58 protein-coding genes (1 of these 58 cut by a window edge) are annotated in these 57,247 nt (G+C 53.5%); 21 read left to right on the top strand and 37 right to left on the bottom strand.

Annotation, left to right across the window (positions count from 1 at the left end):
• Positions 1-53 precede the first annotated feature (53 nt).
• A complete protein-coding gene (locus DJ69_RS01355) occupies positions 54-1,574 on the bottom strand; it encodes an ATP-binding protein (RefSeq protein WP_099253955.1) in 1,521 nt (506 codons plus the stop codon).
• Positions 1,575-1,951: 377 nt separating this feature from the next.
• Here DJ69_RS01355 and DJ69_RS01350 point away from each other — a divergent pair, with 377 nt between their 5' ends.
• The gene (locus tag DJ69_RS01350) at positions 1,952-3,787 is read left to right on the top strand and encodes a PAS domain-containing protein (RefSeq protein WP_245851437.1); all 1,836 of its coding nucleotides are present in this window, start codon (positions 1,952-1,954) and stop codon (positions 3,785-3,787) included.
• A 3-nt stretch (positions 3,788-3,790) separates the two neighbouring features.
• Here the strand turns inward: DJ69_RS01350 and DJ69_RS01345 are convergent, their stop codons facing one another.
• The 3 genes from DJ69_RS01345 to DJ69_RS19140 form a co-directional block, all read right to left on the bottom strand.
• The gene (locus tag DJ69_RS01345; protein WP_144050366.1) at positions 3,791-4,561 is read right to left on the bottom strand and encodes a hypothetical protein; all 771 of its coding nucleotides are present in this window, start codon (positions 4,559-4,561) and stop codon (positions 3,791-3,793) included.
• Between the two features lie 18 nt (positions 4,562-4,579).
• Positions 4,580-5,170, bottom strand: coding sequence for an RNA polymerase sigma factor (locus tag DJ69_RS01340; RefSeq protein ID WP_099253952.1), 591 nt, complete (start codon positions 5,168-5,170; stop codon positions 4,580-4,582).
• A 126-nt stretch (positions 5,171-5,296) separates the two neighbouring features.
• Complete coding sequence (locus tag DJ69_RS19140; protein ID WP_092817159.1) at positions 5,297-5,557, bottom strand: DUF7386 family protein; 261 nt, start codon at positions 5,555-5,557, stop codon at positions 5,297-5,299.
• Between the two features lie 899 nt (positions 5,558-6,456).
• Here DJ69_RS19140 and DJ69_RS01330 point away from each other — a divergent pair.
• The gene (locus DJ69_RS01330) at positions 6,457-7,002 is read left to right on the top strand and encodes a hypothetical protein (protein WP_099253951.1); all 546 of its coding nucleotides are present in this window, start codon (positions 6,457-6,459) and stop codon (positions 7,000-7,002) included.
• On the top strand, positions 6,905-7,897 hold the full coding sequence (locus DJ69_RS01325) for a transposase (protein ID WP_099253950.1): 993 nt from the start codon (positions 6,905-6,907) through the stop codon (positions 7,895-7,897). Before DJ69_RS01330 ends, DJ69_RS01325 begins: the two co-directional genes overlap by 98 nt.
• Here DJ69_RS01325 and DJ69_RS18985 read toward each other — a convergent pair.
• Positions 7,892-8,017 (bottom strand): hypothetical protein, encoded by a 126-nt coding sequence (locus DJ69_RS18985; RefSeq protein WP_275539505.1) that lies wholly within the window; start codon positions 8,015-8,017, stop codon positions 7,892-7,894. The genes DJ69_RS01325 and DJ69_RS18985 overlap by 6 nt on opposite strands.
• Before the next feature lie 171 nt (positions 8,018-8,188).
• On the opposite strand from DJ69_RS18985, the gene DJ69_RS17720 reads away from it, so the two are divergent.
• Both DJ69_RS17720 and DJ69_RS01320 read left to right on the top strand, forming a co-directional pair.
• Complete coding sequence (locus DJ69_RS17720) at positions 8,189-8,590, top strand: hypothetical protein (protein WP_144050365.1); 402 nt, start codon at positions 8,189-8,191, stop codon at positions 8,588-8,590.
• Positions 8,587-9,291, top strand: a complete 705-nt coding sequence (locus DJ69_RS01320) for a hypothetical protein (protein WP_099253949.1) — start codon at positions 8,587-8,589, stop codon at positions 9,289-9,291. Before DJ69_RS17720 ends, DJ69_RS01320 begins: the two co-directional genes overlap by 4 nt.
• A 47-nt stretch (positions 9,292-9,338) precedes the next feature.
• On the opposite strand, the gene DJ69_RS01315 is transcribed toward DJ69_RS01320, so the two are convergent.
• Together DJ69_RS01315 and DJ69_RS01310 are read right to left on the bottom strand one after the other, a co-directional pair.
• Positions 9,339-9,866 (bottom strand): Cdc6/Cdc18 family protein, encoded by a 528-nt coding sequence (locus DJ69_RS01315; protein ID WP_394338346.1) that lies wholly within the window; start codon positions 9,864-9,866, stop codon positions 9,339-9,341.
• A 159-nt stretch (positions 9,867-10,025) separates the two neighbouring features.
• Positions 10,026-11,261, bottom strand: a complete 1,236-nt coding sequence (locus DJ69_RS01310) for a Cdc6/Cdc18 family protein (RefSeq protein WP_099253947.1) — start codon at positions 11,259-11,261, stop codon at positions 10,026-10,028.
• Positions 11,262-12,867: 1,606 nt separating this feature from the next.
• Between DJ69_RS01310 and DJ69_RS01295 the strand changes: the two genes are divergently transcribed.
• The 4 genes from DJ69_RS01295 to DJ69_RS01280 all read left to right on the top strand — a co-directional run bounded on the left by DJ69_RS01295 (position 12,868) and on the right by DJ69_RS01280 (position 16,937).
• Positions 12,868-14,280, top strand: coding sequence for a DEAD/DEAH box helicase family protein (locus DJ69_RS01295; protein ID WP_099253944.1), 1,413 nt, complete (start codon positions 12,868-12,870; stop codon positions 14,278-14,280).
• Positions 14,267-15,613 (top strand): DUF790 family protein, encoded by a 1,347-nt coding sequence (locus DJ69_RS01290; RefSeq protein WP_099253943.1) that lies wholly within the window; start codon positions 14,267-14,269, stop codon positions 15,611-15,613. Before DJ69_RS01295 ends, DJ69_RS01290 begins: the two co-directional genes overlap by 14 nt.
• Positions 15,614-15,725: 112 nt before the next feature.
• Positions 15,726-15,875: a DUF7837 family putative zinc-binding protein gene (locus DJ69_RS19270; RefSeq protein ID WP_449404440.1), complete on the top strand. Its 150-nt coding sequence runs from the start codon at positions 15,726-15,728 to the stop codon at positions 15,873-15,875.
• Positions 15,876-15,953: 78 nt separating this feature from the next.
• Positions 15,954-16,937, top strand: a complete 984-nt coding sequence (locus DJ69_RS01280; protein ID WP_099253941.1) for a hypothetical protein — start codon at positions 15,954-15,956, stop codon at positions 16,935-16,937.
• Positions 16,938-17,075: 138 nt separating this feature from the next.
• Here DJ69_RS01280 and DJ69_RS01275 read toward each other — a convergent pair whose 3' ends face one another.
• Positions 17,076-17,387: a hypothetical protein gene (locus DJ69_RS01275; RefSeq protein ID WP_099253940.1), complete on the bottom strand. Its 312-nt coding sequence runs from the start codon at positions 17,385-17,387 to the stop codon at positions 17,076-17,078.
• 487 nt (positions 17,388-17,874) lie between these two features.
• Between DJ69_RS01275 and DJ69_RS01270 the strand changes: the two genes are divergently transcribed.
• Positions 17,875-18,720: a DUF6414 family protein gene (locus tag DJ69_RS01270; RefSeq protein ID WP_099253939.1), complete on the top strand. Its 846-nt coding sequence runs from the start codon at positions 17,875-17,877 to the stop codon at positions 18,718-18,720.
• Between the two features lie 238 nt (positions 18,721-18,958).
• Here the strand turns inward: DJ69_RS01270 and DJ69_RS17715 are convergent, their stop codons facing one another.
• The 3 genes from DJ69_RS17715 to DJ69_RS01260 form a co-directional block, all read right to left on the bottom strand.
• Positions 18,959-19,315: a hypothetical protein gene (locus DJ69_RS17715; protein WP_144050364.1), complete on the bottom strand. Its 357-nt coding sequence runs from the start codon at positions 19,313-19,315 to the stop codon at positions 18,959-18,961.
• A 331-nt stretch (positions 19,316-19,646) separates the two neighbouring features.
• Positions 19,647-20,798, bottom strand: a complete 1,152-nt coding sequence (locus tag DJ69_RS01265) for a FliH/SctL family protein (protein WP_099253938.1) — start codon at positions 20,796-20,798, stop codon at positions 19,647-19,649.
• Positions 20,791-22,545: a DEAD/DEAH box helicase gene (locus tag DJ69_RS01260; protein WP_099253937.1), complete on the bottom strand. Its 1,755-nt coding sequence runs from the start codon at positions 22,543-22,545 to the stop codon at positions 20,791-20,793. Before DJ69_RS01260 ends, DJ69_RS01265 begins: the two co-directional genes overlap by 8 nt.
• A gap of 598 nt (positions 22,546-23,143) precedes the next feature.
• On the opposite strand from DJ69_RS01260, the gene DJ69_RS01250 reads away from it, so the two are divergent.
• The 7 genes from DJ69_RS01250 to DJ69_RS01220 all read left to right on the top strand — a co-directional run bounded on the left by DJ69_RS01250 (position 23,144) and on the right by DJ69_RS01220 (position 33,256).
• Positions 23,144-26,353, top strand: a complete 3,210-nt coding sequence (locus tag DJ69_RS01250) for a DUF499 domain-containing protein (protein WP_099253966.1) — start codon at positions 23,144-23,146, stop codon at positions 26,351-26,353.
• A gap of 110 nt (positions 26,354-26,463) precedes the next feature.
• A complete protein-coding gene (locus DJ69_RS01245; protein WP_099253935.1) occupies positions 26,464-27,390 on the top strand; it encodes a helix-turn-helix domain-containing protein in 927 nt (308 codons plus the stop codon).
• Entirely contained in the window at positions 27,387-28,223 is an 837-nt protein-coding gene (locus DJ69_RS01240) for a DUF6036 family nucleotidyltransferase (protein ID WP_099253934.1), read from the top strand. The genes DJ69_RS01245 and DJ69_RS01240 overlap by 4 nt, the downstream gene beginning before the upstream one ends.
• Before the next feature lie 131 nt (positions 28,224-28,354).
• Entirely contained in the window at positions 28,355-29,071 is a 717-nt protein-coding gene (locus tag DJ69_RS17710; protein WP_144050363.1) for a hypothetical protein, read from the top strand.
• 161 nt (positions 29,072-29,232) lie between these two features.
• Positions 29,233-31,893 carry a DUF1156 domain-containing protein gene (locus tag DJ69_RS01230; protein WP_099253932.1) on the top strand — a complete coding sequence of 887 codons (2,661 nt, stop codon included), beginning with the start codon at positions 29,233-29,235 and terminating at the stop codon, positions 31,891-31,893.
• Between the two features lie 2 nt (positions 31,894-31,895).
• Complete coding sequence (locus tag DJ69_RS01225) at positions 31,896-32,279, top strand: hypothetical protein (protein WP_099253931.1); 384 nt, start codon at positions 31,896-31,898, stop codon at positions 32,277-32,279.
• Between the two features lie 155 nt (positions 32,280-32,434).
• Entirely contained in the window at positions 32,435-33,256 is an 822-nt protein-coding gene (locus DJ69_RS01220; protein WP_099253930.1) for an IS5 family transposase, read from the top strand.
• 379 nt (positions 33,257-33,635) lie between these two features.
• Here DJ69_RS01220 and DJ69_RS17705 read toward each other — a convergent pair whose 3' ends face one another.
• From DJ69_RS17705 to DJ69_RS01205, 5 genes are all read right to left on the bottom strand, one after another.
• Positions 33,636-34,286 carry a hypothetical protein gene (locus tag DJ69_RS17705; RefSeq protein ID WP_144050362.1) on the bottom strand — a complete coding sequence of 217 codons (651 nt, stop codon included), beginning with the start codon at positions 34,284-34,286 and terminating at the stop codon, positions 33,636-33,638.
• Positions 34,287-34,367: 81 nt separating this feature from the next.
• On the bottom strand, positions 34,368-35,234 hold the full coding sequence (locus DJ69_RS17700) for a hypothetical protein (protein ID WP_144050361.1): 867 nt from the start codon (positions 35,232-35,234) through the stop codon (positions 34,368-34,370).
• Positions 35,235-35,329: 95 nt separating this feature from the next.
• A complete protein-coding gene (locus DJ69_RS17695; protein ID WP_144050360.1) occupies positions 35,330-35,551 on the bottom strand; it encodes a hypothetical protein in 222 nt (73 codons plus the stop codon).
• A gap of 150 nt (positions 35,552-35,701) precedes the next feature.
• Positions 35,702-37,468 carry a 5-methylcytosine restriction system specificity protein McrC gene (locus tag DJ69_RS01210; protein WP_099253928.1) on the bottom strand — a complete coding sequence of 589 codons (1,767 nt, stop codon included), beginning with the start codon at positions 37,466-37,468 and terminating at the stop codon, positions 35,702-35,704.
• Positions 37,468-38,697, bottom strand: coding sequence for an AAA family ATPase (locus DJ69_RS01205; protein ID WP_099253927.1), 1,230 nt, complete (start codon positions 38,695-38,697; stop codon positions 37,468-37,470). Before DJ69_RS01205 ends, DJ69_RS01210 begins: the two co-directional genes overlap by 1 nt.
• A gap of 377 nt (positions 38,698-39,074) precedes the next feature.
• Here DJ69_RS01205 and DJ69_RS17690 point away from each other — a divergent pair, with 377 nt between their 5' ends.
• Complete coding sequence (locus DJ69_RS17690) at positions 39,075-39,647, top strand: hypothetical protein (RefSeq protein WP_144050359.1); 573 nt, start codon at positions 39,075-39,077, stop codon at positions 39,645-39,647.
• 141 nt (positions 39,648-39,788) lie between these two features.
• Positions 39,789-41,051, top strand: coding sequence for an AAA family ATPase (locus DJ69_RS01200; protein ID WP_180271688.1), 1,263 nt, complete (start codon positions 39,789-39,791; stop codon positions 41,049-41,051).
• A gap of 117 nt (positions 41,052-41,168) precedes the next feature.
• Here the strand turns inward: DJ69_RS01200 and DJ69_RS17685 are convergent, their stop codons facing one another.
• Complete coding sequence (locus DJ69_RS17685; RefSeq protein ID WP_144050358.1) at positions 41,169-41,942, bottom strand: hypothetical protein; 774 nt, start codon at positions 41,940-41,942, stop codon at positions 41,169-41,171.
• A gap of 362 nt (positions 41,943-42,304) precedes the next feature.
• On the opposite strand from DJ69_RS17685, the gene DJ69_RS01195 reads away from it, so the two are divergent.
• On the top strand, positions 42,305-42,988 hold the full coding sequence (locus DJ69_RS01195) for a hypothetical protein (protein WP_144050357.1): 684 nt from the start codon (positions 42,305-42,307) through the stop codon (positions 42,986-42,988).
• Between the two features lie 1,577 nt (positions 42,989-44,565).
• Complete coding sequence (locus tag DJ69_RS01190; protein WP_144050356.1) at positions 44,566-45,192, top strand: ArsR/SmtB family transcription factor; 627 nt, start codon at positions 44,566-44,568, stop codon at positions 45,190-45,192.
• Between the two features lie 905 nt (positions 45,193-46,097).
• Here the strand turns inward: DJ69_RS01190 and DJ69_RS01180 are convergent.
• The 20 genes in view from DJ69_RS01180 to DJ69_RS01085 are tightly spaced (at most 52 nt apart) and all read right to left on the bottom strand, a layout consistent with a single transcriptional unit that may run on beyond the window.
• Positions 46,098-47,222: a tyrosine-type recombinase/integrase gene (locus tag DJ69_RS01180; protein ID WP_099253923.1), complete on the bottom strand. Its 1,125-nt coding sequence runs from the start codon at positions 47,220-47,222 to the stop codon at positions 46,098-46,100.
• Positions 47,219-47,839, bottom strand: a complete 621-nt coding sequence (locus tag DJ69_RS17680) for a hypothetical protein (RefSeq protein WP_144050355.1) — start codon at positions 47,837-47,839, stop codon at positions 47,219-47,221. The genes DJ69_RS01180 and DJ69_RS17680 overlap by 4 nt, the downstream gene beginning before the upstream one ends.
• Before the next feature lie 52 nt (positions 47,840-47,891).
• Positions 47,892-49,367, bottom strand: a complete 1,476-nt coding sequence (gene secY / locus DJ69_RS01170; protein ID WP_099253922.1) for a preprotein translocase subunit SecY — start codon at positions 49,365-49,367, stop codon at positions 47,892-47,894.
• Between the two features lie 3 nt (positions 49,368-49,370).
• Positions 49,371-49,868 (bottom strand): uL15m family ribosomal protein, encoded by a 498-nt coding sequence (locus DJ69_RS01165; protein ID WP_099253921.1) that lies wholly within the window; start codon positions 49,866-49,868, stop codon positions 49,371-49,373.
• Positions 49,865-50,329, bottom strand: coding sequence for a 50S ribosomal protein L30 (locus tag DJ69_RS01160; RefSeq protein WP_099253920.1), 465 nt, complete (start codon positions 50,327-50,329; stop codon positions 49,865-49,867). Before DJ69_RS01160 ends, DJ69_RS01165 begins: the two co-directional genes overlap by 4 nt.
• Positions 50,329-50,976: a 30S ribosomal protein S5 gene (locus tag DJ69_RS01155; RefSeq protein ID WP_099253919.1), complete on the bottom strand. Its 648-nt coding sequence runs from the start codon at positions 50,974-50,976 to the stop codon at positions 50,329-50,331. Before DJ69_RS01155 ends, DJ69_RS01160 begins: the two co-directional genes overlap by 1 nt.
• The gene (locus tag DJ69_RS01150) at positions 50,969-51,526 is read right to left on the bottom strand and encodes a 50S ribosomal protein L18 (protein ID WP_004047211.1); all 558 of its coding nucleotides are present in this window, start codon (positions 51,524-51,526) and stop codon (positions 50,969-50,971) included. Before DJ69_RS01150 ends, DJ69_RS01155 begins: the two co-directional genes overlap by 8 nt.
• Entirely contained in the window at positions 51,526-51,987 is a 462-nt protein-coding gene (locus DJ69_RS01145; RefSeq protein WP_099253918.1) for a 50S ribosomal protein L19e, read from the bottom strand. The genes DJ69_RS01150 and DJ69_RS01145 overlap by 1 nt, the downstream gene beginning before the upstream one ends.
• On the bottom strand, positions 51,980-52,690 hold the full coding sequence (locus DJ69_RS01140; protein WP_099253917.1) for a 50S ribosomal protein L32e: 711 nt from the start codon (positions 52,688-52,690) through the stop codon (positions 51,980-51,982). The genes DJ69_RS01145 and DJ69_RS01140 overlap by 8 nt, the downstream gene beginning before the upstream one ends.
• Positions 52,691-52,693: 3 nt before the next feature.
• Positions 52,694-53,227 (bottom strand): 50S ribosomal protein L6, encoded by a 534-nt coding sequence (locus DJ69_RS01135; protein WP_099253916.1) that lies wholly within the window; start codon positions 53,225-53,227, stop codon positions 52,694-52,696.
• 2 nt (positions 53,228-53,229) lie between these two features.
• Positions 53,230-53,622: a 30S ribosomal protein S8 gene (locus tag DJ69_RS01130; protein ID WP_004597419.1), complete on the bottom strand. Its 393-nt coding sequence runs from the start codon at positions 53,620-53,622 to the stop codon at positions 53,230-53,232.
• A gap of 2 nt (positions 53,623-53,624) precedes the next feature.
• Positions 53,625-53,798, bottom strand: a complete 174-nt coding sequence (locus DJ69_RS01125) for a 30S ribosomal protein S14 (protein WP_004047216.1) — start codon at positions 53,796-53,798, stop codon at positions 53,625-53,627.
• Positions 53,795-54,319, bottom strand: a complete 525-nt coding sequence (locus DJ69_RS01120) for a 50S ribosomal protein L5 (protein ID WP_099253915.1) — start codon at positions 54,317-54,319, stop codon at positions 53,795-53,797. Before DJ69_RS01120 ends, DJ69_RS01125 begins: the two co-directional genes overlap by 4 nt.
• Positions 54,312-55,037, bottom strand: coding sequence for a 30S ribosomal protein S4e (locus tag DJ69_RS01115; protein WP_099253914.1), 726 nt, complete (start codon positions 55,035-55,037; stop codon positions 54,312-54,314). Before DJ69_RS01115 ends, DJ69_RS01120 begins: the two co-directional genes overlap by 8 nt.
• Positions 55,034-55,390, bottom strand: a complete 357-nt coding sequence (rplX, locus tag DJ69_RS01110; protein WP_099253913.1) for a 50S ribosomal protein L24 — start codon at positions 55,388-55,390, stop codon at positions 55,034-55,036. Before rplX ends, DJ69_RS01115 begins: the two co-directional genes overlap by 4 nt.
• A gap of 2 nt (positions 55,391-55,392) precedes the next feature.
• Complete coding sequence (locus DJ69_RS01105) at positions 55,393-55,791, bottom strand: 50S ribosomal protein L14 (protein WP_004047220.1); 399 nt, start codon at positions 55,789-55,791, stop codon at positions 55,393-55,395.
• Positions 55,791-56,135 (bottom strand): 30S ribosomal protein S17, encoded by a 345-nt coding sequence (locus DJ69_RS01100; RefSeq protein ID WP_099253912.1) that lies wholly within the window; start codon positions 56,133-56,135, stop codon positions 55,791-55,793. Before DJ69_RS01100 ends, DJ69_RS01105 begins: the two co-directional genes overlap by 1 nt.
• On the bottom strand, positions 56,126-56,584 hold the full coding sequence (locus DJ69_RS01095) for a ribonuclease P protein component 1 (protein WP_099253911.1): 459 nt from the start codon (positions 56,582-56,584) through the stop codon (positions 56,126-56,128). The genes DJ69_RS01100 and DJ69_RS01095 overlap by 10 nt, the downstream gene beginning before the upstream one ends.
• A gap of 2 nt (positions 56,585-56,586) precedes the next feature.
• Positions 56,587-56,799, bottom strand: a complete 213-nt coding sequence (rpmC, locus tag DJ69_RS01090; protein WP_008847473.1) for a 50S ribosomal protein L29 — start codon at positions 56,797-56,799, stop codon at positions 56,587-56,589.
• Positions 56,800-57,247, bottom strand: the final stretch of a protein-coding gene (locus DJ69_RS01085) for a 30S ribosomal protein S3 (protein ID WP_099253910.1). The gene runs 497 nt beyond the window's last position; the window shows 448 of its 945 coding nt (coding positions 498-945); its start codon lies off the right edge, out of view; it ends in the stop codon at positions 56,800-56,802.

Below are 57,247 nucleotides of genomic sequence, written 5' to 3'. Positions count from 1 at the left end.
ACGAAGAGCAGTAGTGATTCTCTGCGGTGATTTTGAACCTCTGGCTCACGTACCTACGTTCCTACTTTGATCTCGAATCGCGCCCCACCGTCGTTACTGTCGGTGACAGTCACATTCCAGTTATGCGCGTCGACGATTCGTTGCACTGTGACAAGGCCTAATCCAGATCCGTCCTCGATCGTTGTGTACCCGGAGTCGAACACTCGGTCACGGTCTTCGTCCGGAATCCCGGGTCCATCATCCGCGATGTAAAACCCGTCGCCATTATCTAACACGCCGACGGTTACTTTTACGTCCTCACCTGCGTGCTCGATTGCGTTCCGGAACAGGTTTTCAAACAGCTGCCTGACGCGTGATTCATCACCAACTACCGTAAATTCACCAGTACCTGGTGTCGTAGTGAGCGCTGCAGTACTAGGTGTCTCGACCATACTCCATGCAGCTTCGACGGCGTCTTTGAGCGAGAGGTGCGTTGTGTCGTCGATCGTCTGCCCAGCACGCGCAAGGTGCAGCATATCCGTAATGAGTGTGTTCATACGGGTATGCGCATCTTCAATGTGGTTTAATGAATCCGAGTCACAATCTTCCTTAGCGAGTTCAAGGTAACCTTCCGCAACGCTGAGTGGGTTCCGAAGATCGTGTGAAACGATACTGGCGAATTCTTCAAGTCGATTATTTTGCTGTTCAAGTTCCTGCCGCTGTTCTCGGAGTTTTTCTTCTCGTTCAACCCGGTCGAGAACACTTTCAGTAACAGATGCGAGGACACGAGCGGTAACGACATCAACGGCATCGAACATATCGGGGGTTCTCGAACCGATATTCATCACACCATGCTCTCCGAGCGGGACGATGAGCTCACTACGAATCACAGTGTCAGGGTTGTGCCTATCCGGATGGTTGTGTACGTCATCGTAGACACAGATTTCTCCGTTGGTGTATGCGTTCCATGAAAGATTGTCGTCAGGGGTATACGTCGGTGCAGTCTCGAACGTTTTTTCGCTGTCGTCTGTGGCTGCGACGGGTTCAAGCACATTTCGTGATTCGTTGTAGAGCCAAGCACCAGCCAGCGATGCGTTCAATTCGTTTTTAGCGAACTGCACTACGCGTTCGCACACGGCTTCCTTCTCAGATTCCGTGACGAATTCTGCTGTTGCTGTCTGTAGAGCTTCAAGCCGCCTTGACCGGTGGTGGACTTCCGTGTTGTAGATACCGGCGAGGAAGCCAGCAAGTACACCGCCTGTGACTGCGGTGGCGAGTTGAAACTCGGCGTCGTGCGGTACGTCTCCGGCGAGGTACTGGTGGACGGTGATGGTCCCGACGAGCCCACCGATTGCGAGTCCACCAAGAGCGGTCCATACAAGGAGTCGTTTATTGGTTTGTGCTCGATTGTGTTGCTGTGTGATCCAGTACCCAGCGTAAATGATTATCCAAGAGATGGTGAGCGGGACCCCGGCACCGATCACCATTGCTAACGGTGGCTTGTCGTGCGTGATGATGTGTGTGGCGTGCGTGAGTGTGAGTACGATTCCGGTGGCAGAGATGAGCGTTCCTGTGAGACGGCGTGAAACAGTCATATGAGAGGGAGTGTGGCAGTAATGGTTGTGTGGAGTGTTTGTACGTAGTAGTTCAGATGATTAACAGCTATTGTTATACTTTTGGAAATTAATCTATTGCGATTGTACCAGTAGACCGGTTCTTTGTGGCGATGGTGCCGTTATTTTGTGAAGTACCTCTGGGGCAAGCACCGTAGCTTCACCGGTTCAGTATGTAGAATAAGGCTGTTTGGGAAACTGGGTTTAAATCGGGGTCGAAGGATGGTGGATACGATGAGCGGCCAAATGCGTGCTCGTTGTATGTGAGTTGACGTGACTGCAGTAAATCCGGAAGTCTGATTCGAGATCACCGACGTTGAGAGGTGATCCATCATTGTACACATCATTAATGTACTTAGATGACAAGCGAACAGATTATGGCGGAAACACTCCCCGGTGGGATTGGTGGAGCTATTGACGAGGAAAGTTTGATCGCTGATGTCGGCGAAGGAGTACGAATACTCCACATAGAAGACGACCAGAGCTTTTCTGATCTTGTAGCGACGTTTCTCGAACGCGAACGCGACTACTTTGAAGTGGAAACGGTAAACGATCCACGAGATGGGCTTGAATATATAGAAGAGGCTAACGTGGATTGTGTTGTCAGCGACTACGAGATGCCTCATTTAGACGGGCTGGCCGTACTCGACGAAGTGCGAAATGAATTCCCAGACTTGCCGTTCGTTCTGTTTACTGGAAAGGGAAGTGAGGAGATCGCCAGCGAGGCCATCTCCAAAGGTGTGACGGAATACTTACAAAAAGGTGGCAGTACGGAGCAGTATGAAGTTCTAGCTAACCGAATCGAACAGGCAGTAGCACGTCACCGCGCCGAGCGACAGGTCGCACGGGGATTCCGCGCAATTGAAACAGCACATGATGGAATCAGTCTTCTCGATAACAACGGACGATTCATCTACATCAACGATGCGTACGCCGACATCACTGGGTATGATCGTAAGGAACTGATCGGTGAGCACTGGGAGACTCTGTACCCGGACGACGAGGTAGAACGAGTTCACGAGGAAATGTTACCTGAAGCGCGGGACGACGAATGGACGGGACGTACTGTCTACGTTAGGAAGGACAGTAACTTGGTTACTGTTGATCATCGTCTCTCCTACACAAAAGATGACACCCTAGTCTGTACGATCTCCGATATTTCTGAGGCGAAGCAGGTGCGTGAGGAGCTATCGTTGAAGGAACAGGCGATGGACGCAGCGCCGATTGGCATCACCATTGGGGACACTGACGGGGCAGATAACCCACTTATCTACGCGAATGGCGGATTTGTCGATTTAACTGGCTATCCCCGTGAAGAGATTATCGGGCAGGACTGCCGGTTCTTACAAGGAGAAGAGACGCGAGAGCCACCCGTAGCTGAGATGCGCGAGGCGATCAACAATGCGGAACCGGTCACTATTGAGTTGCGCAACTATCGCAAGGACGGCGAGATGTTCTGGAACCGCGTCAGCATCGCACCGATCTTCGACGAAGACGGCGAACCAGACTATTTCGTTGGCTTCCAGCAGGATGTGACCGAAGAGCGCGAAATACAGGAACGGCATGAAGAGTGGGTCGAAATGATGCAAGGATTCGGACAGTTGCTGTCCCATGACTTGCAGACACCACTCGACGTGATCCAAGGGCGGATTGAGTTAACCCAAGAGACTAGCGAAGTCACTCATCTGGAAGAGGCACAAGAGGCGCTTGACAGAGTAGAGGAATTGATTGAGGACGTGGCGGACGTAATGCAGACTGGAGAGTTAGTGAGTGACGAAGAATACGTTGACGTTGGAAAATTGACGAAGGAAGTGTGGCAGACGCTGGACGTTGGAGACGCGTCGATTAAGATAGCCGACGAAATACCGGACGTGTACGCGGACGAATTAGCATTAAAGAGATTGCTGGAGAACCTGTTAGGGAACTCGCTGGAACACGGCGAAGAGGACATTCTAGTCCGCGTGGGACGACTAGATGACGAGCCAGGATTTTATGTAGAGGATAACGGGCCGGGAATTCCAGAGAACGAGCGGACCGATGTGTTCGTGCCAGGATTTACGACGAAAGAGAGTGGTACTGGTTTCGGGATGGCAAGTGTGGCGCAAATCGTCGCGGCGCACGGATGGCGAATACGAGTACAAGACGGGATCAACGGTGGTGCAAGATTCGAAATTTTCGATATAAAGGGTACGTAGAACCTAAAACAAATTTTTTGACAGGTCTCCAAAGATATTTTCCAACCGTCGGACTGCATCTGGCGCTATCCGTTGGGCGGCCATCGGCTCGATGATTCGAGACGCGAACACGGCAGCAGCAAGTTCCTCGTCACTGCCTTTCCGATAATCAACGAACGGTCCATTCGTTTCAATCATCGGGCCATGGAGTCGCTCCGAAAGTCTCCTAGCCTGTTCTTTTTCATCCGCCGTTCGGAAGAGCCGAGGCTGCTCTTCAATCCCACTATCCGGACTCCACGCATCATAGAATGCGTGACCCACTTCGTGTGCAAGCACAATTCCCGTGCGGAACCCTGGAAAGTCGTCTGAGTCTGTCCCGATCTCGATTAAGTTGACCCCACGCCAGTACTTCCCGCGCACGGTCTCGTCTTCAAATGTAACATCACGGGTGACGCTGTCAACGTAACCTTCCTCGGTAGCCAGCTCGGCAACCCGGTTTGCACGACGACGCTGTTCGTCAATCGGAATCGTATCTACAAACGGGAAATCGAGCTCCATCATATTTTCCCGCCACTCCGACAGGGCTCTAGTGACTGGCTCGTTCGACTCTTCATCTCGTTCCCGTTCCGATTCGTCACGTTCGCTATGGAGCTGGCGAGCTTGCTCTAGCGGTTCGCCACCCTCTCGAAGCGTGAATGGTGTGTCTTCGTCTCCAAGGCGAACAAATCCGTCATCCAGTTCCTGAATCCGATCATCTATTCGATCCGCGAGTGTTGGCGATGGAAAGCGACTCATTCAGCGTCTCCTCGCATCTTATGAGAGGGGCGTAATGTCGCTTGAGGAACTCGCCTCGTCACTAACCCCTGCCTCATCAAAGAAGTCTGGATGAACCTCAGCGAGTTCATCAGCATCGACATGGACGAACTGAACCAAGTTCTCTGCCGCGGTCAGTTTCTCTTTCGCCCGCTGAAGGTGCGTATCGACAGTACTCGGGGAGATGTTGAGGATTGCAGCCGTTTCATCACGGTTGAACTCCGCTTTCTCCCGAAGCGCGTATACATGGGCTTGTTTGTGACTAAGCGGCGTCAGATCGCCAAAGTGCCACGCCTGTAGGAGCGCTTTTCCCACGGTCGAGAGTTCAGTCTCTACGTCGGCAGTACTAAATTCTCGAACACAGGCAGACATCAACCGGCTCTCACACTCAATCGTGTACCCCGGTTTGAATTCCTGGTTTTCATAGTGACCGATCAAGATGCTTCCCTGGCCGTGAATGTAGTATGCAGCTAATCCATCGAACTCACCGTCGCCAGTAACGCGTCCAATAAGGACCGCATTCTGGTCCGGAAGCCGTCGGGGAAGACCCTCGAATTCGGTTTCTTCGGAGACGGTTGGCTGATGGGGCATTGTCTTGCTACATATTTGTAGCAAAAGGTCAAAAAGCTATCGCCGCTGAACTCATCAGCGCTGGAATCGCTTGGACAGGACAGCCAAATCAATCAGAGAACCGGAGCTAGTGAAGTGAACTACTGATTATCGCCATTTCGACTCAATACTGGTCCGATACCGTAGTCCAAGTACGGATGTGTTACAGCAATCCTTGATTTCCTGCGGCGGATACCGGTCACGAACCTTCTGAATATTATCTTCACTCTCGATGAGGTGCGTCAGTGCCGCGTCGATGACATCGCTCATCGGTGGATCATCATCTGGTCCGCCAGCGACAATCTCACTAGCCCGGTCAAGTTTGCGCTTCCGTTCGTCACTTAGTCTGAGTGTAGTTCTGTCAGTCATTTATGTACCGTTGTCCATACGGTGGGGGAGTTGACGTGGTCCTAAGGTGACCGAACGCTGTTTCTTTATAAACGGCTCAACAGTGCTTGGTCGGGTGGCAGGATGATCCCGGTGGACTGCCACTCGATCTATATACGCAATTCCGCTCTCACCGCTGGGAGTGTACATACATCGAGGCAACTGCATACATTCACGTGCGACCCCGTGGGGTCGGCCTCGAAAACCAGGTTCCTGGTACTTGAACAACCATTTGTGACGCATATATACTGATTCTCCTTGATCCCCGTATAAAGTCGGAAAGTCACTCACAGGGTGTACACAGTCACATGACCGCGTATAGGGACACGGTGCTCTCTTACTAAGCGTTGTGACTTCAGTAAGAGTGCTTTCCGTGCTCGGCTCTACCAACAATCTACATCACAAGAGCGTCAAGAGAATTAAACAAAGTACCTACCGAAAAATGGTTCCTCTGTCTCTGACTGACTCCGTTGGCCGTAGAGGTCAGTGTCTAAACGTGCATCCTATACCCCAACTTGGTAGTTTACCTGCGTACAAATTATAATATGATAAATATTTGTAGAATTCGATTGGTAGGGCTCTTACCGAACCCAGAGTAGGCATCTGTATTCCAATAATTCTGGATAGCGCCTCAGAACCCGGAGAATCCCGTCAACGAACAGCTGACAAATTAGACTCACTCAATTTATACTACTGAACCCTATTGTGGTCAGAGGGATGTTTTGGATTACTGTCCAAGTAAGGTTTTAACCGTGCCGCGGTGACTTAACTAAGTACCAGGATCGTGGTCAGGCGATAGAGGTTCCGTCCTAACTTTATGGGATAGATCCCGAGAGCAACACAGAAAACATACATACCGGATACCCAAACTGAAGATAACCATGGCTCCCTCATCACCCCCAGACGATATTTCAACCTCTGATGAGGATGAGCTACGGGAACACGTTTTGGACGGACTTCGCTTGGCTCTGGACGACGAACTCGCAGGCGGAAGCACGGTAAACCGCCGTGATCTTACAAAGACAGAAGAAGAGAAACTACTCTACTTCGCTATCCGTGATCTCAACCTACCGCTCACGTACAGCTGGTACCTCGCGGGGGTGAAGACAGACTCTGATGCGGGAACTTCGGAACAAACATCTTCCCCGCCAACACCAGGTCCGAATCTGTCGATTGCACCCAGCGCTCACAATGAATCAGGGGATCAGCCTGACGTTTCTTCGGACGTTGAACGGTACAGGGAATACTACAGAGACACTGTTTTCTTTGATGACTATACCGAGCGTGTCATAGAAAGCGTCACGTACGAAGCAGCAGGGTGCGAGAAGTGTGTCCAACACCAGCGCAACCCTGCAAGACGTAGCTTCGGCAGACGACTTCTTGAATGCGGCGGCTACCGAGACAGTACCGCTGTTCGAACATCTTGAGTTCGGGTTTTTGCTGGAGTACGACGTGTTCGCCCCCGCTTCGAGGGGGCGAACACGAGTTCATCAGCCTCCAGATCTCTTTCGCGGCTTTCTACACTGCTATTACAAGGACATCTACGGCACACGTCCGGTTGTACGAGAACTCCAGCACGGCCTCGTCTGGTACTACTGTGGACTCGACAAACCGCCATCCAGAGACACCATTGACCGGTTTCTCACCGATCTCGAACACATCATCGACGATGTCTTCGACAGACTCGTCGAGCAGGCCGCCACCCGCGGCCTGCTCGACTCCACCTACTCCATCGATTCGACCCACATCGAAGCGATCCAGTACAACGACGCTGCGTCGTGGAACTACGATCCAACAGCGGAAGAACACTACTACGGCTTCGGCTGTACGATCGTCTCAACCGGTGCAAAGATTCCGATAGCAGCAGAGTTTACATCGGCCAAACAAGCAGACCAAGAGACGGCGATGCGCGTCACCCGTGACGCGCTCGCCGTCGATACACCGATCTGGATGCTTGGAGACAGCGCCTACGACATTCTCGATTGGCACGACCACCTGCTGGACGCAGGGGTCGTGCCAATCGCTCCGTACAACCCGCGAAACACTGACGACCCGAAAGACATCGAGTACAGGGTCGAAGACCGCATTGAGGAACACAGCGAGGACATTCAGCTGAAACGATCCATCTTGGACGAGACGTACAACAACCGGACAGGAGTCGAACGAACCAATGACGCAGTTAAGCACTGCGGCCTCGGGCACGTTCGCGCCCGAGGCCGCGTCCACGCACGAACAGAAGTGTTCCTTGCGCTGTGTCTCCGGCTCGTTGTTGCAATCACCAACTACGAGCGAGGAAACGAACCGGGCTGTGAGAAGCTATGAGATGGATTCTATGACACGCTCTATACCCTCAAGGATGTCGTATACACCGGGAAGACCGAATTCCTCTGCGATTTCTACAGAGCCTGTGCAGACGATAAGTATGAGGATCTGTACGTTCACTCCACCAAACTCCGAGAGAAACTTGAACAGATCGATGAGTTAGTTGAAGGCCCCGATCAAGAGACTACTCTAAGTGACTGGGGGAGCGGTAGTGACGATGGTGTCCTTTCCCGAAATGAAGAGAAAAAGTTCCGACGGTTGGTTTCTGAAATCCAGTTAGACATAGCTCGAATGGATGGTTTTGACGAATGTCGTCTCCCTGTACGGAACGCTACAGATGAAATAGAGATTATCCTGACTAAGCTCACACATCTGTCGTCTCTCACCGATAAACAGAAAGAACTCGTGAATAGTCTTGGAGACTTCTTCTATAAGTTCGTATGGCAGTACCCAGCGTTGAAAATATCAAGTAAAACTGCGACAGGCCCGAACGAGGAAGAATTACGGCAGAAGCACGAGGAGAGGTTCTCACGATTCCATACTACGCTTAGTCGGAGAACGCAGGGACTCCGTGAAGAGCGTGTTAAAGTCGGGTTAAGCCCATCCTCGGAAGAATTCACCGCTAATGAAAATAGTGAGATGATGGTGTCTATCCATGAAATGTCCAGGGATTATCTGAGGGGCAATGAATGACAGAGGCAGTCTCGGTGAATGTTGATAATAATATTCTGGTGAATTATCTGTATTCGACGATTCTCGCTGCTGCAACAGATGGAGATGCTGAATTTGAATATGATAAGGGTTGTCGGGAGTATTTCGAGTTACCAGAGATCTATGTAGTCGCTGGTGGGAAAGCCATCGATGAATTCGAAAACCTCTGTGAACGACGCCGGTTGCTGTACCAAGACATAGAGGATTTTATTTTAGAGACCGACAACGATATTTTTGAATACGAGTTGGGATGGGGTGATAGTCATTCCAATTCTAATGACCAGACGCACCTTCGGAAAGGAGTGAAGATGAATATGCATAAGTATGAGAGTACAGCTGAGCAACTCTCAGTGATTCGCCGGTGCTTCCAGCAAATGGGAGAGTGTAAGCGAGTAGTTTTGGATTCCGAACTGGATGAGGCATTTGATCAGTTCAATGATTCTGAATTAAGTACTGAAATCAATCGGCGGTTAGATATTGACCATGATGCCGAAATACTGGTTGATGCCGCCTATATTGAGAAACACCATGGTGTGCAGATACTAGCTTCTACAGACCCGGATATTACGGAAGACGCCCATCAACGAATTGTTTTGCAAGTGATCCGCGACATACTTTACCCAGAAATAAATCTCGATATTATAGATCCGAGAGATACAACTGTCCAGACCCTTCTCAGTTAAGTTCGAATATAGAAGATCCCTATGCATAGATTGCCTTCTGACAAGATTCACGGCACTGGACAGTAGGTCCGGCCACATGTCTTCCCCTCTGCGACTATCCGGTTATAGTGCTCCATTTTAGAAAGGTAGTTCCGAACCATCCGTTTCGTCTTCGGATCAGCCACGCGTTCCGTGTACTCTTCGTACAACTCACTCGGTCCGATCTCCTCGGCGTCCGTGATGACTTCATATAGCGCTTGCTGGTGAGGATTGAGTTTATCGAGGCTTTTCCGGTGAATTTCCGATTTCGCTTCCGGAATCGCTTCCGTAATCACCTCGCGTTTAATCTCACCTACGGCATCTCGGTCTGCATACCGGGCTGCAGTACGAAGAATCCCGATCGCGGTTCGAGCGTCACCGGCAGCTGCATCCGCCATAACCTGCAGTTCCGGTGTCTCGACTGCGTCTGGCGATAATCCCCACCGTGCTCGTGCCTCTAAGATAGATACTAATTCACCCTCAGTGTACTGGTCGAACCGTATCCGTTCAGAGCTACTAAATCGACTTCTGAGACGACTGTCCAGATCAGCGAACAACTCTTCTCGAGTATCTGTTTAGCGTCCTCGCTCTCACTGTATTGGCGTTTCAGAACCTCTGTTCCTGAAACAGCGAATGAAAGATCAGTCTTGCCGGTTCACCTGTCGCTCCTGCACTCAACCATCTCCAGAGTTTCCTCGTAACTACAGGGGCACAGGTTATGACCAGCTGTCTGAAACGAATGTTTGGATGTTTACTTCAGGGTTTGGAATCGCTAAGGGATCAACCGAGATATTGTTGTTACGAAGGTATCTAACAAATCGGCCGGTGGTTGCTACGGCAGGTTGAAAGATCTCATGAGGCGGTATTGTGACTTCGTGCGATGACCAAGTTCCGCCTGCACGGCCGATGTTGTGTTCTTGTGTGCGTACAACTCCTTTTTCTCGTAGATTAGCGATCAGTTGTTGGACCCTTCGCTTTGAGATATTATCAAGATTAAACGATTGACATTCTCTATCGTACTTATCATATAATTCGTCAGTAGAGATTGGCTTTTCATCCATTTTATTGTGAACGGCGATAATAACACAGATCAATTGTTCTTTCGGCGTGAGATCCTGCTTAAATGTGTAATATGTGTTGAGAGCGTCACGAGATTTTGTCGCTGTATCCAAATGAGCTAATGTCACTCTTGACTTATTGTTTCGATACGCTACGTACCCGGCCAACTCAAGCAATTGAAGTGCATCTCTTGCACTCCCTGTTTCCTGAGATATAATTGCCGCACATTTCGGTATTACTGCATCAGCAAGTGCATTTTCCCTGAACGCTTCGTCCGCATGAAGCTTCAAAATTTCCTGTAATTGAGGGGCATCATATGGGGTGGTTTCCAGTATGTTCATATCTGGCCGCTGGAGTACATCCATTGAAATAGACTCAACGAGAGCAGACTCATTACTAATTCCGATTACTCCACATTCTGTCCGGTTTGCTCCGTACGTTGAAATTGATTGCTGTATCTCTTCGAATGGTATTTTACATTCATTGAATTTTTCAAGATTTTCTAATATAATATACCAAACAGTAGATGGATCATCCATTCGTCGTAGAATTGCCTTTTCTAACTTATCCTGATGTGTACCACTAGGGTAATCTTCTTCACAAATTCTGCTAGCAAGTTCAACAAATATTTGATATAACGAGGTGTCTTTGTTACAATTGACCGTCAGAATTTCAATGTCTCTATCAATCTCGTTCTCAAATATTGATAAAAAATGTTGTACGACTGTTCGCTTCCCTGTTCCGTAGTCACCATAAATCAAGAGAGATGGGGCTTGAAAACCATCTATGTACTCTTGGAAAATATTCACTAGCTCAGAGATCGTTTCGTCATGTGCTACGATCTCGTCGGGAGTATACTCATCTCGAAATGGTTGTCTTGTTTTGAATATCATCACTTGTGGTAGATACGAATTAGGAGAATATATGAGTGTGCTATTCAATCAAGTGTTCCATTACGGTTTGAGAGATGACTTTCTTTTTGTGTATTTTAGGTTTGAGTAGAGGAGCGAAGTAGGTATTAATATTATATCCTTGGGACACCCCCACCCCTCATTTCGTTCGTTTCTGTGTTATCAGTGGGGGTAGACTGGCATTACCGTAAGGACCCCCACCCCTCATTTCGTTCGTTTCTGTGTTATCGGTGGGAGTAGACAAGGGTGTCAAGGTTAGAGGATTGCATTGCGGAAGGCTGCGAAGGCTTTGACCCAGCGCTCTACCGATTTTCAGGAGCTATAGTGGGAGAACCGGTTGTAGAAGAGCCTGGTTCGGTATTCCAGCAGGCCGAACCAGGCTTCGACTAGAGACCATTCCCTACGTTTCTCGACGTGGCTCACAGAGATCGAGGTCCTCAAGCGCCCAATTGTACCACTGTCTGCGCTCCACGAGTACAACAGGATCGCCACGACAGCCCTTCAGTACTCGCTTGAGGAACAACAGTGTGTCGAGGTCAGATCGGCCAAGAGGCACCTCGATGTGGATAACCTCGAAGGTATCCACATCGACTACAGCCCAGACGTAGACCTCGGTATCTTCGAAGTTCAGTTTGGTCTCGTCGATTGCAACCGTCGAATGGTAGTCAAATCGGGATCAAACAGATACGCCAATCGATGATACTACTGGCGCACAGCCTCGTATGACTCCCTGACTACCCGCTGGACGCGACGATACGAGAGACCGGCGTGATACAGGAACGCTGCCTCAACGCGCTGTTCCGTCGGAGTATCCTCACACTTCTTGTTCGCGTGCTTTCTCAACTACGCGGTCGAGCATTGTCTGACCACCTATCAGACTGCTTGCCCGCGTTCTCCTTCACGCTAAGGTTAATACCCTTCCTTCTACCTAACTACTATTATTTATTATATCACTAGTATATTATTTATTTATAAAGTTTACTGTAAAGGCAATATATATCTGTGAATGGGCTGTAGAAGCCCTATGGATCGAATTTATCTATAACTATCATAAGATCAATACTATATTTAAATACCCCAAATGGATTCACGGAATCTACAACACTTCGCTAATCTCTTGACCATCCTTGCTCGGGTAGAAACGTACGAAACAAGGGGTGTGAGTGGGCGGGTATCGGATGGTTCTTGGAGATCTACAACACTTCGCTAATCTCTTGACCATCCTTGCTCGGGTAGAAACGTACGAAATGAGGGGTGTGGGTGGGTATCAGATAAGTGAAAAGGTCAACAGATCGTGCTAACTATTTTCTCCCGGCGTTTGCTTAACTCAGCGAAACACGTTGACCGCAAAGCAGTCAATGGCCCCGCTCAACAGTACTCTGGTAGGGTTTAGCGTCCGTACGAACCCATAGTTACAGTTAAACTCAGTCGGAAGAGCATCCTGTGAGTCTCGTACCATTATATCCTCGTGCTCCGGTACAGAGAGTCGATATTTCTCGTACTTCTCTATCTGTTTCCAGACCTGACGGAATTTCCCCATACTCATTCCTCAAGGACAAGTACGACGGGCTTTTAATCGACACAAAGTATGCGTATTGTGTTCGAGGACGGCACGCTGCTCTTGGAGAACGCTCCTGAGTCAGTGCCGTATGCTGAGTGGGATGATCGCGTTGCGGAATATCGAGCACAAGCGCATCATTACAAGGCCCTGCGAACGTGGGCGCAGGTCAACAGTAGGGACCAAGCGACACTTCACGAATCGGACGCGACTGTTGAAACGCTTGAAGATACAGCGCGCGCCTACAGCGATTTCCATCTGTCGACTGCCGTTGCGATCGAACCCCGCGACTACCAACAAGCCGCCCTCACAGCATGGGTCGATCACGACAGGAGAGGCAGCGTTGTCCTGCCGACCGGGAGCGGAAAAACGTTCCTGGCTGTCCAAGCCATCGCTGACGCTGGCGTCAGCACGCTCATTGTGGTGCCGACGATTGATCTGATGAACCAGTGGCATGCCACGCTGACTAACGCCTTCGGTAACCAACTCTCCGATGAGGTTGGTGTTCTTGGCGGTGGGAGCCACAACGTAACAGACCTCACTGTAACGACGTACGATTCCGCGTATCGGTATATCAACGAGTACGGCGACCGATTCGGCCTACTTGTCGTAGACGAGGTACACCACCTGCCAGCACCGACCTACCAACAGATTCCCGAGATGACCATCGCCCCGTATCGGCTCGGACTCACCGCTACGTACGAGCGATCCGATGGACAACACGAGGTGCTAGAAGAGCTGATCGGGCCCGTCGTCTATGAGGAAGAGGTAGATGAACTCGCTGGCGAGTATCTTAGCGAGTACGAAACGATTCATCTCAAAGTTGATCTCACCGACGAAGAACGGAAACAGTACGGCGAAGAATATCAGATCTACCGCGACTACGTCGATTCCCATAACTTCGACATTTGGAAGGAAGACGGATACGCGGAGTTCTTGAAGCGCACGTCGTACGACCCCCAGGGCCGGCGGGCACTGATCGCCAAGCAACGGGCCGAAGAGATCGCCCGGACCGCCGAAAAGAAGCTGGATACTCTCGATAACCTGCTCAAGCGACACTATGAGGACCGCACAATTATTTTCACGGCCAACAACGACTTCGCCTACGAAATCTCCCAAGAATTCATCGTGCCCTGTATTACCCACCAAACGGAAACAGATGAACGGACGGAGATCCTGGAGCAGTTCCGAACGGGTGAATACTCAATGCTTGTCACGTCACAGGTGCTTGATGAAGGGATTGATGTGCCGGCGGCGAACGTCGGGATTATCCTTTCAGGTAGCGCGTCGAAACGGCAGTACGCCCAGCGACTTGGTCGAATCCTACGCCCAACCGACGATCGCCAACCAGCCCGTCTCTACGAGATCATTACTGAGGACACGAAAGAGCAGTACGTTTCCTCGCATCGCCGCCAGGGGGTGACTGGGAGTGCTGACAGCTGACCTTGCTCGCTCGCGCACACGCGATGGGACTATTCAGCCGCTGTTCATCGATCCCGGCGACGAGCGCTATCGTGAGACGACTGCCGAATTGATTCAGATTTTCAGGGAGCACGTGGGCGAGCCGAAAGGCGAATTAGAGGAGACAATTGACCAGTTGACGATCGCAGATACAGACTACAAGATCGTTCAAGGCCTAGCGAAGTTGCTCCAAGACGAGTGTGAATTCGAGACTGTCGCAGCAGCCGACCCACAAGAGATTCGACAGCGACTGTTTGAGAAAGCGAACGAGTCGTATCCGATCGTTCGGCAGCCGACACTCGGAGAGGATACGCAACAATTGGAAGTCTACAGTACGGTAGCTGACCAGCTCGGGATTTCACTGGAAGAGTGTTATCGGGGGATGTATGCGGATCTCGAAGACAACAAGCGGCTCGTTCGCTTCGGGGACCAAGTCGTGGATAGTTACGAGGCGTCGGATGATAGTGTGTCGACGACACGGTTGACGGGGGATAGCGAGGAAGTCTACGCAGAGGATACGATCACCGTTGAGTGGCTGTTGACGCGATATAACCTTGCACTGGCACAGGCGGTGCTGTACGATGCGTCACGGATGCGGATCCGGGTGTGGGACCATTTCAGTACCGTGTTCAGCTACGTCAAGCTGTTCGGGCTGATGCATCGCATCTACCCGATCGACACGGACGGGAACCGCGTCCCTGATACGGATTCTGCAGACGGGTACGAAGCGATACTTGACGGGCCAGCATCCCTGTTCACCAAATCCCGGAAGTATGGGATCCGGATGGCGAATTTCCTGCCCGCGCTCCCGTTGTGTGACCGGTGGGAGATGACTGCGGAGATTTTGCACGACGACACTACGAACGAGACAGTCCCGTTTGAGTTGGATCACACGGCAGGGTTATCCTCGCATTACAGCGCACGGACTGATTTCGATAGTGATCTGGAGCAGACGCTTGCGCAGAAATGGGCGCGAGCAAACACGGACTGGGAACTAGTACGAGAGGATGATGTACTGGATTTGGGTGCTGAGGTGATGATCCCTGATTTCGCGCTTGAGCATCCCGATGGTCGACGGGCGATTCTGGAGATTGTCGGGTTTTGGACGCCGGAATACCTGGATGAAAAGCTAGCGAAGATACAGGAAGCCGATCTTGACCATCTCTTGGTTGCTGTTTCGGAGCGCCTGGAGTGTTCTGCTGATGACTTTTCTGGGACCGAAGATAGAGTACTCTGGTTCAAGTCAGGAATCCATGTGTATGATGTGGTGGAATTAGCCGAAGAACACGCAAGTACGCCGGTCAGGACTAACTGAATCTTTTCTCTCCGTTCCACTTTCACTTTGGTTGGGTGAGCTATTTTAGCCCAGAACACGAACTACAGAATGGAACTTGGAACCTGTCACACGCTCCAAGTTCCCCCTTACCATGTCACAAGCACCATCCAGTCTTGGTGCGTGCCCCTTCTGTGAGCTACCTGTCCCTCGTAACGCAATTCTGATCGAGTACGTCGTTAATAATGAGGACCGGGTGTACGCTGAGTGTCCCAAGTGCAAAGAACCAGTTCAGCCGCAGTAATCTGTCAAACAATTACTCGTGCAGTAGGGGATAGCTGTGGCCTGTAGGATTTTACCACTTCAGGTCGTTGAGTCTGATATGTCATTCAGCGTTTCGTGGAACACGCTTCTCGAAGAACTGGATGAGCTTTCTGAGGGAGCGACGCTCATTACGCCGCTGTCACACAAGCGATTCCGTATCACTGACGTGCAGCAACAGCGCGTTATTATCGACCTCGACGAAAAAGATGACCAGCGACCCCTTCAGCGCGACCAGTTCGAAACGCTGTACCGTCGCATAAGTGACGATCCAGATGGATTTGAGCTTGATCGACTCCCACCCGATGCCGATCCGTATCCGGCGGTACTGAGTCTCCATCCACGGTTCGAAATTGATGGAGAGCAAGGGATAATCGTCGAAACAGAGGGACCAACAACAAGCCAAGTGCTTGAGAAAGAGACGACGAGAGAGTCAGTTGACCGGACGGAACCTGATCTGGACGTGTATGCGGACGCGCTATTGCTGGTTGATGCGCTCGAACGTCATGATGTGGACGTACTCGAAGAGTTAGGGACAGATACGCTCGTCAATCTCTACACGCTGCTGTCGGATGTGCAACGCAATGCAGATGGGCTTCGTAAAGACGTGGCAGACATACTGTTGACTCGGCTGCATCACGACCGCCCCGTTACTGGTCCGTTCGGTGCTGTCCAGCGGACGACGCGTCGGAACCGATCACTGAAAGACGACGAAGAAGTCCTGGAGACACTCGAAGCAGCTGGCATCGAACGTGGGCGGGTATTGGGCGTCGACCGAAACAAAGTCGATGATGCGCTAGACGTAACGGAGTTGAGCGAGTCCGACGTGTACGAAATCGAAGAACGCGAGTACGTTCGGAAAGCTGAGGTTGATGAGGAACGCAAGGAGACGCGTTTGCAAGGTCTCAAAGATCAACTCGCGGCTACAGATGGCGAGGAAGCCGCGGAACTCCGAGAGGAAATCGAAGAACTCGAAGCCCGGATTCAGGAACTTACCGAATTCGAACCTGGATCCAGTTATCACACGCGCTCGACAAGCGGGTGACCGCGGTAACTACTACTCAGTCAGCACCCGAGTCAATAGCTCTCGGGCGAGATTCTTATGAACGAACTTCACAGTAAAGCCTTCGTAGCCTCGCCACTGCCGGGTTGTAGACCTATAATAGTAACCTGGAAGGATTGCCTACTGCTCGATCAAACCGCCGAACTCCTCAACGACGATCTCTCCATCGATCGACCGTTCTTCGCACCAGTCAACTGCTTCTTCATCTGTTAGCAGCTGGATCACCTCGCCAGGAGTACGTTGATTGCTGATTTTCTCAGCCCACTTGGTCGCAGCACCGCCCTCAGCATGGAGAAAGTACTCTCCATCAGTGGTTTTGTACAACGTCTCGATCAGGTAGTTGAAATCGCCACGATCGGTAAGGGGAGCGTATCGGGCGACCTGTTCAGCTTGCTCCGTGTCGTAGAGCTTCCGGTTGATGACTTGTTGCATCGCACTAGGTGGTATTTTGTAGTGTTTTAAAGCACCTTGGGACTTTCAGAATCTCATATTCCAAATCGCAAGACGTGAGCGGGATGGGTTGTCGTGACGACTCCGGTATGAATCCAGAAATCCCAACTGAGATAGGGGTGATTTTACCTGAGAGCTTGGAAGCTATCTGTCGGTTTTACACAATTCTGTTGAAGTGTTATGGCTTCGTCGTCGTAGTTGCATTACCTGAGACTACCACCAATATAGGCGTCGGACAGGAAATTCCTGACATCATTACTCCTGTCTAACAGGGTGTAATGCAGGGGTTTGATTTCACCCAGGCTTCAATGGGTCAACCGTTAGAACAAGCCTGCCTCTGTCTCATACTAAACCCATCACGATACTGCTTCTATATTTCCAGATTCAACACTCGATTCATACTCATCAGAATTATCTTCCAGACAGGAAGTTGCTAACCACTTTATGATACTCAACCCAATCCTGCTGTATGGTTTCCATCGCTGATGCACCCGAGGTCATCTATACGAACACCCAAACCATCGACCGGCTGTTCAGCTACTTGAACGAGGGTGACATCAAGGAAGTCGTAGAACGCTCATTAGACTCCGAAACCACAGACAAGGGCGGTGGGTTGAGCAAGATCATCCGTCTCAAACTCGGAAAATCCACGACGGACGAAGAAGAGATGGAGTTAGTCCGTGAGCTTGACTCAATAGGAAAATTCGCCGTCCTGCACGGTATCCTGCAGGATGAAGACGACATCACGTCCTTTGACGAGATCGAGGAGAGCGATAGACGGGAGCTTGAGGATGGCGACTTCATTGAGGCGGAAGGCCAGATTCGGGCCTCACCGATTAACGATTTACAGAAGATGATTGAAGATGTCAAGCCTTACCTCGAAATGTTTGATTTCGATATGTCGTTTCAGGAGCAGGGACAGGAATTCACTCTCTCGGATATTCAGGACTTCCTCAACGAGCTGGACTCTGGAGAGGATGTCTACACGGTCAACACTTCAACCGACTCGCTTGATGTCGATGTTGTGTTTTCGCTCGGAGAAGGAGAGTTGGACGGCCAGTTGTCCGAGTACACTGAGTATCACGTACTTGGCCGCGTGGAACACGTGTACAACCGAGGAGAGGAAGAGTGGCTGATGAACGTGATGGACTTATTGCCCGGAAGTGACAGAGACGCCCAGCAGAAGCGACGGATGTTCCTCAAGCAAATGGTGTCGAGTTCTTCCGACCTGCTTGACCGAAAAGTGACAGAGGACGATTTCAAGGTCGGCTACCCGGACGTACGGGTGCGCCCGGTTGCAATCTACCTGTATTAGCGACACCACGACCGTTAGTCGTGTTTTTGCTTGGGACGCCTCGACCACGTAGTAGCGAAATCTGTTCTCACTGTACTGAACGATCCGTGAGTCCCCTGTATTGACCGTAGATGAGTTGGGGTTCACGGGTAGAGGATTTCAACAGATCCAATACGTGTTCCATTCTCTGTATTTGATACAGTACTTGTAACAAGTTACAGAAAGATCAAGACTAGCTACGGGATGTGTATTCCCTTAGTCACCCGTTTCCTGACTCAACGGAGCGGCGAGCATCATCGATGATTTCGAGGTACTTCCGAGCTTCAGTTATCTCTATATCGGCACTAAGTAGATATGCATCGACATCGTGCGGTGACATATCTGTCTTTTCGGCAGTTAGTTGGCGATCAAAACCCGCGATCTCCCGGAATGCGAATGCCTGGGCTTCTTTTTCGGTGAGAATCTTGGAGCGGGACAACATACTTACCAAGTGTCGTGCCCGGGTGAGCTCTATGTCTCTGTGTTCGCCCGCATCTGCAAACTCGTTTTGCGGGGGTTGTCTGTCTTCCCTACCGTTGTCAGTACCGTTCGTTGGTTCAGAATTATCTCGTGTCATATATCGGATTGTAGCCTCTATCGCTCTTTGTTTGCTGTGAGTTCCGACGTGAAGAATCCGCGATCCGGTGAGAGACGGCTGTAGTCGCCTGATTTCGGGATCGCATCATATTCTATCACACAGGGTCGTATTTTGTAGTGTTAAAAAACATCTTGGGACTTTCAGAAGTTTCACATCCAAATCACAAGACGTGAGCGGGATAATCGATAGTGGATTTTCGTGGCGAACCCAGTATGAATCCAGAAATCCCAACAGAGACAGTGACGATTTTACCTTGAAAGTAGAGAGCTATCTATCGGTTTTGTACAAATCTGTATATGCCTCAGGTCTTCTAACACTGCGAACATCGAATACCTGCTCCGATCTCCTGTACTGGATTGTCTTCTGTTAGTAGCTGATTACAGGAGTCACAGCGCATTTCGTCAGTCACTCCAACCCCATTGCCGTATCCAATCGTCAGCGACTGTGCTACCCCTTGTTTTTCTAATTCCAGTTCAAGTTCTCCTCGCTCATACTCCACTTGTGTCACCGTGAGCGGAGTTACGACGACTTCCAGAGCGTGCCTTTCACGAATTTCCTGCTGTTTCTCGGGGAATCCCTGGTCACGACGGTGACGGAGCTTCTCTAATTCTGCTTTTGCATCTTCATATTCGGCTTTGATCTCTTTTCGCTTCTCCAGCGCCTGCATACGCTCACTTTGGGTGTTGCTCTGTTGGATCGACTCACTAAGGTCGTCAATACGTGACGAAAGTTGAGTGGTCTTTTCCTGTAGTTCCTGGATTCGCTGCTGTTGCAGCTGCCGATACTCTTCGATTTCGGCATCTGCCGCTCTAGATGCTTCTTGATGGATCTCGTCAATCTTCGGTTGGACTCGATCCACCACCACTTCACGAGTTTGTTCAATCAGGTTGCGCGCTTCAGATCGCTCAAAATCAACTGGAGAGGCTTCGATCGGTGCGGGTGAAGACACGCTTTGGAGAAATGTATCTTCCAGTTTCGGGAGTGGGTCCGTTGACCGAGTGTCGACAGCAATAGCGCGTAGTAATTCTGTCTGGTACTCGCTGACAGTCTCAATACCGATTCGATACAGAAAAACGACTGCGGTGCGATCATAGTAGGGTGTGAACGTGGCAGTAGCCACCTCAACGTCGCTTTGTTGTATCCACGGTGGCATTTCAATCTGTGTGCCTTCAGAGGTTAGTATGATCCTGCCAGTCGGACTCCGCTCGCTCGCCTCAGCAATCAGTTCTTGGAAGAACGTACTTTCCGGATGAAGTTCGCGTTCATTCTCACCTAGATCAGACGAAGGCTCACCGCAAAGCAGTGAAATCTCTCCGTTCAGGACCTCTGTTTCAGCCCCTTCTGGAGCGATAACAGTCCATCGACCGCCGTCTTTTTGGACAGTACAGCCAACTTCGGTGAGATACTGTTCGGTGAACTGCTCAACGGCCGACTGCGTGATCGACAAGGCTGCGTCAGTCATCACTCGCACCTAGATCGAATCCCTCGAACACGCCGCTGTTGAACTCTTCTAGCTTCTCTGCAAGGTCGCGCTGCTCCTGTAGATCAACGGCCATCGCGTCAAAGTCATTCTCCAAGTCAACCTCGGAATCAGCGTTAACCAACCGCTCGAATATCTCGTCTTCGAACGTCGTCCCGGATTCCTCTAGACGGGTCAGGATCGAACTCAACTCCCCTACCGTCTGCTGGAAGAGGTCGATTTTGTGGTACAACCGTTCTAAGACGTATTCTTCCACCGTATCTTTCAACGCCATATTGAATATGAATACATCCCGCTTCTGACCGATTCGATGAATACGGCCGATGCGTTGTTCTACGCGCATCGGGTTCCACGGCAAGTCATAGTTCACCATTATGTTACAAAATTGTAGGTTTCGACCTTCTGACATAGAATCTGTTGAGACGAGAACCCCGCCGCTTTCTTCGAAATTTTCGACAATCTGTTCCTTCTCTTGGCTGGAGTGTCCGCCGTGGAAAGAATGAACCGTATAGCCTTCCTCAGCCAACCGATTCAGGATTTCCCGTTGGGTTGCTCTGAACTGTGTGAAAACAATAACCCGCCCCATCTCAACGTGGTCACGGGCTTCTTCAACGATGCTGAGTAGTTTCTCTTGTTTCGTGACCATCTCAATACTATCAATCAGATCACGAATCGATTCCAACTCTTCCGTATGGGAGAGCTCCGACTGGTCATCAAGCCGCTTCTCAATAGTTCCTTTCAGCGCAGCAGGGCTGCTGACGACCTCTTTTTGCAGCAGCATCAGAACCAGTTTTTGTCCTTGGTTCTCGCTATACGCACCTCTGACGTAATCGGAAACTGCCTGGTAGAGCTCGCGCTCTTTCGGAGATGGATCGAACGTTCGCGTATCGATGGTTCTCTCTGTGAAATCAATATCAGTATCCGCGCGACGATTCCGGATCATAACCTTGTGGAGCCGGTCCTGGAGCTCTTCCCGGTTGACGAGTGTCTCTTGATTACTGTTGACGAAATAGTGGTGGAAGACATCGCGCGTTCCGAACAACCCTGGCCGAAGCAGGGAAACCACATTATACAGGTCGGTGAGCTCGTTTTGGATTGGCGTTGCCGTCAAGAAGAACGCATACTGATACGAGAGGTTGTCAATCAGGTCGTACCGGTCCGTTTCCTCGTTCTTGGCATAGTGTGCCTCGTCAAGGACAAGGACATCCCAGTCCCGGTTGAGCACGGTTGCTCGATGCCGATCGCTCTTTGCTGTGTCAATACTCGCAATAATGTGGTCGTGCTGGTCGAACCCCGCGAACTCCTCATCGTAGTTGCACACGTACTCAAGACCGAACTTCTCCAGTAGCTCCCCCTGCCACTGCTTGGCCAGCTGGGCTGGCGTGAGGATGAGCACTGAATCATCTGTCTCACGGAAGTGCATCTCCTTAAGAATCATCCCGACCTCGATGGTCTTCCCCAGCCCCACCTCGTCAGCAAGGAGCGCTTTCCCGTCCATTTCGAAGAGCGCACGATAGGCAGCATCAACCTGGTGTTCCAGCAGTTTGACCGCATCCTCATCCAGCTGTTTGAGGGACCTGAGTTCAGAATCTGGTTGGCCGGCCTGCAAGCGTACCGCCTGAACGGTCTGAAGGTGATCACCGCTAGGAGACTGTTCTCCGATTGTATCGAGAAGTTCGTCCGCAGATCCGTGATTGACCTCTGTCTCGACGAGGTCATAATCAGCCATACCACTGTAGAGTATGGTAACGACCAAATACGTTGTGCGATGCCCAGGTCCGGGCAGCACAAAAATAGGGTTACCTAGAGAGTGTCATAGAAAGGTTCCCAAACCCAAAATAGGGGATCGGTCAGTACAGGGCGCAAGTGTAACAGCCCGTCCAGCTTATGTGGGGAAATTATAACAACGAATCGGTGACAATTTTCTCGTATGCGAGGTGCTCTATTACCCGAATTCACCTACAGGCAAGGGTGGTGGCTACTCGGTGCGGGTATAGCCGCTCTTGTGGTCGCGCGTGTCCCTTCCGGACTCCTAGCGCTCGCGTTCTTCCTCATCGGTATGGGTCTCCTTTCTATTTCGGCGGCGACGTTCTTTCACATTGAAACCGAGAAGCGGGGTGAGAGCGATGTCTGAAGCAGGCAAGACGGTGCTAAGTCGAACAAACGCATCAGGCTGGTAGACCCCCCTCGAAGTTCAGTATGCACGCTCGTTCAAACGAGTGATTCGGCGGCAATTCGGTGAAAACGATACCTTGGGAAGTGTTCTATGACACCCTCTTACCCTAGCGTTTATGTTCTCCTGCCAAGCAGTGTTTAAGTATCAACAGATGGCCGAAACAGAGCCCTCATCGAAAACTCTTGATGATACGGTCACCCTGAGTCGTGAACTACGAGAGGACGGACAAATCGACGGACAAGTCAAACTCTACAACGTTGACAACGAGGATGAATTCGAGTCTGATGCGAAGCTCTTCTTTGATCGAACGCTGATGACACAGGGGCTTCGAGAGGCCCTTACCATTCTCCGCGATTCGTTGACTGGCGAGGATCCGCGTGGAACACATATCCTCTACGGCCCATACGGGAGTGGGAAGTCCCACCAGATGGTGGCGCTGTACCACTGTTTCGACGATCCTACAGCCGCAGCAGAGTGGGCCAGCGACTCGGTCGAAGGATTCGAACCGGCACTCCCCGAGTCCGCGATCCCCGTCACGGTCGCAATGCAGAATGAACAGTACGAGTATCTCTGGGAACCCTTCTTCGAAGCGCTTGACTATGATCCGGGAACATTCGACTCCGGCGGTTACCCCGATATGCAGATGATTCAGGATGCTGTTGGCGACAAGACAGTCGCGTTCTTCGTCGACGAACTCGAAGACTGGTTCGACACACTGCAGGGCGACCGCAAGAGTTCGAACAAAGCATTCCTACAGTCGCTGCTCGAATCGACCGCGCTCTCGGACCTAGAACTCTACACTATCGTCTCCGTACTCCGCGAGGATTCAGAGGTCCACGATATTCTGAATCGGGAGCAGGCGGTCGAAGTCAATATGAACAATCAGGTGGACAAGCGCGAAGTCCTTCGTCACCGCCTGATCGACGACATAGACGAGAGCGCCGCCCGTGAAATCGTCAACGGATACTTTGACGCCTACGATCAGTCCGACCACGTCACGCTCCCGGATGATCTTCTGGCGGATATGCACGACCTCTATCCGTTCCATCCTGTACTCCTTGATGCGCTCGAAACGCGCTACTACGCCGACGAAGGAAACCAGAACACGCGCGGGATGATCTACCTGTTCTCGAAGGTTCTTCTCGAAATGCAGGATCAGACAGATCTGATCACGCACGGTGACATCGATGCAATCGAGTTCGAGGACGAACTGGCCAAGATTAATTATGAGCGTCTGAACGCCGCCACAGGCGACATTAAGAGCCGCGTAGATACAGACGACGTACCACACGGCCGACGCGTGCTGAACACGATTCTGCTGTACTCACTGAAGCCAAGCGAAGGAGAGGGCGCTGACGTGTCCGAGATCGTAATGGGGGCGTACCAGACGGGAGATCTTGTCGCCGATGTCGTACTTGACCTCGAACGGCTACACGGGGTCGCTTGGCATCTTCACAAGCTCAACGGGAAGTACGCTATCCGGGACCGACAAAACCCGAACGCGCTCATTCGGAACGCAGCGACTGACGTGTCAGAGACAGCGGCCAAGGCCGAAATCGCGGACTTCATCACCGACATCTTTGGATCCAACGCGCATCCGGTCGGCTTCCGGACAAACGACATCCGGGACATTCCGGACTCCCGTGAGATCAAAGTCGTCGTCAAAGACAGTCAATGGACCCAAAAAGAAGTCAAGCGCGTCATCACGAACGACGGACGGGGCCGCGAGTGGCGCAACACGCTCGTATTCGTCCAGCCCTCTGGGGAGAAGTCGATCGAGTCCGGAACGCGCTACATCGACAAGGCTCGCTACATAGAGGGCGCTCGGCAAGTGCTCTCGGACGAGTCCCTCGACGAGGAAATCCGGCAGTCCATCGAAGAGATGAAAGAACAGGAAGTGAGCGAACTCCAAGAAGAGCTACAACTGCTCTACGGTGAGGTTCTCGACGGCGATGACCTGCTCAACGAGTTCGATCTCGCTGCCCCGATGGATCTCGATGTCTACGTTCTGGATGGTCCCGAACTGGATGCGTCCAACATCGCCGACTCCGCAGCTGCTGACCCCTTTGATCTGCAAACGCACGTCTGGCCCATCGTTGAGGATCTACTGGAGCGCCGTGGTGAGATTTCCATCGAAGACATCTACGAGCAGTTCCTGCGCGATCCAGAGCTACCCATTCCAGGGAGCGCAAATGATGTACTGAACGCGACTGTCGAGGCGCTGGAAGACAAGCCCATACTGGCGCGGGATTCGAGTGGCTTCCGCAGTGACCTATCCGGAAGTTCGCTCGACACGGTGCTCGTCCACCAGGACGACGTTGATGTGTGGGGGGTGGACGATGTCGAACAGGAACTCCGACAGCGGTTCGGAAGCGGGACGACAGCGCTCGACATCGGTGACTTCGAGCTGGAGCTCGTACAGGACGGGGAGATTTGGATCGACGGAGACAGCCACGACATCATCATGAGGGCCATAGGCCGACTCAACCGTGAGGAGCAGTACGTCATCGTCCGAGGGAACGAGATCCTCGACAAGCCACAGTCCGACGCAACGCTCCGTGATGTCGGGAGTGCAACTGTGGTCGGTGCATCCTACCTCTCCGACCGAATCGAAGAGGCAATCGACGAGGACGGCTACGCGAATCTCGATACAATAATCGGAGAGATCCGCAGCGACGAGAGCGTGTTCCTACCGCCGGACGAAACCGAGACCATCGCACGCGAGGCAGTCAACGACTTCCTGGTGGACGACTACGTCCTCGAAGCGGGCGGACGATACCTGGAGTCTTTGGGTGACCGTGACCCAACGACAGTCAAGATTGTCCCAACGGTTCCGGATCGGATCGGTGAGAAGATACTGGAGTACATCGAGGATCTCGAACCGGGCGAGCAGTTCACCGTGAACAAGGTAACGGACCGGTTCGACAGCAGCGTCACCGAGCATATGGTTCGGACGTTCTTACTGGAGAACATCGGCAAGGACGAAGAGCCGGAGTACGTCGTCAACACGACTGGCTCGGACAAGGCATCGGACTGGGTGCCTGGGTATCCATTCCGGAAGGCCGACACTGAGGCCGACACGTGGCGCTTCGAATACAACGGCGACGATGTTGCGGCGCTGCGGAAGAAGTGGCGGGACGAGCATCAAACTGGTACAGTCGAATACGGTGATGTCACCTTTATGCTGCCGGACAGAGAGGGCGTCCCTGGTACACTACAGGGAACTGCTGATGTCGAGCGGACACAGGTGAGCCTGACGCTACGCTCTGAACAGGATTACACGAAGGTGCAGGATATGTTCGAACGGATGCCCGAAGAGGCGACGAGTCTCAAGGTCGAAATCAGCTTCCAGAAGTCATGATCAATAGCCGATCGTACAAGTATTGACTCACGACGGAATATAATATATCCTACTATTTGTCTCAAATTCGTCGAGGTGCTTAAATAGAACACGGGCGAATATGAGACAATATGATAAAAGAACGAGAACTCCGCGTTCTCTCAGCACTTGACACCCCCAAAGGGCGTCAGGAGCTGGCGGACGAACTAAATTATCGAGAGGGCACGGTATCGGATGCTCTCAACGATCTGGCCCAGCGTGATCTCATCAACAAGGAACGTGCAGGAAACAGAATCATCGCCAAGCCAGGTGATGCGCGCTGTGTTGAAGTATTTCAGTCACTCACAAAATCGAATCCACATATTGATTTCCCGGATCTGCTCACTCCTTCCTTGCTGAATATCTTGTACTACCTGAGTAGTGATAAGGGATGGACTGCGACAGAATTGGCAGAACAAACAGGACACGCGCGAGCAACGATTTATCGCGGGCTCAGGACACTCACAAACCGAGCGATGGCCGTCAAGCAGCATAGTCAATACAGGCTCACAGAGGCGTTCAACGAGTTGCACGTCTTCGCATACGAACTCCAGCATCACACCCATCGCACCCAGATTAAGCAGGATATTGGGAGTGGAACGATCGTCTGGGAATCCCACGAAGAGTTTCTCGTCCGCACAGAGACTGAAGTCGAGCAATCGGACTACCACCGGACAGGACTCGATGCGTTTGCCGAGCACGGACTCCAGTTTTTCACGACTTCAGAGCACTACTACTTCTATTCAGCAGAGCGAGAGTCACTTCGGCCCGAAGACCTGTTCTGCCACTTGCTCCTCATCGAAAACGACTCTCGCCATCGGAAGTACGCCCTCTTGCTTGCTGCGAAGACGAACCTCTCACCGGAGCACCTGAAAGCAGCCGCCGATGAGTATGGACTTACAGAGATCGTCAACCCACTGGTAGAGTTCCTGCAGACGGAAGGCAAGAAGTCGTCTGAAGCAACGCCGCGGTGGGACGAGTTCGAGACGCTGGCCGACGAGTACGAGGTCGAACTGTGACCAGAGAAGCCACCTTCGGGTCCGACGCGATTCGGAGCCAGTTCAGCGAGCTTGCGGGGCTGCTTGAAAACGAATTGACGGTCTATCTCATCGGGGGTGGTGCGCTCACACTGAATGATCTCAAAAACGCCACGAAGGACATCGATTTGATCGTCCGAGAACAGGGCGAACTCCAGCGGTTGTGGCAGGTACTAACGGCTGCCGGATACGAACCCGAAGAGGAACTTGCAGAGGTATACGACGAACTCGGCGCTGCGTTCATTCTCCAGAAGGATCTGCGGCGGTTCGACGTATTCCACGAACAGGTCGCCGGCGTCATCCGACTAACGCAATCGATGGTTGATCGGAGTCGTCACCTGTTCGATGAGGGTAATCTCACCGTCAGGGCGGTCTCGTTGAACGACATTTTCCTGTTCAAAGCCGTCGCCAACCGAGAGGACGATGTCGACGATATGATCCGGATCGCTCAAACCGGCATTGACGAGGACGTAATCGTTGAAGAAATCTACACCCAACTCGAATTGCTCGGGAGAGACGAGTTCATCGGGGCGATGAAACACAAGCTGGATCGATTACGTGAACAAGGCTACGTCTTCGATATTCACGAGGAAATCAACGTACTACACGATCAAGTCCAAGATGGACAAGCGGTTAGCAACGCCATCGACTCGCTCTTGGAACACGAATACAGTGACGACCTCTACAGAGGTGTTCCGGAGTCGGCTATCCAGCGACGTGTTGGTGACGAGACCGCCTCGTCAGGCATCGAATGGTTGGAACAGATCGGCGCAATTGAACGGGCGTCGGATGACTCATTTGTGCTTACCGAGTAGGTCGTCCTCATCGATTCAGGTCAGTTCAGATGGTCTAAGCCCGTAACAACTATTCGCCTATTTCGAGCGGCTTCGCTATGGACCGTCTATGTGCTTAGAAAAGTTAAGTCCAATCAGGATAGAATAATTCTATGCCAATTATTGAGGCGTTGCTTACCCTTATTGGCGGAGTCCTCGGGAGCGTTGGGGGATATGAATACAGAAGACGACGTGAGCAAGCTCAAGAAAAGGAGAAAACTACAGAAACTTGGTTTGACGATTGTCTAGACATTATCGGTCGGGGAGCCTACAATATCGAACAGGCGCGTTTCGGTAGTGAACCAGATTACGAACGTATCCTTGAGGAAGTGGATTCCTTCTCCGAACGACTCGTTGTACGGGTTAGGGACCCGCCTGAGAATATTCCTGATTCAACGGTGGAACACATTTCAGCAGTGGCCCAGATGTACGCTAAGGCCACTGCAGTTGCCGACGTAAATACGCGGAAAGAGGGAATAGAGATCGTGTTGGAGCTTTTTGAGATGGCTCAAGAGGAATATTCTGAGGAACTTGAGTTTGAGGACGCACTCTATGACGCGGCTGAGCTATCCACAGGATTCGAACAAATGATAGAGATGGTAGAAAACCAGGGTGTTGAGACTTCTGACCTCGCCAAAGCAATGGAAGGGATTCTCGCGGAGTGGAATACTGAAGACTTTGAGCAGTTTATGATCGGTGCAGATGAACAGGGTGGTGATATTGAGCGTACCATCGACCAAGTAATGGGCCTCTTCTTTGCTCTAGCTAGCAACCTCTCCAATAGTGCGTACGAAGAATTACAGATAGAACGTGATCAGATTACATCTTGAATTGGATTTCATTGAAAAATTTCACTAAGCAGCAGATTTATCGAAATTGATCGACACTGTCCCAGACTTGATGTCTTAATCACTGAAGTAGAACTGTGAGGGCTGGTCTGGAGACTGTACACTTATGGGGCTCGTCAGTAATCTCTTCTGTATACTGAACTATGTCTGAGCAATCCGGGTCTCCACCAACCGAACGCGAGCGGACGGAACTCCCCATCGAACGGGGCTTCCCGATCGAGCGCGTGAACGAAATCGCAGAGAAGGAAGGCCGGGCGAAGATGTACTACCGGCCGATCTACACGATGCACAAGTGGTGGGCCCGGCGACTCGGTTGTGTCTTCCGAGCAATTTCACTCTACACGCTTCTCGACGATCCAGAGAAGGTCGAGGTCTACGAGCCCGGACAGGACAACGAGACGCTTGCTGACTGGGGAGACGAGACACAGACGGACATCGCATCGCTCATCGATCGTGTCGATATGAGCGATCCTGAGAGCCTCTGGGAGCTGTATCCCAAGGACGTTCGCGTGGAAGACAAGAAGATTCTGGATCCGTTTATGGGCGGTGGCACCTCGCTCGTCGAGGCGTCCCGATTCGGTGCAGAAGTCGTCGGGAACGATCTGAATCCCGTCGCGTGGTTTGTCACGAAGAAAGAACTCGAAGCGGGACAGACCGATGTTGAAGAGTTAGAGGCCGCCTTCGAACAAATCAAAGAGGACGTTGCTGACGAGATTACGCAGTACTACAAGACGCCCTGCCCGAATGGAGATCACGAAGCGGACGTGATGTACAACTTCTGGGTGAAGGAGTTGGACTGCGTCTCCTGTGGGCACACGGTTCCACTGTTTAGGGATTACCGTGTCGCGGCAGGCCGTTACGAGAATGACGACAAGTATAATGTTCACTGTCCAGACTGCGGAGCAGTGACGCTGGTAGACGATTGGCAGTCAGAGAGTGTTTGCGACGACTGCGGACATGGCTTTGCCCCAAAGGAAGGGAACGTCTCGCGTGGGGGGAAGTACAACTGTCCCGACTGTGGGCAGAAATATGCGATTACAGATGCGATTCAGGAACAAGGTGGGTACGACACCCGTCTGTATGCTGTGGAGTATTATTGTGGTCATTGTGACGAAGCGGGAGAAGAGAAGAGTTCACATAAGGGGTACAAGCAGGCTGAGAAAGCCGACATAGAACTGTTCGAAGAAGCCCAGCGCGAATGGAGAGAAAACGAAGAACTACACGATTACGTACCTGACGAGAAGATTCCAGAGGGTGCAATAACCGCAGCGTCATCTGTAAGCGGTAACGACGTATTCCAACATAAATACGAAGACTGGACAGATATGTTTAATGAGCGCCAGCTGGTCTGCCACTCTAAGCTACTATCATCTATCAGTGATGTGAGCGACCAAAATATCCAGGAATATCTTCTGCTCGCATTTACTGGAATGCTCCGAACAAACACGATGATGGTCGGGTATGACCAGGGATATAACAAAATTATTAACATATTCAAAAACAATTCTTTTGATCCCCCACAAACTCCCTGTGAAGGAAATGTTTGGGGCGCAGAGTTCGGAAGAGGTACTTTTCAGTCCATTATTGATTTAGTGAAGTCTGGTATCGAATACGCGGGAGAACCTACTGAGCGTTATGTTCAGGACGGTGAAACAGTAGAGACTGCAGGATTCTCTAAGCCGATTGGCGAGGATATAACTCTCCACCAGGGGGATATGCGTCGTCTTGATTTTGAAGACGAGTTTGATGCGGTCATTACTGATCCCCCATACTATGACAATATTATCTACTCTGAGGTCTCTGACTACTTTTATGTCTGGCAGAAAATCCTGCTTGAAGATAGATACTCGGGGTTCGGCCAAGACAAAACGCCGCGTACAGAGTCCATAGTCACGAATCCATACTTAGAGAAGACTGTCGAAGACTTCGAGTCCGAACTTGGCCAAGCGTTCTCGGTCATCAAGCGGGCACTCAAGGATGACGGATCGCTCACATTCACCTACCATCACAGCGACTCTGAGTCGTGGGGTGAGCTCCTTGAATCACTATGTAACGTTGGGTTCGAGGTGACAGCAACGTACCCAATTACCGCAGATATTAACAAATTCATCGGTGGTGAAGCTGTTTCCTTCGATATTGTCGTTGTCGCCCGCCCCATCGACGAGACAGAGCCGGCCTCTTGGAACTCACTCCGCCGAGACATCTACCGAACTGCTCGTCGCACCCGCAAGCAACTCGAAGAGAACCGCGATCTGTCTCGTGGCGACATCGGCGTGATGGAGATGGGCGCGTGTTTCCGTGAATACTCCAAGCATCACGGAAAGGTCCAACGCGACGGCGAGATTATGTCTGCGAAGGAAGTCGTTCAGGAGATCTACGGCATCATCCAAGAGGCCAGCGACATCGGCGTTGAGGACGTGTTCATCGATCTCCTCGATAGCAACAACCCGTCCTTCGACGACGTGAACAAGCTCTGCCGGGGGACGAACGCCACACCCGAGGAGCTGAAAGAGATGCGCCTCTACAACCAGGATGACGGCTTCGAACTCGGGACGTGGGACAACGAGAAACGGCAGGCCTACATCCAGGAGCGGACCAACGGCGACAGCGACGACCACCTCTCGAACCTCGATAAACTGCAGTTCCTTCGGTACCGCTACGAGAAGGGGCAGTCTGTCCAGAATTACGTCGACAAGTGGGGTGTCGATGACGACCTGCGCGAACTCGCCGGCCGTCTGTCAGATGCGACTGGCGACGACACATACACCCGAGTACTTGGTGATCGAGACATTACGAGTTACTAACAATGGCGGGACCAGGACGCATCCCCGGCCAATACAACATCGTCGTGGCTGGGGAGTACGAGACTTTCGACCATCAGATGCCGATCGAGGAGTTTCTCCAGCGACTGAAGAACGACGACGTACCAGAAGAGGTGAGCGTAGTCGGATTAGAAGAAGCGTTTGACGACGAAGAACTGGTAAACGAGTTGGCTCGTGAGATGGATCAGCGAGCGGACGATCTGGAATACCAGAGTCCAACGGTTCAGTTCGTAGTTGAAGGATCGTTTCATCGTCGGGGGAAAACGTATGATCTACGCTACGCCGGTGATCTTTACTCACTTCAAGAACTCTTTGGCCCACAGTTGGAACGAAGAGATCAGGGCGATTGGATTACATCCCCGTTCTAGCATTTCTTTCCCTCGCTATTGACTATTCTATGGTTCCTTGGTCTAAGATTGATTTCCAGTATAGCCTAACTTTGAGTCGTGAGATCTCGATTTAGGAAATAGTGGCTCTGTTGAAATCCTTAGTGAGTTACAAATCCAGTCAGTAGTTTGAGTAGATGCAGACCTTCCCAAAGTCTCGATTGCTCCGATTTGTCGAGGAAGCATTTCAGTTAGCGCAACGTGCTGTGGCTCGATACTCCTCGAAGTTCTCGAAGCAACGCTACACGCTCCATCAGCACATCGTTCTCCTGTGTCTCAAAGTACGGAAGGACACGACTTATCGAACACTTCTCGACGAACTCATCGAGATGCCCCGCATTCGGAGTGCGATCAACCTCACCGAACTCCCTGCGCCGTCAACGCTGTGCAAAGCGTTCGATAGGCTCGATATGGCTGTCTGGCGGGTACTTCTTAACCTCTCTGTGTCACTACTCCCAACAGACGGTGTTGCGGGGATCGACGCCTCGGGCTTCGACCGAACTCACGCCTCGAAGCACTACACGAAACGGGCGAACCTGACGATTCAGCAGCTGAAAGCCACGCTCTTAGTTGATACCAAAGCAAACGCGATACTCGATTTTCACGTCACAACGACCCGCAAGCACGATACACAGATCGCACCTTCACTCATCAGCCGAAATACTGCTGAAGTTGATGTGCTTCTTGGAGACAAGGGCTACGACGATCAGCAGATTCGCACAATGGCCCGTAAAAATGGGATCCGTCCGCTCATCAAACATCGTGAGTTCTCATCACTGCAGAAAGCGTGGAACGCGCGGCTGGATGCTGACCTCTACGGCCAACGGAGTCAGAGCGAGACAGTGAACTCTCGACTCAAAAGAAGATACGGTACGTTCGTTCGGTCACGACGCTGGTGGAAACAGTTCCGTGAACTCGCTCTTGTGTGCATCGTCCACAATCTTGATAGAACCCTCTAACCGTCAATACAGTCGGCATGTTGTCTGGTATATTATTACGCCGAATATATTGTATAAACTGGATAGATAATTAGGTATATTGCAAGACCATACATTATGGCGAGGATAGATAATTCATATAATATGAATCCGTTCAAGCCAACTTCTAAGACGAGGGCAGCTAAAAGATAGGCAATTAGCCCGAGAAACCAGTCAGTGTGAGTCATATACCAGCTTCAATTACAGCGGGTCTTAATGCTACCGTTAAGGAGTGATTTGAGCTAACGGCCATTCTTCACTTGCTATAGGCAGGGTTTCTAGAGATGGTCTATCTAAAGAAAAGGATTTCAACAGAGCCGAAATAGTCTATATCACCGTGGGTGTTGATATAGGAGATGTACTACATCAAGAATGATACTGAAATAAGGATTATACCAGCAGCTAATGCAATTAGTCCATTTCGGTGAAGACTTTCAGCAGCAAAGAGTGTATTTACTTTCTCTTGTGTATATTCCTCATTTTTTCTCCTGCAAATCATTAGGTCTACTATTTGTTGGACTTCGCCAAACTGGTCGTCCTTCATTCTGTCAACCAGTTCATTTGCGGAGTAGTACGGTTCGAATCCAGCTATTTTCATAGCTCGATAAGAATACATAGCAGATAGCAAAAACATCAATATCGCATATCCAAACGCCATTATACTTACAATCTGAAGATTGCTTAGAGATGAAATAGAACCAGGGTTAATTCCTAGAGAAGCACCAATTAGCGGGATTAGACTTAGAATGCTTAATACAATTCCAACGTTTGTCAGATATGCGGCAGCTTTTGAGTCGAGCTCTGAACTTCGATCTAACTCTAGGTGATGTGCTTTATCTGCTGCTTCTAATATATCCTTAGTGTCGTCAGAAATATCAGACATTGCTGTCTGGATCTCCTCACGAAATTCTTCCAATTTTTCTTCGTTTTCTGTGATACGGAAGCTAAAATCATACTTATAATTCTTCCAATGGAACTCAATCGGTGGCAACACTTCATAAACCACTCTCATTACTATCGATACCGAAGACGAAAATACGGACGTAACAGAAGTATACATTCTTCGGATAACACCCAAGATATTCATTCGATATTACTCGTCGTTTGCTATCAGTAACTCTGCAAGCTCCTCAGCAATCGGAATATCCCACGGTTTCTGTAACCATCCCCACTCCCCATTGGGATTGATCTCTAAAAACACGTATTCTTGTTCGTGCTTCACAAGATCGATAGCACCGAAGAGGAGATCGGCCTTTGCTACATACTCTCGACAAAGACTTTCTATTTTATTAGGAAGCTTGGCTGGAGTAAACTGGATATGGTCCTTCTCAGTTCGCCAATCAAGAGGGACTGGTTCTTCGTCAGTCGTCTCAATTTTGACAGGAAACACTTCATCTCCCACAACCGTTATTCGGTAGTCTATTTTTGGGATTAGCGGCTTTTGGAATATTGTTGGACATACTTCTAATTCGCCTTCAGCATCTTCAGGAGAGTCTTCGATGTGAACAGTAAAGACAAATTTGTCTTGTTTGTCAACTAGAGGAGCTGAAACAGCTTTAGAAATAATGGATCCGTGTTTTTGGTAAAGGTCTTCAATAACACTAGGTTGGTTAGTGATAGCCGTCTCCGGAATATTAAATCCGATTTGATCAGCTAAATGAAGCTGGCGGGTTTTAGACTCCATCCGGTGATTCTCGACAGGATGATTCACCCAAGTTATTCCAGACAGTGTTTGAAGTGATTCCCACCACGCACCCCATTGATCCTGAATATATTCAAGTGTCGCTTCATCGGGTCTGTCATTCTCTTCAGTAAACTCGTATGGCTTGCTTGGCCTACGATACCACACTGCTCCAACATCCTCAGATAAGTCCACAGAACGTCCTTTCCATTCGATGGAAATTGATAGATCCGGCAACTCGGTTGTTACTTCCAGATCTGAAATGTCCTCAGTATTCAATCGTAAGTAGGGATGGTTCCGTCGTTGAAGTTCTTTAATAACGAAATCAGTAGTTGTATCCCACTTATTGGAAAGAACTAAGATCATTCAATTGCCTAAAACCACGGTCCATCATCTCTATTTTCGTCTGATTTCTCATAGTTTTTCTTTTTTGTTTGATGTCCAGCTTCATCTGGTACATCAACCGCGGGTGGGTGTTCTGGATCCCCTTTCCAATGGAGAAGATCATCCTCAGGATCAAAGTAATATTCAGAGGCTAAGTCTGCATGGTCATTTGACTCAGCGTCCTTTGCGAACTGAAGAAGGAATGGTCTCATATGCTAACCACCTACTATATCGTATATAGTGTGTTGGTAGTAATATAGTCGTTCTGGTGGGATATTTTGATTCACCACTTTCTAAAATCACCATCGATCCTATCGATGATGTTCCCGTTAGTGATCAGTTCTATGACGACCTTAGACAAACTACAATAGTTTTAGCGGCCCTTCTTTTTCGACCTGTTCAGACCCATTATCGAGGAAATAGAGGTCGATCCACTCCTGCCCCTCGTCACGACAGAAGACGGGCACACACGTCGTCGTATGCTCATACCGGCGTTCACACCGCGTTTCGATCTGTTCTCGCGTCCAGTCGCCGTCCTGCTCCAGATCATATCGATTGCGAACTTCCCAGGAGTATTCGTCAGCAGCTGCTTTGATGATTCGTAGTGAGAAATCTCGTGCGTCTTTGAACGTGAACGGGCCGCTCATATCCGTCGCACGTTCCAGATCGCCTTCGTCAATGCCATCAAGACACAGTTCGTTCTTTGGCTCTGCGACAGCACGGAATGCTTCGAGTTCTGGGGCTCTCTCGACGAGGACGCTGTGGAGATACTCATGGACGACCTCGTCGTACGCGTCCAACCCGAACTCTCCTTCCGGTGAGACAATCTGTAATTCGGCTCCAGTCTGTGCCACACGTCGTCGCCGCGGTTCGAGCAACGGACAGAGGAATGCCAACCGATCCGAGTGGAGCAGATAGGCGTAACTGAACAGTCTCGACCGGGACGGAGACTCCTTGACCGGGTCGTGGCCTTCGGCGTAGTACTTCGAGTCCAGCACGGCGATAGTTTCCTCACCTTCCTGCAGCGCGTGATCGGGCTCGTGATAGATTGACCCCTCTCCTTCGAACGGTTTCACCGATGGTGAGCGAACTGGAGTGACATCATCTAGGTCACCCAGATGATCGTAGGACTTGATGTAGTTGAGTTCGCGCTCAATAACGACCTGCGAGTACTGCTCGAAGAGCGACTCCATATTCAGCACGTAGTCCACGACCAGCTCTCTGGGCCCGTCACGCAGTTGCTGACCGAGGGACGACGACATCACCGCCTTCGAGACATCAAACGCCTTCTGGTAGTACTGACGCTGTTTCGGAAGGTCATACAACGAAATCTCCCTGTACTCATCCATCCGGTCGAGACCGCTCTCCACGCCCATACCCTCTAGTCGCTCTACTTCCCGATGGACTTCGGAGAAAATGCGGTCGTACGCCGGATGGTCGTTATCGTGAGAGTTCTGTCTGAAAAGCCGAAGGAGCGTTTTCCCCGCGAAGTGAAGCAAGGAGTTGACAGCATTGTTGTACTCCGTCTCGTTGTGGATCCACTGTGGCTCGATCGTTCCCCGAGCGTGATTCAGTAGTGTCTGCTCGACATCGATGTTTCCTCGACCATCCAAGCTATTCGTCCGTCTTATCACGAGGTTCCGAATGTATCCGTTCCGCTGGATGGCCTCTAATCCGTCCAGATAGTTGATCGCCAAGACGACGAATACGTCGTCGAGGTGGATGTCGTCGGAGAGGAAGTCTTGAAGCGGGATGCCGTGATACTCGACTGAGCGGTTCTGATCATACACGGCCAGCAGCATATCGAAGATGTGCTCCCACTCAATCTTCGGGTCGACCTGTACTTTCGACGACGGCGTCAGGCTCACGACGCCGATGATGTCCGTCGCTTCGATGTGGAGCACCTCGTTGTCATCACCTTCAACGGTGACAGTCACGACCTCGTATTCCTGGTCGGAATCGAGTGCTTCCTGCTGCTTCGTGTAGACGCCTGGGCTTTCACGTGTGAACGACGCACGACGAAGCTGGTCTGTAATGGATGACGGACAGCCCTCTATGCGGATCTCACCCCGTTCGGGGATGTTGAAGGTATCTTGCCCGTACTGGTAGACTTCGTCGACAGCGCTCATTACTCGTACGAGCCCATCTGGCGACGCTCTTGTTCGAGTTCGCGTTCAGCGAGTTCAGCCGCGGGAGACAGATCGAATTCCTCGAATTCGCCGTTGAGTGCTCGATAGTGTTCTGCGATCCGTTCGATCTGTGGGAATGCAGCGGCGTTCAGCAGGCGGGGAACGATGTAGGTTCGGAATGCCTGGCCGACAGCGTCCGTTTGATCGTACTCGTACTCGCCGCCCTCACGGCACGCGACGCCGAGGAAGACTGCCACGTCTCGGTAGTGCATCGGGCCAAATCGCATAATCGCTCCCTGCGAGGTCGCTTCATTACCGTGATTGATCCCTTCGTAATCACGCTCGAACAGCCGTAGTATTTCGTTCTCGTCGAGGTCTGTCTCGCTGGTAAGGTGCGTGGTGATCCAGTCCTTGAAGAGTTGCCGGCGCTTGTCTTCCTCGTACTCGTCGAGCTCAATCATCGCAAACCGGCGGGTAATCGCGTTGTCGAGTTCGTTCACCGTCCGGTCCGACATATTCATCGTACAGATGATGTTCACCCGCTCGTCAAGTTCGATCGTCTTCCCCTCGTCAGTCTCGAAGATCGTCTGGTGAGGGTTCTCGATAGCCGTGTAGAGAGGACCAAAAATCTTCGAGATGTCTGCTCGCGTGATTTCGTCCAAGATAACCCCGTATTCGACATCGAATGCGCGGGCACGCTCTACTGCCTCAGAGACACACCCCAGCTTCGTTCGGTAGCTCAGCGATTCGCCGGTATAGTCCGGGCTGACACCACCGATGATGTCGGACGGCGTCCACGACGGCGTCGCCGTATTCAGACTGTAGCCGATGCTCGTCTCCCGAGCGAGCTGCTTGGCGAAGGTCGTTTTCCCTGTTCCGGTCGGCCCGTAGAGGACGACGGGCTTTCCAGCCTCTAATGCAACCTTCGCGTTTCGCTGAACATCCCGAGGAACCAGAATCTCCTCGGGCGTTTCGTCACCCCGTAAACTGACAAGACGCTTGAGACGATCCGATGCAAGTGGTGATTCGAGGACAGCCCGACGAACCTGGCCCAGGCCACGCTCACCGTCGTGTAATCTGTCGAGTTCTTGCTCTTCGATGAGATACTCTAGTACCTCTTCGCTTTCCGCATCCTCGATTGCGTCGACGACATCCTCGGTAACACGTCGAAGAATCCCGATGTTCTCTTTCGCCTCTTCGACAGTATAACCATCCGACGAGTTACTCATTATAGCATACAGGTACCGTGTAGCATATAAAAACCATTCCTCGAATGCCAAAGCGGACTCTTCGGTTGATCCTGAAGAAATCACTCAGCCCGACTGATCTCCAAAAGACCAGAGTGCCATCTTCATCGAGAAATTGACTTCTTGACCACAGAGTGAACAGGACCTCACTCAACTTTCTTGTCGATCCCGCTAACCCCTCTGTTTCCGCTGGAACCGACCCGCACTATGGCGTTTTGCTGCGCAGTCTTCGATCGAAATACAAGTCTACTTTTAACTGGATGTCATACACTCTTGTACAGACATCAACCCGGTGCCGCCTTGCAGAAAGGCCGCGTGTTTGGGGCACGCGACCGGGGCTGCCCATACAATCGACAGCCATGTCACAGAAATACGCCGACCGAGAAAAATCGCTCGGACTGACTCCCGCAGACGTACCGCTCAAAGCCCTACCAACAGTCAAGCTCTCCCGTGAGGATATTCAACGGGCACTTGACCTTGCTGAGAAGCGTAACGACTCGGCAATCGATGAGGGCGTCGTGTTTGGTAGTCGTACTGCCCTTTCCAGCCATCAAATCGGGCTCTTAGGCGAACTTGCAGTCGCACGCCTCTACGGACTCAATGTGGATGCGAACGCATACACGCAGGGCGATGATGGCACTGACCTCTCGCTACATGGGACTACGATTGATGTCAAATCAACAGCGACCCCGAAAATGAATCGACCAGACCTACTGGTGCGCCCTGATAAGCCGCTGAAATCGGAGTTATACGTCCGAACCCACGTGTTCGACTGGACTGCCTCAAGCGCCAGAATCCGAATCATTGGCTGCGCATCAAGGGAGAAGGTCGAGGATCAGATTCCGGAACCCTATCCGGAAGACACTCTGAATCGTGTTGTTCGGGCGGACGAGATGGATTTCTTGCCGCTCATATCACCAGCTGACTGCTGATACGAGTCGATGAAATCCACATTATCTGGAGTGTTAGCCTGTACTACAGAAGCCCTACTTGTGGCTGTGACTGTACTTACAGGCCATTCTGTAGTACAGACGCAACTGCTTAATCCGTGGTTTGGCGGAGTCCTATGGCCGATGTCGGTCGCTGGAGCGACATTAGTGATCTTTGCAGTTGCGATTATGGTTTTGCTGGTACTATGGGGGGTCCTCGAAGAAATTGCGTCGCTGGAACTGCTTGGTCAAAGCACGCACACACTAGTTGGTGGTGCTGGACTCGTCGGAACGGGTCTCAGCACCCTACGTATCACCACCAACTGGATCCTCAATAGTGGAGCCGATCCGACTCCAAGCGAACTTACCGCAGTAGTGCTCATTGCAGGCCCTATCGCGTATGTGTCGTACCGCCTAGCGAAACTGCAGCAGATGCCTTCACCGGCAACACACGAAGAGCAGCTGGATCCTGAGTATGTGCGAGCCAAAACTATGCAGTGGGCAACCGAAGAGCAGGTCGATCGTCAGCCATCTCCAAAGAGTCCGACAACGGCGAGGGATCCGCACAAGATACGTGAGGACTTCCGATCAGACAATCGATCCACTCAGAACGAACGTACTGATTTGACAGAACTGGATTTCGATTGGACCACCGATACTGGGGTAGAATTCGAGGATGTGGGTGGGATGGAAGAATTGAAAACAGAATTGAAGCGGGACGTGATGATCCCGCTCACAACACAGAGAAAAAAAGCGGAAGCACTCGGGATTAGTCCGTCGAACATTATCTTCCACGGGCCGCCTGGAACGGGGAAGACATTCCTGGCGAAGGCCTTGGCCACAGAAATCGGACTCCCATTTGTGAAATTGAGTGGGGGCGACGTACAGAGCAAGTGGATTAACGAGTCGTCGCAGAAGGTGAAAGCGCTCTTCGAGGAAGCAAAAGCCGTTGCTGAAGAGGCTGGGGGAGCCGTGGTGTTCTTTGACGAGTTAGATTCAGTCCTGAAGGATCGCGGTGCTGGCCAGGCACACGAAGAGGACACGAAGGTTGTGAACGAATTCTTGAACCGGTTAGAAAACACGGGGAAACACAATATCGTGTTCATCGGTTCCACGAACCGGTTGGAGTCTCTGGACGAGGCGGGGATCCGATCCGGCAGGATCGACAAGAAGATCCATATCGGGATTCCAGGTTGTGACGCGCGCGCTTCTATCCTGCAAGCACAGCTGGCCGACCGACCCCACCGTCTGTCGGAAGACCAGATTAGAACGATTGCTGAACGAACGAATGAGATGACTGCCGCGGACCTAGCCAGTCTCGTTGACGATGCGGCCCGAAACAGCCTGTTTCGCAAAGGTGAGGCCAAGATTACCGAAGAAGATGTACAACAGGCGTTAATTGACTGACTTATATAGGGTCGCTATAGTCGTACTGCCAGCACACGTCCCCGACTCTGAATCCGTGTCTTATTATTCGGCCCCTCGGATCAATCCCTCTCTGTCTGTAGGGTTTGAGCACTATGTCTACTCTCGCATATGTCTACTAGTCGGTGATACATTAGAAGACGAATCGTCGGGATGGCTATTCGATTTGGTTTGAGGGGATTCAGGGTGGATTTCGTCTTGCTTCAACAGAACGGCGAGTACTCCACCTAGATATGTTGCATTGAGGATAGTAAGTGCACCAACAGCAACAGCGATCTCTGAGTTTAGCCTTATCGAGGATACAATGGGTATGTTAAGTGGGACATTGAATGCACCCGATACGATCATAAATATCACTGGTGAAAGGAATGCAATGACGTAGCGGGTCCCATCCGGTGCGTGCAACAACAACCGAATACATCGGTAGGGAAGATGGAAAACCTCGTACAATCCGTACAATAAAAAGAGGGCAACTACCAGGCCGAAGATAATTCCAACTACACCATTAGCTTCTGGGAACAGATCGAACTGTGCCATTATAAATATGCTATTGATGGCGATGAGTGCCCAGACACTTCTCCCAGTGAACGAGAGTTTGTCGTCAGTGCCATCTAAGAATGCTTCCATCTTCTCAGTCGGGTATGGGCCGATCAATGTGAATAGCCAGCCAATAAGAATCGCTGCAAGCGGAACAGTAACAGGGGGAAACACAACGAGGACCGGACGAACAAGTCCATAGACGAAGTTCCATACGATCGAGAGAATTGCCGTCATAGCCCATACAATCCCGGCGAGCGCCGCGATAATCGCGCCAATAATGACAAAGACAGCAATCCCATCGCTATCCCCACCATCACCATCGCCACTTGACATCCACTGATATGCTATGTACTTTTCAAATAACCCCATTTTATGAGTCCATAACGTGTATGATTATCCCTATATCTTTGGGAGAGTATTTTAGAGATCGAATTCCAGTCAGCACCTTCCAACCAAGAAGAGTGAGCTAGTTCAGGGACCCTGTAGTTCTATAGTAGAATCTGGAAGTCTTTGTGGTAGCGTCCCCGAAAATTGGCGTGTTTTGTTGCCTCTCGAAGAACTGGCGAGAGGTGTGAGTAGACACTTCTGGAAATTACTATAGGCGTGGCTACGACGAGTCTACCTAGTTGAGAGTAGTGCTACCAGAGAGGGTATCCGGCGTAATTCCTATCTCGCTGGCTCCGTTGCCGATGGATATGTCCGACCCACCGTTGAACGTGCCATATTGGGCGTCGATGTACCGCGTCTACGAGGAAGATAACGAGCAGTACCTACAGGCGTTGGCTGAGCCTGATCTCGTTGAACGAGCGCGTCAACTGTGGAAATGGAAGGATCTGAGCCGACGGATTGCGTTCACAGATATAGCTCCAGTCATTTCGCAGCTCGATATGGATCGATACGTAGAGCAACGACCGTCAACGGCTGTGCGAAACGTTAGTGATCGGCTTCGTGACGAAGGGATTATTTCGGGGTCTGGACTCGTGACGCCGTCGTTTCTGCTTCATCTTGCGGCGAGCGGGCCGAATGCATCCTCGGCGACATTCCCGATCTATGACCGTCGTGTGTGGAATGCCTACGCGTATCTCTGGGGGATTCGAGAGCGTGGTGAGCGATTGTATCGCGCTGCCAGTCAAAGCCCAGACCAATACGGTGAATTTTGTCAGGCGTTCCGCGAAAGCTGCCCAGATGGTGATCCACGCCGGTATGAACAGGCACTCTTCATGCTTGGTGGGTTCATTATGGATCTCGGGACAGGCGAAAAGCCAACAGCGGTAGAGACAATTGACCGTGTTCTTTCGGAGCAAGAACAGGCTATCGAACAAATGCAGGACCGAACCGGGCATGCGATGGTGGACGTTGGGGCTGTCCGTACTCAGTAAGTTTCGGGGACTACGCGAACCTTAGGTTCCTTAGGTTCACGAGGAACAGCAGGCGACCCAGGTACGATAGGTGTCTGTGTTACGCAAGCCAGATGAGGCAGTATATACGCGCCAGGAACACCCAGTCCAGTAGGCGCTCAGCGTTCCTGTGGAACCAGAACTGAACAAGGAACGTGCGTTACCTGTACAACTTGGTGGGGCTGTGGGACTGTGAATACCTGAGATGCTTACAGTGTGTCAGAACCACCAGGCAGACCAAGCCCCGCAGTCTCGATAGCCGCAAAAGTAAGTGATTGCGGCTATGAACAGATGAGGGTCGAAACCAGTATCAGCCGGTGGATGACCGCTGTAGTGGCCTACTATGATGTTAGCAAGTGAAGCTGCTAGTACCCCCAGCAGCGTAGACTGTACTCCATATGCCAGCCAACCAGCGCGGTCACATCTACCGCGCGTCTGTGGCTTGGAGAGAGTCAGCGACCACTACACTGGGAACCTGGTATAGACCACGATCGTCCCGAACGATACTTCGACTCACAGGGCTGCCGAATATATCTCGAAATAGTGATACAAGATGCAAAAGCCGGGAACCAATATGGCGCTTGAATAGGTCCCGCCAACCGGCGGCAAAAACATTTATCACCCAGATTGAATATCGCACACCCATCTATTACTACACACACCTACGGAAAATCACGGGGGTAATAGAACTGTGCGAGAGGAAAATAACAGATTTTAATATCTCCTTGTTGTTTCTAAAGCCCTTAGAAACACTAAGCTATTTTCCTGCCTATCTAACATAATTTTGATAGGTGGGGTGAATTCATAATAAATTCAATAAGGAAATCAGAAAATCGCCGGATAGAAGCAGGCCAGAATTTTCTGAAATCGTAGAATACACGGTAGTTGTGGAGACCCGATTTGACCTATGCGATAGCCTCGTTATAAATTCAATATGAATTCACGGAAATTGCAAGCAAGCGAGCGTCCCTCGTTTTGCTAGAAAAACGGTACGAATTCCCGAAAATTCACAGACAGAAGTGGAATTACATCAACAATCACGATAGCGCCCGATCAACCCGCAATAATAGTTAGTATACAAACCTAACTAGGTGTTGATGAGACGTGGAAATCACCTCGTTGCAAATAGCATACGAAAAACCAAAAACCACGAGACGACAGAAGTCGGGTCGATATTGTAAATAACATAGGGAATGTATGAAATCGTTGTACAGCGCCGCTCGTTGTAAATAACATCAGAATTGTATGAGAAGGAATCAAGAAAAGTTTGGACATATTTAGTATAATAAAATTAATAAAGTCTCTTACTATCGGAGAAGCAGCGTTTGAGTGCCATATCAAGTATCACTAAATTCTGATAAATCTCACGTGTAGCACCTCTACGAACGCCTGCTGATTACAGACTCGAACCCCTCTTTGCTAACAAAATGGGCGGTTCTCATTGGACCCGCAGATCTTGATGAAGTCGCCGACAGGCTCGGCGAACAGGGCTATCGATCCCGCGAGGAGTGATTTTCCAAGACAAACGCTTATGGTTTCGAGTTACGTAACTCTACACAATGAGCTACGAGACAGAGCATGTGCGGAATGTAGGCGACGGCATACAGGCGATTACTGGCGTCCCGACGTTTACGGAGTTACTCACAAATTCGGCTCTCGCTGGCATCTATACAGCGATTCGTCGCTCACCAGGCATTACTGCGCCCGACCTCGTCGAGACGGCAGATGTCTCGAAAAAGACGGTCTACGAGTACCTACACAGATTAGAACAGGCGGGCCTCATCACTGAAACGGGAGATGAAACCAGTCCCAGCCCGTACGAAGCTGAGGACTTCGAGTTACAACTCACAATTCGAGGCGTTGAAGTGTCGATCACTCCTGAGCTCGTCGCTGTCGTCGCACACGCTGACGAATATCCAATCATCGCCCGGGTGCGCGACGACCACGGACTCGTGACCTTCGCCCTCGCTCACGATCTCATTAAATCCCATAGCGAGGGCGACATCACTGTCCGGCAAATTGCTAGCCTCACTAACCTCTCACACGGAACTACATACGATCTTCTGGAAGCGCTCTATGCAATCCATGACCTCGGTGATGCCGACTCCAGTCCAACTACGTACACGCCAGCTGACGTGGTGGACGAAGACGACGACCTACTGACGGAATTGACTGACCAGCAGTGAATGTACACGGCAAATATCGTAGATACGGTGATTTTTCGCAGTCTGGGGCAATCTTCGAGTCCACACGTCCAGTCGCTCAAGGACGCGGTTGAACAGGCTGGAACAGAACTGTGGGTTCCATCGCCCATTTACCGTGAACTGACGGACTACGGGGCGGAGCCGCCGGTGAATCCCTATCTTGATGACGGCGTTGAAGACGGATGGATTCGGGTTGCGATACCACTCGTTGGGAATCGAGATGATGCGTTTGAATCAGTCACTAATCCAGTCGAACAGGCGCAACATCTTACAGACGAATTCCTGAACCAGCAGAGCAAGTATCCAGTAACGAATAACTGGCGGGACGCGTCGGTAGTTGCGTTAGCGGTCCGGTTGTTTGAGCAGAACGCTCGAATCCGTGTTATCACTCACACAGCGGATGAACGATTAGCACGAGCGTGTGCCCGGATCCCACCTGAATTCGGCTACTACGAGATCGAATCCCGGTACTACAACCCACCTCAGACAGCGAAGCACGAATTTCCAACCGTTGAGGCACTTACGTGGAGTAATCAGTAGCGATCGCTGTACGCCATCACAATCGACACCCTGCTGGTTCAATAAGCCATTAGCCGGTTCTGACGCTACTGAAGCCAGCGAGTACGCTACTCCTGATCCGGAACGAACGACTGGACCTGTAGAGCCATCCCTGACCTCAGCGTGACTGGTATCCGTAGTTGGTAGGTACCCGGACTGGTGACGTGGATGAATCGGGTCTCCGGGACGGTTCGTAAACTCCCACGTATAGATACTATTACGTGCTAGTTGACGAAGATTCTCGTCGTCGTCAAGTTCTTCCAGTTCGACAGGGTCGAGGTCTACAGGCGGAACAGGCCGAGTGCCTTGGGGCTTGACCCCGAGGCGGTTCACCGCATCGCCTTCTGATAGTCTACTGCTATCTGTTCATCGTCATCCTCAACATATTCCATCGTCTGCTCAATACGAGCATGACCGGCGATTCTTCTCACCTGGTGAAGACCCAATGACTCACAATCGTTCACCCAGTGTGAAATCGCAGATCGCCGGATACGATGGGTGGTTACAAACCACTCTTTGACTTCGTCATCTGGATCAGGATTAGGCGGGCGTAGCGGTCGCTGGACCTCTGCGTTCCGAGCTGCTTTCTTGACGACATCATTGATCTGTGGACCAGACATCTCATCGTTATGAGTTGTGACGAGGATATTCCCAGAATCCGGCTTAGCTTCTGCCGAAAATGCGTGCCGGATTCTTTCACACCACCGTTTTAACTGGAACCTGAACTCCTCTGGGAAGTACACATCGCGCCGAATCAATCCGCTGTTTTCTTTCACGCTTAATTTTGCGCTCCTAACATCAATACTGCATTCTTCCCAGTCGATATTCTCAATCTTTAGGCGCGACAGTTCCACACTACGACATCCGGTATACCAGTTTAACCGGACGGCGATCTCGTTTCGAAGCTTTGCTTGAGGCGTTTTCCCCGGGACGGCATCAAACAGAGACTCCACCTGTTCCGGCTTGAGTGCTAGAACCTCACTCGTACCTTCCCGCAATTCATCACTATTGCTCGCAGTGAGGTCATGCTGGATCTTGTACTCGGCTTTATTTTCATAGATGTTATAATCATCCTTCAGATCAATCGTATTACTATCCTCACAAGGATGTCCATTAACGAGCTCAAGCTGATCGTCTCTGGCGTCATTCGCAACGATGCTGTAAAACGATTGTACTGACCGATAGTACGAACCAACAGTCGTATCGGCCAGATTAGAATTCAATTGGATATACCCTCTGACATCCTCGGTAGTGGCAGCAAGGGGGTCGATGTCGTTCGATTCGCAGAAGGCTAACCAGTATCGTACTTCACGCCGACGTGTATTGACCGTCGAATCCTTTGTCCGGTCTTTTTGCTCCCGTAAGCTTTCGAGGTAACGTCCGAGTAGCTCTTCCATTTCCCCCGAAATCTGTTTATCTGCGGGACTCGCGTACTGGCCTTTGTCGTTTCTCATAGTCGCATCCAGTGACGGGTACCATCAATGATTGCGCTGTGCACGTTCTCTGTCGTGTTGTTTTCGAGATAGCAGAGTGCCTCTTTGACGAGGTATGTTGGCTCCCTTATTTCGGATGAGAACCTTTGAGCACTCCCGTCAATAGAGAGATGGGAGATTTCTTGGCGTGCTTCCATTATGTACAAAATAAATTCTCGTGGACTTCGTTCACCAATCCCACCCATACCTTCGAGTACATCGTTGGGAATATCATTAGGGTATGTAGGAAGGCGGGGGAGAAGATCCATAGCGAGTTCTTCTATGTCTTCGTCCTCTCCCTCGTCTGCTTGAGCCACAGAGATCGTATCGATCTTGTTTTCAACAGAGGTCACGGAGCGTTGGAGATCATCGATTTGATCCAGAAGTGGTGAGAGATCAACGTCGGCCTGGCCAGTATTCCCAGAGAGATTATTGATCGCTTTCTTTGGGATATACTCGTTATTAATCTCCCTGTCGACCGCACGACGAACGAGTGATGAAAGGTTTTCATCATCATTCAAACTGTCCAGCCACTCCTCTTTCTTACTGGAAGTGACTCTCACGTTGAGTTTGACCTTCTTGTGAGCCCCATCTGGCATACCGGCGGCTACACGGACTCACTAAATAAACGCTGGGGACACATTGTGGTCCCTATTCGCCGAACATCTGGCGCATCATCGGGTGCATCTCCATCAGCTGCTCCTCCGCGATCTCCTCGTACAGCTTGTACGTGATGGAGACCGCGAGCAGCAGCCCGGTTCCGGAGACCTGGCCGATGGTGCCGAGCAGGTTCGCCATGACGGCGAGCAGCCCGACGAGGGCGCCGCCGATGACGGTCACCTGCGGGATGTACCGTTCCATGACCTTCTCGACGACCTGCGGGTTCCGGCGGAATCCGGGGATCTGCATCCCGGAGTTCTGGATCTGCTTCGCCGTCGCCTCCGGGCCCATGCCGGTGGTTTCGACCCAGAAGATGGCGAATATCGCTCCGCCGACGACCATGAAGGTGAGGTCGATGAGCAGTCGAACCGCGATCATCCACGGCTCGACCGACGCCGGAATCTCACCGAGGAACCACATCCAGTCCGTGCGAGCCTGGATCGGGTTCAGGTAGTAGAACAGCCCGGAGATGGGCTGGCCCTGATCGCTGTACACGCCGAGCCACCCCGGCATCCCCGCCCACTGCGAGGAGAGGAGCTGGCCGACGAACTGGATGTTCGCCTGCAGCGCGCGAACGAGGATCATCGGCAGGACGGACGCGTAGATGAGCTTCACCGGGAAGCGTCCGCGAGCGCCCTTCACCCGCGCGTGTGACAGCGGGATCTCGACGCGGACCGACTCCGCGTACACGACGATCCCGAAGATGAACAGCGTGGTGAAAAGCGCCAAGATGTTCCCCGGATCGAACAGCAGGTTCTGGAGCCCCTCCGCCGTGAACGGCGAGAGCGACACCGGCACGTCACCGACGATGATGCCGTACCAGCTCGCGAAGAACCCGGACGCGCCGAGCGCCGAGAAGCTGAAGAACCCGCCGACGATCTGCTGGCTCACGGCCGCGATGATGAACAGCCCGACACCGGAGCCGACGCCCCACTTGCTCACGATCTCGTCCATGAACAGAAGGAGGACGCCGCCGATGAAGATCTGCACGAAGATCAGCGCTTCGACGCCGAACGCCCCGATGCCGAGCGCCTGCGCGACGGCCGGATCCTCGGGGAGGAACTCACCGGTGAACACCATCGGCGCTGCCGTCAGCGCCGTGACGATGACCACCAGCAGCTTCTGGAGGCCCTGGTAGAGGACCTGGTCGCGCGGGTCGTCGGTGTCGAGTCCGAGCAGGTTCGCACCGCCCAACAGCTGGAGGACGATGGACGCCGTGACGATTGGCCCGATACCGACCTGCAACAACGAACCGGACGACCCGGCGAGCACCGATCGGAACTGCCCGAAGAAGTCAGACCCCTGGCCCACTGCCAACCCGTACGGGTTGATGTTGGTCAGGAAGAAGTAGACGACCAGGATGCCGGCCGTCCACATGAGCTTCCGTTTGAACGGAACGTGACCTGTGGGTCGCTCCACGACGGGCATCCGCGTGAGCAGCGGTTCAGCGACCTCCTTCCAACTCATTGGTTACGCCTCGTCGTCCTCGTCGTCGGAAGTGTTTTCCGGTTCGTCAGCGGCCTCCTCGGCGCGCTCGGAGAGCGTCGCCTCGCCGCCGGCCTCCTCGATGAGTTCGACCGCGCCGGCGGTGAACGCATCGGCCGTGACGCGGAGCTCACTCCGAACCTGACCGCCACCGAGCACCTTCACGACGTCTGCCTCGTGACCGTCCTCGACGACGTCGCGCGCGTCGATGACGTACGCGTCGCCGTCTTCCTCGGCGAGGTCGTCCGCGGCGTACAGCGCCGCGTCCTCGTCGAGCTTCTGGACCTTCACTTCGAGGACCTCGGTCTGCGTCCCCTCGGGTCGCTTGAAGCCGTACTTCCCGAGCGGCGGGTAGTTGTGGTACTCGTGTTTCGCGCGGCCGGCCGCACCGCGACCGCCGCGGTGACCGGCGCCGCGCCGGTTCTTGTGCGTTCCGCCGCCGTGCGTTCGGGAGCCGCGCTGTCGACGTTTCTTGCTCGTCATCGCATCGCCTCCAGGAGACCGTCGATCTCCTCAGTGCTGTGTTTTCCGAGTTCGCCGCCCTCGATCACGGGGTGCTTGATTCCCTCGTGACCGCCGCGGGGGGCGTGGAGCCGGAGCGTCGGCGAGAGGCCCTGATCGCGCAGGGTCGTCTCCTCGTCGACGAGCGCCTCGGCCAGCGCCTCGAGATCGGCGTAGTCGGTGTTGTCGTCGATCCACTCGTCGTCGATGTCGGCCGAGCCCTCCAAGGGCTCGCCGCGTCGCGCGATAGTGGACGCGACCGCCTCGACGCTCGGTTCCCCGAACGCCACGACGTCGTTCACCTTGGTGATCATGCCGCGGTACGACTCCGTCTCGGGGACGAACGTCGCGTGGTTGACGCGCCCGATGTTCAGCATGTCGAGGGTGTCCTCGACGCCGTACTCGAGATTCACGTCGCCGCGGAGCTGCACGATCGCTTGCATCACTCGCTCACCTCGTCGTAGTGGACTTCACGCGCGTGCTGCGGAGTGCGGGACTGCGCCGCGTTCTCCAGCGCGTTGAACGTCGCCTTCGCGAGGTTCACGGTCGTGCGGGTGTTGCCGTCGGAGTTCGTCCAGGCGTCCTCGACGCCGGCGAGCTCCAGGATGTTCCGGACCGTCTCCGCCGCGGCCAGCCCGAGCCCCTGCGGGGCGGGCTGGATCTCGACGGTGACGGAGCCGGCCTTCCCCTCGGCCTTGCGGGTGAGGGAGTTCGTGCCGCCGGGCTGGTCCTCCCAGGACCCGGAGCCACGGTCGACCTTGATGATGTTCAGCTTCGCCACGTCGATCGCCTTCTGGATGGCGCCGCCGACCTGGTCGTCCCGGGCCTGCGCGTAGCCGAGGTAGCCGTCGCGGTTGCCCACGGCGACCACGCAGCGGAACTTCACGCGGCGGCCGGAGTCGGTCATGCGCTGGACCATGTTGATGTCCAGCACCTCGTCTTCCAGCCCCGGGAGGAGCTGGTCGACGATCTCGGCCTCCTTCATGGGGAGACCGGAGTCGAGCGCCTGTTCCATCGACGAGATGTCGCCGTCCTGTACCTTGCGGCCGAGTCGCGTCCGCGGTTCCCAGCCGTCGTTGTGTCTACTCATGGTCCTCCTGGATTGTGGCGAGCACGTCGTCGAAGTGCTCGGGTAAGTCGGCGGCGTCGAAATCGCCGCTGTACAGCGGCTCGTCGAGCTGCTCGGCGTACGCGGCGATGTGCTCGCCGCGCGTGCGCGACCAGTCGGCCAGCACGTCGTCGTTGTGCGGGATCTCGAGGCCGGCGTCGATCGCTCCTTCCTGTACTGCGAACGTCTTGTTGCCGGGCGTCGCCGTGTTGAGCCCGATGTCGAGGACGGCCTCGTCGAGGCCGGCGTCGACGGCGCGGGCGCCCGCGAGGTAACCGGTGAGGTACGCGCTGGGGAGGTTGCCCGTGGGGGCGTCCCAGCCGTACTCGCCGAGCTCCTCGCTGGAGGCGGCCGCGTGGGTCTCGTCGCCGTCGGATCCGGGAGTGACCAGCTGCGCCCTGACGTGAGCGTTGCTCACCCGAGCGACCAGGCGAGGCTTGCCCGATTTCAGCAGGCGCAACCTCTGGTGGTAGTCCGTCCGGACCTCGCGGCGGCGCCGCATCGGCACCTTGTATCGTGGTCCTGTCGCCATTAGTCCGTCACCTCGTAACCGTACTGCGTCTGGATGTACGCCTCCAGCCGCGCGACGTCCTCGAAGTCGCCACCGCTCGCCTTGTTGTAGAGCGTGCGGTACTCGGTGGCGTCGAGCACGTCCTCGTCGTCGCGGAGTTCCTTCAGGCGGGCGCGCTGCGCGCGGATCCGGGCCTTCCAGTCGTCCTTCGTGTTCTGTCGCGCGCCGGCCTTCCCCTTCCGGGTACCGGCGCCGGATTTGTGGCCGTACGAGCGCTTCTCGGCTCGCTCGCGGGCCTGACCGCGGGAGTTCGTCTTCGCGTCCTTCGCGCGGATGGTGCCCTGGTCGATGAGCTCGCGGACGTCCTCTCGCGTGATGGCGTCCTCGATCTCCTCCTGTGCCTCGGGGTCGAGCCAGACGCGGCCCTTGCCGACGTCGAGCTCGTCCGCTGCGAGCCGTTTCTGCGCCTTCAGATCACTCATCGTTGACCTCCACTTCGACGTAGGTCGGGTTCAGCACGCGGATGCCGCGCTCCTCCGCCTCGTCTTCGATCAGTTCGCGCTTGCGACCGCCGACCTTCGAGGCGATCCGCACCGCCTGCGTGTCGCCGTCGACGCCCTCGAGGTCGTCCGTGTTGTGCACGCGGACTTCCTCGAAGCCGCTCGGGTGCAGGTCGCGCGACGCCTTCGGCGAGCGGAACCCTGCCTCGACGACAGGGCCCTTCGCCTTCATGCGGCGACGCTGCTTGGAGAGCCCGCCGCGCGGCTTGCGCCACGACGTCGGGATGCGCTTCTTCTTGTGGTAATCCTGCCGGTTGAACTGCGGTTTCCCCTCGCGGTGCTTCTGTGCGAGCGCGCGAGCGGTCTCGTCGTCCAGTTCCGGCGTCTTGTCGGCGTGACCGCGGGGGCGAAGCTCCGTCTCGACGTCCTCGTCGGCGGCGGCCCCCTCGGCTGCCTCCTCCTCGTCCGTCTCGTCTTCGATCTCCGCGTCCGCCTCCTCGTCGACCTCCAGCCCGCCGACGTCGGCCTTGATACGCGCTGCGAGCGCGTTGCCGACGCCGTCGACCTCGGAGAGCTCCGACTGGGAGGCGGCCTTCACGTCCTCGACCGTCTCGTAGCCGGCCGCGCGAAGGGCGTCCGCCTTCGAGGGACCGACACCGCTGATGTCTTCCAGTTCTTCGGCCATTGGTTAGGCACCTCCGGTGGGTTTCTCGACGATGTACACGCCGTCCTGGAAGACGCGCGTGTCCTTGTCGGTCACCTTCGTCAGCTGTTCGATGTCGGCGGCGGTCTGCCCGACGGCCTCCTTGTCGGAGCCCGAAAGCGTGACCGTCTCGCCGTCGATCTGTACGTCCGTGTCCCCGCGGATCGGGGTGCGTCGCTGTGCTCGCTCGCCGAGGAAGTTCTCGATGACGACCTCGTCACCCTCCACGGTCACCTGCATCGGGAAGTGGGCGTAGTACACTTCCATCGTGTACTCCCAGCCGTCGGTGACGCCGTGGATCATGTTGGCGACGTGGCTCTCGAAGGTGCCAACCGTGGCGTTCGTCTTCGCGTCATCGTTCTCGGAGGCGATCGCGACGACACCGTCTTCGACCGTGACCTCGACGTCGGGGTACCAGAGGCGTCGCGTAACGCTCCCGTTGGGACCCTCGACGGTGAGTTCGAGGTGGTCGGTCTCGGCGGAGACGTCGTCCGGAATGTCAATTTCGACTCTGTTCATTGTTAGTAGACGTATGCGATCACTTGGCCGCCGATACCCGCTTCGCGGGCCTCGTAGTGGCTCATGACGCCGTGGCTCGTCGTGACGATGAGCGTCCCGTAGTCACGGGCGGGGAGGTATCGCTTCTCCCACTTCTCGAACTCGTCGGCACCCGCGGAGTAGCGGGGCTTGACGGCGCCACACTCGTTGATCGCTCCTTTCAGTTCGACCTCGAACTTCCCGGCTTTCCCGTCGTCGACGTACTCGAAGCCGTCGACGTACCCGCGGTCGTAGAGGACCTCGAGGACGGAGCCGATGATGTTGGAGGCGGGCTCAACCGTGTACGACAGGTGGCCAACGCTCTCGGCGTTGTCCATGCCGGCCAGTGCGTTGGTGAATGGATCGTTTCCCGTCATGATCAGCTGTACTTCTCGAATCCCATATCTCGGGCGACCTCGCGGAAACACTGCCGGCAGAGGTTAATGTCGTACTTGCCGACGAGCCCCTGCTCGCGGTCGCACCGCCGGCAGGTGTGCCGGGAGTCGGTGCGTTTCGACGCGTGCTCGCCCGTGTCGTTGTTCGCTTCGCTCATTCCGTTACCTCAACGTCGAAGTTCGTTTCGAGGAACGCGGCCGCGTCCTCGGCGGTCATCCGGTGTTTCGCGGGGATCGACGCCGTCGCCTTGTCCCGCTTCGACACGCGGTAGCCGGGACGGACGATCGTCGTCGTCACGTCGAGGCCGTAGATGCCGATGCTCGGGTCGTACTCCTGGCTCGGGAAGTCGGTGTGGTCTTCGACCCCGAAGCTCAGGTTGCCGGTGTCGTCGAACTGTCTCTGCGAGACGTCGACGATGTCGAGTGCGGTCGCGAGGAACTCGTGTGCGTCCTCGTCCCGCAGCGTCACCTTGACGCCGATCGGGTCGCCCTTGCGGATCCCGAACTCGGCGATGGTGCGCTTCGAAGTGGTCCGGACCGACTGCTGGCCCGTGATCGCTTCGATGATCTCCTCGGCGTCCGCGAGCGGCTCACCGCCCTGACCGACGCCCATGTGGACGACGACCTTCTCCAGGTACGGCTCGCGCATCTCGTGGGGGGCGCTCTCGGATTCACTCATCCGAATCACCCGCCTCGTCGGCGTCGTCGCCGGTGAAGTTCTCGTCGATGACGACGAGGTACTCCTCGACCGTCTCGTAGCCGTCCTCGTCGTCGCCGACGAAGACCGTGTTCGAGCCGGAGCCGAGCGTCACGTCGATGTCGGCCACTTCGCCGATACGGCCGGCGTGCTGACCGGCGACGGCGGTGACCAGGGCGCCCTCTTCGTACTCGAAGTGGGCGACGATCTCCTTCGACTCGTTGTCGACGACGATCGAGTCCTTCGTGTCGTACTCGGTGTCGGCGTCCACGAGGACGTTGGTCCCGTCGTGGAGCGTCAGCTGCGCGTCGCCACCGGGGACGACGGACTTGTTCGTGATCTTTCCGAGTCGGCTACCGGCGGCCTCCTCGTCGACGGGAGTCAGCGCGAGCCGACCGCCCTCGTCGGGGAAGACGCGGAAGAACTCCCCGCGCTCGGGGAACGCCAGGATGTCGAACATCCCGATCGGACGCTGCTCGTCCGAGACGGCGTCCCCGTTGACGAGGACCGAGTCGTTGTTCAGCGCGTAGCGCGCCTCCTTCGTCGAGTCGACGTAGCCGAGCACGTCCCGCAGCAGGACGACGAGCGGAACGCCCGCCTCACCGTGCGGGCCGGCGCCGGCCTTGACGGTGAACGTGTTCGTCTTCCGCTCGACCGGCCAGGAGTTCGGTACTGCCAGTCGCTTCTGATGTCGCGTCATTCGTTATCCTCCTGGAGCCGCGCCTCCCGGCGCTCGTCTTCCAGGTCCAGCTCGGTCACCCGAACGTTGCTCGCCGGGATGGGGCGGGGAGCCTCTTCCCCGTCCGCCTTCGCGACGGTGACGTCCTCGACGGTGATCCGTTCTGCGGACAGGTCGACCGAGATGACCTCGGCCTCCGTGCCGGCCGCGTCGCCGCGAAGCACCTCGACGGTGTCTCCGGCGTTGACGCGGACGTTCCGCTGGCCGTACTCCTCGCGGAGGTCGTCCGTGAGGGTGGCCCGGACCTGGTTCTGCCGCTCGTGGAGCGGCGCGGTCTCCGACCGTTTTCGCTGTTTGCGTGGCTGTTTCGTCATGATTAGACGATCATCGTCGCGGTCGAGGCGATGCTCCCGAAGCGTTCGGCGACCTCGCGGGCGACGGGGCCTTTGATCTCCGTGCCCCGCGGCTCCTCGAGGTCGTCGATGATGACGGCCGCGTTGTCCTCGAACTTCACGCGCGTGCCGTTCGGACGGCGGATCGGCTTGCGCTGGCGGACGACGACCGCCTCCAGCACCTGCCGCCGCATCTCCGGGGTCCCTTTGGTGACCGAGACGGTCACCTTGTCGCCGATACCTGCCTTCGGGTGGCGATTCTTCGTGCCGGAGTAGCCCGACACGGAGATCACCTTCAGCTCACGGGCGCCGGTGTTGTCGGCGCACGTGATGAGCGAGCCCTTCGAGAGCCCCTGCGTGACGTCGGCCTTGAGCGCCTCCATCACAGATCACCCGACAGGTTCTCGACGACGACGTGGGACTTCGTCTTCGAGAGCGGTCGCGTCTCCGCGATTTTCACTTCGTCACCGACTTCGAGCGAGTCGAGCACGCCCGGCACGTGGGCCGGAATGCGCGACCGACGCTTCATGTACCGATCGTATTTCGGTACGAACACGTCGTACTCTCGCTCGACGATGACGGTCTTTTCCATATCCGTCGACACGACCGTTCCCTCACGGGTCTGGCCGCGGACGGAGAGCTGCCCGTGGAACGGGCACTTCTCGTAGTCGTAATCCTCCGGGTTGTCTGGCTCCGGAGGCGTGGGTACGTCGATTCCTATCGCCATTGTGTGACACCTTGTTCGGTGCGTTCGGCGGGCCGATGCCGTAACCGCTCGCCATCCACCGTCGCGTAGACCGCGTCTTTGCACTCGCCGCGGTGGCTCGCCGGACCCGCGTCGTCACCGGTGACGACGCTTGTGGATCCGGACGGGCCAGACTGACGGGGGCGGACCCCCGTAGTATCCGACCCGAGTTGGGACGCGGACCCCGACGACTGACCGTCGTCGGCGGCTTCATCTGTGCGGGCGGTCGGTCGATCGACGACCGCGAACTCGAACGTCGTGCCCGACTTGGGCACGCGTTTGTCCCCCGACCCCGTTCGCACCACGAGGGTGCCGAACGTCTCGGACAGCACGCGACCGGCGATGCCCACGTGGGCGTCGCTGTCGGCGTCGGCCACCCGAACCGGGAGGCCGACGAGTTCGTGCCGTACGAGTGTGTCGGGGGAGATCATCGTTATTCGTCGTCGAAGTCGCCTTCTTCCGCCTGGATCGTCTTGATCCGCGCGATCGTCTTCTTGAGCTCCTTGACGCGGCCCGGACTCTCCGGCATGCCGCCGGCGGCGCGCTGCGCCTTCGAGTTGAGCAGCTCGGTCTCGAGCTCCTCGAGCTCGACCTGACGCTCGGCCGCCGTCATGTCGCGGATCTCGTCGGTGTAGAGGATCGCCATTTATTCGTCCTCCTCGTCTTCGTCCGCGGCTTCCATCTCTGCGACGAGGTCCGCGGCTTCCGCCTCGATCTCCTCGTCGAGCTCCTCGACGTCGTCGGCGTCGACGTTCTCGTCGCCGACCGGCTCCTCGGCAGCGACGTCGGTCGCCTCCGTGGCCGTCTCCTGGGTCTCCTCGACGACCTCCTCGACGACCTCCTCGTCGATGAGATCGCTCGGGTCCTCGTCGGGAACCTCGACGTCGTCGTCGGCGCCCACGTCGGGCACCTCCTCGGGCTCCTCCTCGAGCAGCGACTCGACGCCCTCGTCGGCGTCGACGTCGACCGCCGCCTGTTCGACCTCCGGGACCTCGGCGTCCTCGCGGATGTCGAAGTCGTCCGGGAGCTGCGCGCCCGGCGGGATGATCTTCACGTTGACGCCGATCGTCCCGAGCTTCATCACCGCGACGCCC

This window comes from Halorubrum persicum, assembly GCF_002727125.1.
Taxonomy (GTDB): domain Archaea; phylum Halobacteriota; class Halobacteria; order Halobacteriales; family Haloferacaceae; genus Halorubrum; species Halorubrum persicum.
The sequence above is the reverse complement of the archived record's forward strand: the minus strand, read 5'-3'. Positions and strand labels throughout refer to the sequence as shown.

Bases quoted from the DNA above. Each gene is read 5' to 3' on its own strand.
- DJ69_RS01115 (WP_099253914.1), bottom strand. From the start codon at position 55,037: ATGACGCGACATCAGAAGCGACTGGCAGTACCGAACTCCTGGCCGGTC.
- DJ69_RS01350 (WP_245851437.1), top strand. From the start codon at position 1,952: ATGACAAGCGAACAGATTATGGCGGAAACACTCCCCGGTGGGATTGGT.
- DJ69_RS01140 (WP_099253917.1), bottom strand. From the start codon at position 52,690: ATGGCCGAAGAACTGGAAGACATCAGCGGTGTCGGTCCCTCGAAGGCG.
- DJ69_RS01200 (WP_180271688.1), top strand. From the start codon at position 39,789: ATGTCGGTCGCTGGAGCGACATTAGTGATCTTTGCAGTTGCGATTATG.
- DJ69_RS01100 (WP_099253912.1), bottom strand. From the start codon at position 56,135: ATGGCGATAGGAATCGACGTACCCACGCCTCCGGAGCCAGACAACCCG.
- DJ69_RS17685 (WP_144050358.1), bottom strand. From the start codon at position 41,942: ATGTCAAGTGGCGATGGTGATGGTGGGGATAGCGATGGGATTGCTGTC.
- rplX (WP_099253913.1), bottom strand. From the start codon at position 55,390: ATGACGAAACAGCCACGCAAACAGCGAAAACGGTCGGAGACCGCGCCG.
- DJ69_RS01190 (WP_144050356.1), top strand. From the start codon at position 44,566: ATGAGCTACGAGACAGAGCATGTGCGGAATGTAGGCGACGGCATACAG.
- DJ69_RS01260 (WP_099253937.1), bottom strand. From the start codon at position 22,545: ATGGCTGATTATGACCTCGTCGAGACAGAGGTCAATCACGGATCTGCG.
- DJ69_RS19270 (WP_449404440.1), top strand. From the start codon at position 15,726: ATGTCACAAGCACCATCCAGTCTTGGTGCGTGCCCCTTCTGTGAGCTA.
- DJ69_RS01130 (WP_004597419.1), bottom strand. From the start codon at position 53,622: ATGACGGGAAACGATCCATTCACCAACGCACTGGCCGGCATGGACAAC.
- DJ69_RS01310 (WP_099253947.1), bottom strand. From the start codon at position 11,261: ATGATATTCAAAACAAGACAACCATTTCGAGATGAGTATACTCCCGAC.
- DJ69_RS17680 (WP_144050355.1), bottom strand. From the start codon at position 47,839: ATGCCAGATGGGGCTCACAAGAAGGTCAAACTCAACGTGAGAGTCACT.
- DJ69_RS17710 (WP_144050363.1), top strand. From the start codon at position 28,355: ATGCCAATTATTGAGGCGTTGCTTACCCTTATTGGCGGAGTCCTCGGG.
- DJ69_RS01275 (WP_099253940.1), bottom strand. From the start codon at position 17,387: ATGCAACAAGTCATCAACCGGAAGCTCTACGACACGGAGCAAGCTGAA.
- DJ69_RS01210 (WP_099253928.1), bottom strand. From the start codon at position 37,468: ATGAGCGCTGTCGACGAAGTCTACCAGTACGGGCAAGATACCTTCAAC.
- DJ69_RS01205 (WP_099253927.1), bottom strand. From the start codon at position 38,697: ATGAGTAACTCGTCGGATGGTTATACTGTCGAAGAGGCGAAAGAGAAC.
- DJ69_RS17705 (WP_144050362.1), bottom strand. From the start codon at position 34,286: ATGAGAGTGGTTTATGAAGTGTTGCCACCGATTGAGTTCCATTGGAAG.
- DJ69_RS01135 (WP_099253916.1), bottom strand. From the start codon at position 53,227: ATGAACAGAGTCGAAATTGACATTCCGGACGACGTCTCCGCCGAGACC.
- DJ69_RS01280 (WP_099253941.1), top strand. From the start codon at position 15,954: ATGTCATTCAGCGTTTCGTGGAACACGCTTCTCGAAGAACTGGATGAG.
- DJ69_RS01180 (WP_099253923.1), bottom strand. From the start codon at position 47,222: ATGAGAAACGACAAAGGCCAGTACGCGAGTCCCGCAGATAAACAGATT.
- rpmC (WP_008847473.1), bottom strand. From the start codon at position 56,799: ATGGCGATCCTCTACACCGACGAGATCCGCGACATGACGGCGGCCGAG.
- DJ69_RS01270 (WP_099253939.1), top strand. From the start codon at position 17,875: ATGGTTTCCATCGCTGATGCACCCGAGGTCATCTATACGAACACCCAA.
- DJ69_RS01295 (WP_099253944.1), top strand. From the start codon at position 12,868: ATGCGTATTGTGTTCGAGGACGGCACGCTGCTCTTGGAGAACGCTCCT.
- DJ69_RS01165 (WP_099253921.1), bottom strand. From the start codon at position 49,868: ATGACGAGCAAGAAACGTCGACAGCGCGGCTCCCGAACGCACGGCGGC.
- DJ69_RS01340 (WP_099253952.1), bottom strand. From the start codon at position 5,170: ATGCCCCATCAGCCAACCGTCTCCGAAGAAACCGAATTCGAGGGTCTT.
- DJ69_RS19140 (WP_092817159.1), bottom strand. From the start codon at position 5,557: ATGACTGACAGAACTACACTCAGACTAAGTGACGAACGGAAGCGCAAA.
- DJ69_RS01105 (WP_004047220.1), bottom strand. From the start codon at position 55,791: ATGGAGGCGCTCAAGGCCGACGTCACGCAGGGGCTCTCGAAGGGCTCG.
- DJ69_RS17720 (WP_144050365.1), top strand. From the start codon at position 8,189: ATGGATGGTTTTGACGAATGTCGTCTCCCTGTACGGAACGCTACAGAT.
- DJ69_RS01195 (WP_144050357.1), top strand. From the start codon at position 42,305: ATGTCCGACCCACCGTTGAACGTGCCATATTGGGCGTCGATGTACCGC.
- DJ69_RS17715 (WP_144050364.1), bottom strand. From the start codon at position 19,315: ATGACACGAGATAATTCTGAACCAACGAACGGTACTGACAACGGTAGG.
- secY (WP_099253922.1), bottom strand. From the start codon at position 49,367: ATGAGTTGGAAGGAGGTCGCTGAACCGCTGCTCACGCGGATGCCCGTC.
- DJ69_RS17690 (WP_144050359.1), top strand. From the start codon at position 39,075: ATGTCACAGAAATACGCCGACCGAGAAAAATCGCTCGGACTGACTCCC.
- DJ69_RS01225 (WP_099253931.1), top strand. From the start codon at position 31,896: ATGGCGGGACCAGGACGCATCCCCGGCCAATACAACATCGTCGTGGCT.
- DJ69_RS01230 (WP_099253932.1), top strand. From the start codon at position 29,233: ATGTCTGAGCAATCCGGGTCTCCACCAACCGAACGCGAGCGGACGGAA.
- DJ69_RS01095 (WP_099253911.1), bottom strand. From the start codon at position 56,584: ATGATCTCCCCCGACACACTCGTACGGCACGAACTCGTCGGCCTCCCG.
- DJ69_RS01155 (WP_099253919.1), bottom strand. From the start codon at position 50,976: ATGAGTAGACACAACGACGGCTGGGAACCGCGGACGCGACTCGGCCGC.
- DJ69_RS01125 (WP_004047216.1), bottom strand. From the start codon at position 53,798: ATGAGCGAAGCGAACAACGACACGGGCGAGCACGCGTCGAAACGCACC.
- DJ69_RS01150 (WP_004047211.1), bottom strand. From the start codon at position 51,526: ATGGCGACAGGACCACGATACAAGGTGCCGATGCGGCGCCGCCGCGAG.
- DJ69_RS01320 (WP_099253949.1), top strand. From the start codon at position 8,587: ATGACAGAGGCAGTCTCGGTGAATGTTGATAATAATATTCTGGTGAAT.
- DJ69_RS01265 (WP_099253938.1), bottom strand. From the start codon at position 20,798: ATGACTGACGCAGCCTTGTCGATCACGCAGTCGGCCGTTGAGCAGTTC.
- DJ69_RS01220 (WP_099253930.1), top strand. From the start codon at position 32,435: ATGCAGACCTTCCCAAAGTCTCGATTGCTCCGATTTGTCGAGGAAGCA.
- DJ69_RS01120 (WP_099253915.1), bottom strand. From the start codon at position 54,319: ATGAGTGAATCCGAGAGCGCCCCCCACGAGATGCGCGAGCCGTACCTG.
- DJ69_RS17695 (WP_144050360.1), bottom strand. From the start codon at position 35,551: ATGAGACCATTCCTTCTTCAGTTCGCAAAGGACGCTGAGTCAAATGAC.
- DJ69_RS01345 (WP_144050366.1), bottom strand. From the start codon at position 4,561: ATGAGTCGCTTTCCATCGCCAACACTCGCGGATCGAATAGATGATCGG.
- DJ69_RS01160 (WP_099253920.1), bottom strand. From the start codon at position 50,329: ATGCAAGCGATCGTGCAGCTCCGCGGCGACGTGAATCTCGAGTACGGC.
- DJ69_RS01245 (WP_099253935.1), top strand. From the start codon at position 26,464: ATGATAAAAGAACGAGAACTCCGCGTTCTCTCAGCACTTGACACCCCC.
- DJ69_RS01250 (WP_099253966.1), top strand. From the start codon at position 23,144: ATGGCCGAAACAGAGCCCTCATCGAAAACTCTTGATGATACGGTCACC.
- DJ69_RS01330 (WP_099253951.1), top strand. From the start codon at position 6,457: ATGGCTCCCTCATCACCCCCAGACGATATTTCAACCTCTGATGAGGAT.
- DJ69_RS01145 (WP_099253918.1), bottom strand. From the start codon at position 51,987: ATGAGTGATCTGAAGGCGCAGAAACGGCTCGCAGCGGACGAGCTCGAC.
- DJ69_RS01355 (WP_099253955.1), bottom strand. From the start codon at position 1,574: ATGACTGTTTCACGCCGTCTCACAGGAACGCTCATCTCTGCCACCGGA.